At 61.5% G+C, this 54897-nt stretch carries 63 protein-coding genes; 26 read left to right on the top strand and 37 right to left on the bottom strand.

The features are described 5' to 3' along the window. Positions 1-106: 106 nt before the first annotated feature. The 3 genes from C7T36_RS11300 to C7T36_RS11290 all read left to right on the top strand — a co-directional run bounded on the left by C7T36_RS11300 (position 107) and on the right by C7T36_RS11290 (position 2777). On the top strand, positions 107-1084 hold the full coding sequence (locus C7T36_RS11300; RefSeq protein WP_045065413.1) for a serine/threonine dehydratase: 978 nt from the start codon (positions 107-109) through the stop codon (positions 1082-1084). A 29-nt stretch (positions 1085-1113) separates the two neighbouring features. Further along, positions 1114-1497 carry a hypothetical protein gene (locus C7T36_RS11295; RefSeq protein ID WP_033233856.1) on the top strand — a complete coding sequence of 128 codons (384 nt, stop codon included), beginning with the start codon at positions 1114-1116 and terminating at the stop codon, positions 1495-1497. Positions 1498-1586: 89 nt separating this feature from the next. Beyond that, positions 1587-2777 carry an FAD-binding oxidoreductase gene (locus C7T36_RS11290; RefSeq protein ID WP_045065410.1) on the top strand — a complete coding sequence of 397 codons (1191 nt, stop codon included), beginning with the start codon at positions 1587-1589 and terminating at the stop codon, positions 2775-2777. Here the strand turns inward: C7T36_RS11290 and C7T36_RS11285 are convergent. Together C7T36_RS11285 and C7T36_RS11280 are read right to left on the bottom strand one after the other, a co-directional pair. Next, positions 2774-3511: an SDR family oxidoreductase gene (locus C7T36_RS11285; RefSeq protein WP_045065408.1), complete on the bottom strand. Its 738-nt coding sequence runs from the start codon at positions 3509-3511 to the stop codon at positions 2774-2776. The genes C7T36_RS11290 and C7T36_RS11285 overlap by 4 nt on opposite strands. Continuing rightward, positions 3508-4212, bottom strand: a complete 705-nt coding sequence (locus tag C7T36_RS11280) for a TetR/AcrR family transcriptional regulator (RefSeq protein WP_045065406.1) — start codon at positions 4210-4212, stop codon at positions 3508-3510. Before C7T36_RS11280 ends, C7T36_RS11285 begins: the two co-directional genes overlap by 4 nt. A 257-nt stretch (positions 4213-4469) precedes the next feature. Between C7T36_RS11280 and C7T36_RS11275 the strand changes: the two genes are divergently transcribed. Next, complete coding sequence (locus C7T36_RS11275; protein ID WP_084702506.1) at positions 4470-5315, top strand: pentapeptide repeat-containing protein; 846 nt, start codon at positions 4470-4472, stop codon at positions 5313-5315. Positions 5316-5340: 25 nt separating this feature from the next. Here C7T36_RS11275 and C7T36_RS11270 read toward each other — a convergent pair whose 3' ends face one another. Then, a complete protein-coding gene (locus tag C7T36_RS11270; RefSeq protein WP_045065401.1) occupies positions 5341-6333 on the bottom strand; it encodes a YafY family protein in 993 nt (330 codons plus the stop codon). 103 nt (positions 6334-6436) lie between these two features. On the opposite strand from C7T36_RS11270, the gene C7T36_RS11265 reads away from it, so the two are divergent. Next, positions 6437-6904 carry a VOC family protein gene (locus C7T36_RS11265; RefSeq protein WP_033233592.1) on the top strand — a complete coding sequence of 156 codons (468 nt, stop codon included), beginning with the start codon at positions 6437-6439 and terminating at the stop codon, positions 6902-6904. Between the two features lie 14 nt (positions 6905-6918). Here the strand turns inward: C7T36_RS11265 and C7T36_RS11260 are convergent, their stop codons facing one another. From C7T36_RS11260 to C7T36_RS11210, 11 genes are all read right to left on the bottom strand, one after another. After that, a complete protein-coding gene (locus tag C7T36_RS11260; RefSeq protein WP_033233855.1) occupies positions 6919-7458 on the bottom strand; it encodes a hypothetical protein in 540 nt (179 codons plus the stop codon). A 262-nt stretch (positions 7459-7720) separates the two neighbouring features. Continuing rightward, positions 7721-8965, bottom strand: a complete 1245-nt coding sequence (gene aztD, locus C7T36_RS11255; protein ID WP_033233591.1) for a zinc metallochaperone AztD — start codon at positions 8963-8965, stop codon at positions 7721-7723. 74 nt (positions 8966-9039) lie between these two features. Then, positions 9040-10284 (bottom strand): benzoate/H(+) symporter BenE family transporter, encoded by a 1245-nt coding sequence (locus C7T36_RS11250; protein ID WP_045065398.1) that lies wholly within the window; start codon positions 10282-10284, stop codon positions 9040-9042. A 3-nt stretch (positions 10285-10287) separates the two neighbouring features. Further along, positions 10288-12990: a LuxR C-terminal-related transcriptional regulator gene (locus C7T36_RS11245; RefSeq protein ID WP_045065396.1), complete on the bottom strand. Its 2703-nt coding sequence runs from the start codon at positions 12988-12990 to the stop codon at positions 10288-10290. Beyond that, entirely contained in the window at positions 12987-14372 is a 1386-nt protein-coding gene (locus tag C7T36_RS11240; protein WP_045065394.1) for an aromatic acid/H+ symport family MFS transporter, read from the bottom strand. The genes C7T36_RS11245 and C7T36_RS11240 overlap by 4 nt, the downstream gene beginning before the upstream one ends. Positions 14373-14414: 42 nt before the next feature. After that, on the bottom strand, positions 14415-15197 hold the full coding sequence (locus tag C7T36_RS11235) for a 1,6-dihydroxycyclohexa-2,4-diene-1-carboxylate dehydrogenase (RefSeq protein ID WP_045065392.1): 783 nt from the start codon (positions 15195-15197) through the stop codon (positions 14415-14417). After that, positions 15194-16729, bottom strand: a complete 1536-nt coding sequence (gene benC / locus C7T36_RS11230; RefSeq protein WP_045066751.1) for a benzoate 1,2-dioxygenase electron transfer component BenC — start codon at positions 16727-16729, stop codon at positions 15194-15196. The genes C7T36_RS11235 and benC overlap by 4 nt, the downstream gene beginning before the upstream one ends. A 28-nt stretch (positions 16730-16757) precedes the next feature. After that, entirely contained in the window at positions 16758-17267 is a 510-nt protein-coding gene (gene benB, locus C7T36_RS11225) for a benzoate 1,2-dioxygenase small subunit (protein ID WP_045065391.1), read from the bottom strand. A gap of 14 nt (positions 17268-17281) precedes the next feature. After that, positions 17282-18679 (bottom strand): benzoate 1,2-dioxygenase large subunit, encoded by a 1398-nt coding sequence (benA, locus tag C7T36_RS11220; protein WP_045065389.1) that lies wholly within the window; start codon positions 18677-18679, stop codon positions 17282-17284. Between the two features lie 234 nt (positions 18680-18913). Next, positions 18914-20542 carry a 4-hydroxyphenylacetate 3-hydroxylase family protein gene (locus C7T36_RS11215; protein ID WP_033233584.1) on the bottom strand — a complete coding sequence of 543 codons (1629 nt, stop codon included), beginning with the start codon at positions 20540-20542 and terminating at the stop codon, positions 18914-18916. Between the two features lie 11 nt (positions 20543-20553). After that, positions 20554-21123, bottom strand: coding sequence for a flavin reductase family protein (locus C7T36_RS11210; protein WP_033233583.1), 570 nt, complete (start codon positions 21121-21123; stop codon positions 20554-20556). A gap of 272 nt (positions 21124-21395) precedes the next feature. Between C7T36_RS11210 and C7T36_RS11205 the strand changes: the two genes are divergently transcribed. Then, entirely contained in the window at positions 21396-22334 is a 939-nt protein-coding gene (locus C7T36_RS11205) for an AraC family transcriptional regulator (RefSeq protein ID WP_045065385.1), read from the top strand. Here the strand turns inward: C7T36_RS11205 and C7T36_RS11200 are convergent. Further along, positions 22331-23101 (bottom strand): IclR family transcriptional regulator, encoded by a 771-nt coding sequence (locus C7T36_RS11200; RefSeq protein ID WP_045065383.1) that lies wholly within the window; start codon positions 23099-23101, stop codon positions 22331-22333. The two genes, C7T36_RS11205 and C7T36_RS11200, sit on opposite strands and share 4 nt — an antisense overlap. A gap of 199 nt (positions 23102-23300) precedes the next feature. On the opposite strand from C7T36_RS11200, the gene catA reads away from it, so the two are divergent. Genes catA through catC form a run of 3 tightly spaced genes read left to right on the top strand, consistent with a single transcriptional unit; the run spans position 23301 to position 25587 of the window. Continuing rightward, on the top strand, positions 23301-24140 hold the full coding sequence (gene catA, locus C7T36_RS11195; RefSeq protein WP_033233580.1) for a catechol 1,2-dioxygenase: 840 nt from the start codon (positions 23301-23303) through the stop codon (positions 24138-24140). 29 nt (positions 24141-24169) lie between these two features. Next, positions 24170-25291 carry a muconate/chloromuconate family cycloisomerase gene (locus tag C7T36_RS11190; protein WP_045065377.1) on the top strand — a complete coding sequence of 374 codons (1122 nt, stop codon included), beginning with the start codon at positions 24170-24172 and terminating at the stop codon, positions 25289-25291. A gap of 14 nt (positions 25292-25305) precedes the next feature. Beyond that, the gene (gene catC, locus C7T36_RS11185) at positions 25306-25587 is read left to right on the top strand and encodes a muconolactone Delta-isomerase (RefSeq protein WP_045065374.1); all 282 of its coding nucleotides are present in this window, start codon (positions 25306-25308) and stop codon (positions 25585-25587) included. 59 nt (positions 25588-25646) lie between these two features. On the opposite strand, the gene C7T36_RS11180 is transcribed toward catC, so the two are convergent. The 3 genes from C7T36_RS11180 to C7T36_RS11170 all read right to left on the bottom strand — a co-directional run bounded on the left by C7T36_RS11180 (position 25647) and on the right by C7T36_RS11170 (position 29997). Further along, entirely contained in the window at positions 25647-26762 is a 1116-nt protein-coding gene (locus C7T36_RS11180; protein WP_045065372.1) for an NDMA-dependent alcohol dehydrogenase, read from the bottom strand. Between the two features lie 104 nt (positions 26763-26866). After that, on the bottom strand, positions 26867-28582 hold the full coding sequence (locus C7T36_RS11175) for a CdaR family transcriptional regulator (RefSeq protein ID WP_239654638.1): 1716 nt from the start codon (positions 28580-28582) through the stop codon (positions 26867-26869). 77 nt (positions 28583-28659) lie between these two features. Beyond that, positions 28660-29997, bottom strand: coding sequence for an ABC1 kinase family protein (locus tag C7T36_RS11170; RefSeq protein WP_375128908.1), 1338 nt, complete (start codon positions 29995-29997; stop codon positions 28660-28662). 206 nt (positions 29998-30203) lie between these two features. Between C7T36_RS11170 and C7T36_RS11165 the strand changes: the two genes are divergently transcribed. Beyond that, complete coding sequence (locus C7T36_RS11165; RefSeq protein ID WP_045065368.1) at positions 30204-30923, top strand: 2OG-Fe(II) oxygenase; 720 nt, start codon at positions 30204-30206, stop codon at positions 30921-30923. After that, positions 30913-31206: an Ada metal-binding domain-containing protein gene (locus C7T36_RS11160; protein WP_084702504.1), complete on the top strand. Its 294-nt coding sequence runs from the start codon at positions 30913-30915 to the stop codon at positions 31204-31206. Before C7T36_RS11165 ends, C7T36_RS11160 begins: the two co-directional genes overlap by 11 nt. Here the strand turns inward: C7T36_RS11160 and C7T36_RS11155 are convergent. The 3 genes from C7T36_RS11155 to C7T36_RS11145 are packed head-to-tail and all read right to left on the bottom strand — an operon-like array spanning position 31169 to position 32467. Next, the gene (locus C7T36_RS11155) at positions 31169-31597 is read right to left on the bottom strand and encodes a VOC family protein (RefSeq protein WP_045065366.1); all 429 of its coding nucleotides are present in this window, start codon (positions 31595-31597) and stop codon (positions 31169-31171) included. The genes C7T36_RS11160 and C7T36_RS11155 overlap by 38 nt on opposite strands. Positions 31598-31637: 40 nt before the next feature. Further along, complete coding sequence (locus C7T36_RS11150) at positions 31638-32120, bottom strand: SRPBCC family protein (protein ID WP_045065363.1); 483 nt, start codon at positions 32118-32120, stop codon at positions 31638-31640. After that, positions 32117-32467, bottom strand: a complete 351-nt coding sequence (locus tag C7T36_RS11145) for a helix-turn-helix transcriptional regulator (RefSeq protein WP_084702501.1) — start codon at positions 32465-32467, stop codon at positions 32117-32119. Before C7T36_RS11145 ends, C7T36_RS11150 begins: the two co-directional genes overlap by 4 nt. Before the next feature lie 94 nt (positions 32468-32561). Between C7T36_RS11145 and C7T36_RS11140 the strand changes: the two genes are divergently transcribed. Further along, positions 32562-33212 (top strand): alpha-ketoglutarate-dependent dioxygenase AlkB, encoded by a 651-nt coding sequence (locus tag C7T36_RS11140; protein WP_204368953.1) that lies wholly within the window; start codon positions 32562-32564, stop codon positions 33210-33212. A 5-nt stretch (positions 33213-33217) separates the two neighbouring features. Here C7T36_RS11140 and C7T36_RS11135 read toward each other — a convergent pair whose 3' ends face one another. From C7T36_RS11135 to C7T36_RS11115, 5 genes are all read right to left on the bottom strand, one after another. Continuing rightward, positions 33218-33676 carry a hypothetical protein gene (locus tag C7T36_RS11135; RefSeq protein ID WP_045065361.1) on the bottom strand — a complete coding sequence of 153 codons (459 nt, stop codon included), beginning with the start codon at positions 33674-33676 and terminating at the stop codon, positions 33218-33220. A gap of 70 nt (positions 33677-33746) precedes the next feature. Beyond that, the gene (locus C7T36_RS11130; protein WP_095887305.1) at positions 33747-34727 is read right to left on the bottom strand and encodes a zinc-binding dehydrogenase; all 981 of its coding nucleotides are present in this window, start codon (positions 34725-34727) and stop codon (positions 33747-33749) included. Positions 34728-34754: 27 nt separating this feature from the next. After that, a complete protein-coding gene (locus tag C7T36_RS11125; protein WP_045065359.1) occupies positions 34755-35168 on the bottom strand; it encodes a cupin domain-containing protein in 414 nt (137 codons plus the stop codon). A 9-nt stretch (positions 35169-35177) separates the two neighbouring features. Continuing rightward, positions 35178-36647, bottom strand: coding sequence for an MFS transporter (locus tag C7T36_RS11120; RefSeq protein ID WP_045065358.1), 1470 nt, complete (start codon positions 36645-36647; stop codon positions 35178-35180). Between the two features lie 3 nt (positions 36648-36650). Next, positions 36651-37688, bottom strand: a complete 1038-nt coding sequence (locus tag C7T36_RS11115; protein WP_045066747.1) for a zinc-dependent alcohol dehydrogenase family protein — start codon at positions 37686-37688, stop codon at positions 36651-36653. A gap of 136 nt (positions 37689-37824) precedes the next feature. Here C7T36_RS11115 and C7T36_RS11110 point away from each other — a divergent pair, with 136 nt between their 5' ends. Beyond that, a complete protein-coding gene (locus C7T36_RS11110; RefSeq protein ID WP_045065357.1) occupies positions 37825-38709 on the top strand; it encodes a helix-turn-helix transcriptional regulator in 885 nt (294 codons plus the stop codon). 6 nt (positions 38710-38715) lie between these two features. Here C7T36_RS11110 and C7T36_RS11105 read toward each other — a convergent pair whose 3' ends face one another. The 4 genes from C7T36_RS11105 to C7T36_RS11090 all read right to left on the bottom strand — a co-directional run bounded on the left by C7T36_RS11105 (position 38716) and on the right by C7T36_RS11090 (position 41261). Then, positions 38716-39177 carry an Rrf2 family transcriptional regulator gene (locus tag C7T36_RS11105; RefSeq protein ID WP_045065355.1) on the bottom strand — a complete coding sequence of 154 codons (462 nt, stop codon included), beginning with the start codon at positions 39175-39177 and terminating at the stop codon, positions 38716-38718. 63 nt (positions 39178-39240) lie between these two features. Further along, on the bottom strand, positions 39241-39990 hold the full coding sequence (locus C7T36_RS11100; RefSeq protein ID WP_045065353.1) for an SDR family oxidoreductase: 750 nt from the start codon (positions 39988-39990) through the stop codon (positions 39241-39243). A gap of 69 nt (positions 39991-40059) precedes the next feature. Then, a complete protein-coding gene (locus C7T36_RS11095; RefSeq protein WP_045065350.1) occupies positions 40060-40908 on the bottom strand; it encodes an LLM class F420-dependent oxidoreductase in 849 nt (282 codons plus the stop codon). Positions 40909-40937: 29 nt separating this feature from the next. After that, positions 40938-41261 carry a GYD domain-containing protein gene (locus C7T36_RS11090; RefSeq protein WP_033233560.1) on the bottom strand — a complete coding sequence of 108 codons (324 nt, stop codon included), beginning with the start codon at positions 41259-41261 and terminating at the stop codon, positions 40938-40940. Positions 41262-41334: 73 nt separating this feature from the next. Here C7T36_RS11090 and C7T36_RS11085 point away from each other — a divergent pair, with 73 nt between their 5' ends. The 4 genes from C7T36_RS11085 (at position 41335) to C7T36_RS11070 (ending at position 43390) form a co-directional block, all read left to right on the top strand. After that, a complete protein-coding gene (locus C7T36_RS11085; RefSeq protein WP_033233559.1) occupies positions 41335-41526 on the top strand; it encodes a hypothetical protein in 192 nt (63 codons plus the stop codon). 9 nt (positions 41527-41535) lie between these two features. Continuing rightward, on the top strand, positions 41536-42351 hold the full coding sequence (locus C7T36_RS11080; protein ID WP_045065348.1) for a DUF72 domain-containing protein: 816 nt from the start codon (positions 41536-41538) through the stop codon (positions 42349-42351). 61 nt (positions 42352-42412) lie between these two features. Beyond that, positions 42413-42907, top strand: a complete 495-nt coding sequence (locus C7T36_RS11075; RefSeq protein ID WP_033233850.1) for a hypothetical protein — start codon at positions 42413-42415, stop codon at positions 42905-42907. A 27-nt stretch (positions 42908-42934) separates the two neighbouring features. After that, positions 42935-43390, top strand: coding sequence for a PPOX class F420-dependent oxidoreductase (locus C7T36_RS11070; protein ID WP_033233557.1), 456 nt, complete (start codon positions 42935-42937; stop codon positions 43388-43390). Here the strand turns inward: C7T36_RS11070 and C7T36_RS11065 are convergent. Beyond that, a complete protein-coding gene (locus C7T36_RS11065; protein ID WP_045065347.1) occupies positions 43387-43827 on the bottom strand; it encodes a helix-turn-helix domain-containing protein in 441 nt (146 codons plus the stop codon). The two genes, C7T36_RS11070 and C7T36_RS11065, sit on opposite strands and share 4 nt — an antisense overlap. A gap of 110 nt (positions 43828-43937) precedes the next feature. Here C7T36_RS11065 and C7T36_RS11060 point away from each other — a divergent pair, with 110 nt between their 5' ends. Next, positions 43938-44342: a PaaI family thioesterase gene (locus tag C7T36_RS11060; RefSeq protein ID WP_045065345.1), complete on the top strand. Its 405-nt coding sequence runs from the start codon at positions 43938-43940 to the stop codon at positions 44340-44342. A gap of 1 nt (position 44343) precedes the next feature. On the opposite strand, the gene C7T36_RS11055 is transcribed toward C7T36_RS11060, so the two are convergent. Continuing rightward, entirely contained in the window at positions 44344-44859 is a 516-nt protein-coding gene (locus C7T36_RS11055) for a MarR family winged helix-turn-helix transcriptional regulator (protein WP_033233554.1), read from the bottom strand. A 74-nt stretch (positions 44860-44933) separates the two neighbouring features. Between C7T36_RS11055 and C7T36_RS11050 the strand changes: the two genes are divergently transcribed. Genes C7T36_RS11050 through C7T36_RS11040 form a run of 3 tightly spaced genes read left to right on the top strand, consistent with a single transcriptional unit; the run spans position 44934 to position 48172 of the window. Beyond that, the gene (locus C7T36_RS11050) at positions 44934-46346 is read left to right on the top strand and encodes an FUSC family protein (RefSeq protein ID WP_375128605.1); all 1413 of its coding nucleotides are present in this window, start codon (positions 44934-44936) and stop codon (positions 46344-46346) included. Positions 46347-46379: 33 nt separating this feature from the next. Further along, entirely contained in the window at positions 46380-47531 is a 1152-nt protein-coding gene (locus C7T36_RS11045; RefSeq protein ID WP_033233552.1) for a S9 family peptidase, read from the top strand. Then, positions 47531-48172, top strand: coding sequence for a vancomycin high temperature exclusion protein (locus C7T36_RS11040; RefSeq protein ID WP_045065340.1), 642 nt, complete (start codon positions 47531-47533; stop codon positions 48170-48172). The genes C7T36_RS11045 and C7T36_RS11040 overlap by 1 nt, the downstream gene beginning before the upstream one ends. 35 nt (positions 48173-48207) lie before the next feature. Here C7T36_RS11040 and C7T36_RS11035 read toward each other — a convergent pair whose 3' ends face one another. Beyond that, complete coding sequence (locus C7T36_RS11035) at positions 48208-48603, bottom strand: VOC family protein (RefSeq protein ID WP_033233551.1); 396 nt, start codon at positions 48601-48603, stop codon at positions 48208-48210. Next, a complete protein-coding gene (locus C7T36_RS30100) occupies positions 48588-48872 on the bottom strand; it encodes a helix-turn-helix transcriptional regulator (protein ID WP_033233848.1) in 285 nt (94 codons plus the stop codon). Before C7T36_RS30100 ends, C7T36_RS11035 begins: the two co-directional genes overlap by 16 nt. Before the next feature lie 248 nt (positions 48873-49120). Here C7T36_RS30100 and C7T36_RS11025 point away from each other — a divergent pair, with 248 nt between their 5' ends. Then, positions 49121-49492 (top strand): DUF2255 family protein, encoded by a 372-nt coding sequence (locus tag C7T36_RS11025; protein WP_045065336.1) that lies wholly within the window; start codon positions 49121-49123, stop codon positions 49490-49492. A gap of 28 nt (positions 49493-49520) precedes the next feature. After that, positions 49521-50537 carry a zinc-dependent alcohol dehydrogenase family protein gene (locus tag C7T36_RS11020; protein ID WP_033233546.1) on the top strand — a complete coding sequence of 339 codons (1017 nt, stop codon included), beginning with the start codon at positions 49521-49523 and terminating at the stop codon, positions 50535-50537. A 29-nt stretch (positions 50538-50566) separates the two neighbouring features. Here the strand turns inward: C7T36_RS11020 and C7T36_RS11015 are convergent, their stop codons facing one another. Further along, complete coding sequence (locus tag C7T36_RS11015) at positions 50567-51766, bottom strand: AI-2E family transporter (protein ID WP_045065332.1); 1200 nt, start codon at positions 51764-51766, stop codon at positions 50567-50569. Positions 51767-51895: 129 nt separating this feature from the next. Next, positions 51896-52489 carry a TetR family transcriptional regulator gene (locus C7T36_RS11010; protein WP_045066746.1) on the bottom strand — a complete coding sequence of 198 codons (594 nt, stop codon included), beginning with the start codon at positions 52487-52489 and terminating at the stop codon, positions 51896-51898. A 186-nt stretch (positions 52490-52675) separates the two neighbouring features. Here C7T36_RS11010 and C7T36_RS11005 point away from each other — a divergent pair, with 186 nt between their 5' ends. From C7T36_RS11005 to C7T36_RS10995, 3 genes are all read left to right on the top strand, one after another. After that, on the top strand, positions 52676-53503 hold the full coding sequence (locus C7T36_RS11005) for a mycofactocin-coupled SDR family oxidoreductase (RefSeq protein ID WP_045065330.1): 828 nt from the start codon (positions 52676-52678) through the stop codon (positions 53501-53503). A gap of 110 nt (positions 53504-53613) precedes the next feature. After that, positions 53614-54027, top strand: coding sequence for an orotate phosphoribosyltransferase (locus tag C7T36_RS11000; RefSeq protein WP_052683390.1), 414 nt, complete (start codon positions 53614-53616; stop codon positions 54025-54027). A 155-nt stretch (positions 54028-54182) separates the two neighbouring features. After that, the gene (locus C7T36_RS10995) at positions 54183-54548 is read left to right on the top strand and encodes a VOC family protein (RefSeq protein ID WP_033233540.1); all 366 of its coding nucleotides are present in this window, start codon (positions 54183-54185) and stop codon (positions 54546-54548) included. Between the two features lie 136 nt (positions 54549-54684). On the opposite strand, the gene C7T36_RS30095 is transcribed toward C7T36_RS10995, so the two are convergent. Next, entirely contained in the window at positions 54685-54855 is a 171-nt protein-coding gene (locus tag C7T36_RS30095) for a hypothetical protein (protein ID WP_162487726.1), read from the bottom strand. Between the last annotated feature and the right edge of the window lie 42 nt (positions 54856-54897).

Raw genomic sequence — 54897 nt, 5'->3', positions numbered from 1 at the left:
CGAGTGCCAGACACGTGAGGTCGGCTACTCCAGTGACGTGTGTGACCCAGCGAGGTCGATGTGGCAGGTGGTCGGTAAAGCGGGTGCCGATCCGTAAGGTTGCCTTATGACTCCTCGCACCGAGAACATCACGGGACCAGTAGCCCTGACGAGCGCTGACGTCGAGGCCGCCCGCGAGCGGATCGACGGGTTGGCTCGACGGACTCCGATCTTTCGCACCACGGTCCCGACACCGCACGGAGACGTTGCGGTCATGTTCAAGCTCGAGTACCTCCAACACGGCGGGTCGTTCAAGGTGCGCGGCAGTTTCAACGCGATCGAGCGGGCAGCTGCTGACGGCACGATGCCCAGTGCGGGGGTGGTGATCGCGTCGGGTGGAAACGCGGCTATCGGAGCTGCATGGGCGTCGCGTCGCCGGGGGTTGGGGTGCACCGTGGTCGTGCCGGAAACTGCGCCCGATGCAAAAGTTGCGGCGCTCGGCGCGTTGGGGGCAACGGTCGAAAAGGTGGGCGATCGGTATGTTCTCGCGGCAGCAGCAGCGACCGAGATTGCCTTGTCGAGCGGGGCTTTGGAGCTACACGCCTACGATCTTCCCGACATTGTGGCTGGTGCCGGAACCATCGCGCTCGAGGTCGCGGAGGAAGCGAGCGGGCCGATAACGTACTGCATCGCTGTGGGCGGCGGTGGACTGGTCTCGGGGATCGCTGCCGCAGCGCGGCCAGAGGATCGAGTTGTTGCGGTAGAGCCGATCGGTGCCGCCACGTTGCATGCTGCGCTGGAAGCCGGACATCCTGTTGATATCGAGTTGGACAGCATTGCATCCGATTCCCTCGGAGCGTCGCGCGTAGGCGCAATAGCCTGGGCGACTGTCACCGACAACGCGGTAGACAGTGTTGTCGTAGATGACGATTCGATCGTTCGGGCTAGATCTTTTCTGTGGCGCGAGTTTCGGATACTCGTGGAGTTGGGTACCGCCGCAGCGCTGGTTCCGGTGTTGGACGGCACGGTTTCACCGCCGCGAGACGGTGAGCTGTGTGTCGTTCTGTGTGGCGCCAACGTAAGTCTGGGGGACATGGGCGTGTGAGAAATCTGCTGGTGGGTACTGCTTTCAGTATGAGTACCAGCAGTGTTATCTGGACAATTGTAGTTGTGGTCGTTGTGATTGTGGTCGTTGCGCTTCTGGTGTGGACGGCTCGCAACAAACGTAACGAGCGGCGCCACCTCGAGGCCGAGGCGATTCGCAAGGACGTGGCGGAGTCGTCGTTCGAAGTAGGCCAGCGTGAGGCCAAGGCCAAGGAAAGTGAGGCGAAGGCTCGCATGGTGCAAGCCGAGGCCGATGCCAAAGCTGCGGAAGCATCTGCCCTGCAACAGCATGCGGCGCAGCATCGGCGGGACGTAGCAAGCTCGAAGGATGAGTTGAACGAGAAGCGGGATCAGGCGGACACCATCGATCCGGCCACGCCGAACCCGGAGAAGCCACAACCGAAGAACGAGTGAGTCTGCGAAGTTTTACTTCGCCGTCACACTCTTGGTTTCATTTTATGAAACACTGTCTCTTGTTGAGAAACTCGAGACGGGAGTAAGTGATGGCGGAGCATGCGCGGATAGTGATCGTGGGAGGTGGCCTCGAGGGCCTTGCGATTGCGTGGTCGCTTGCGCTGCGGGGCGAGTCGGATGTAGTTGTGCTCGAGCGTAATACGATGTGCTCGGGGATGACGGGCAAATCGAGTGGAATTGTTCGCTGCCACTACGGGGTCCCGTCGCTGGCGGCGATGGCCTGGCATGGGGTCCAGGTCTTTTCGGATGCAGAACAGATACTCGGCACCGATATCGGCTTCCGTCAGACCGGTTACATCGTCGGGGTTGGCGGCAACAACACAGAACCCTTGTTGGCAAATGTCGAGATGCATCGTGCTCTGGGTGTGCCCGTCGACCTCATCGACGCCGACGCCGTTCGAGCATTCTGGCCGGGCATCAACCTGGACGACTTCGCGGCCTTTGCCTACGAACCTTTGGGTGGGCACGGCGATGCGTACATGACGGGGATGGCATACGGCACGAAAGCGCGCGAACTCGGCGTGACAGTTCGTCAATCGACCGAAGTGACAACACTTCTGACGCGAGAGGATGGATCCGTCTACGGCGTCACACTTGCCGACGGCGCCGAGATCCATGCGGATACTGTTGTTCTTGCTACCGGCGTATGGTCACCCGCGTTGGCCGCGACGGTCGGAGTCGACATCCCGATCAAGGTGCAGTGGGAGCAATTGCTGCTCGTCGATCAGGGGGAACCTACCCCGCACGTGCCCACCTTCTCGGATCTGGTGAACCTGCAGTACATCCGGCGCGAACCCAACGCAGACCTGTTGGTAGGCAACAGTGATCACTCTGCGCCTGAGTTTGCCGACCCGGACAACTACCTGAACCGGGCAGGGGATGCATTTGTGGAGACCGCGATCGGCAAGCTCGAGCGTCTGCTGCCGTCGATGCCGGATCCACGTTTGGCGTCGTCGTATGCGGGTTGTTACGACATCACTCCGGACTACAACCCGATCATCGGCCCGTCACCTGTCGACGGACTTTTCCTCGCAGTCGGTTTCAGCGGACACGGATACAAGATTTCCCCGGCTGTCGGACGGCTGGTTGCCGATCTGATTCTCGACGGCATCAGTAGTGATTCGGCCGTGGACGGCAACGATTTCCGATTCAGCAGATTTGCCGAGGGAAAGCCTCTCGTCAGCCTTAATCCATACGTGGGAGCGGGGGAGATGCGCTAGACGACGCCGCCGTTGACGTAGATCACCTGACCGTTGACCCACCGCGCCGGGCCGGCGAGAAACGCGACTGCCTCCGCGATGTCGAGCGGAGTTCCGAGCCGTTCGAGGGGCGCCATTTTCGACAGGTTCTCCACTGTCGCTTCGTCTTTCCCGTCCAGAAACAGGTCGGTGGCGGTGGGGCCTGGAGCCACGGCGTTGACTGTGATGTCGCGTCCCCGTAGCTCTTTCGCAAGAACTAGCGTGATCGCGTCCACTGCGCCTTTGGTGGCCGCGTACGCAGCGTAGGTCGGGAAGGCCAGCTTCTTCACGGAGGTGGAGAAGTTGATGATGGCACCGCCGCTGCGCACCCGCCTCGCGGCTTGTTGATCGACAACAAACGTGCCCCGAACATTGGTGCGGTGCATCCGGTCGAAGTCGTCGAAGTTCAATTCGGCGACGGTCGAGAGAATCATGATTCCGGCTGCGTGGACAACAACGTCGATGCCTCCGAACTCCTGCTCGACCGTGTCGAACAGTGCGGCTACTTCACCTTCGTCTGCGACATCGGCGTGCACCGCGATGGCGTGCCCGCCCGCTGCGACGATGGTGTCGACTGTTTCCTGGGCGCGTTGAAGATTTCCCGAATAGTGAACGGCGACAGCCATTCCGTCGGCCGCGAGCTTCTCTGCAGTTGCTCGGCCGATGCCGCCGGACGCTCCGGTGACGATGGCGACGCGGGTGGTGGTGTCAGTCATGATGTAACTCCTGAAGTGGGTTCGGGGGCGTCGGACAGCTTGCGGAGCCACTCGCGCAGCAGTCCAACCTCGTTGGTGGAGAGGGAAGTTGAATCTGCCGTAGCGAGTTGGGTCTCCAGGGTGGATGCGACGGTGTTGAGCGAGGCGTCCTGCGGGGTGCCGGATTCGCTGATGATGGATGCGAGGATTCCGTCGCGAACACGCCCCGACAGTGTCGGGTCGGGATACTGCTGCGGTCTCACGACGAGCATCAGTGCGACGCCCGCATTGGCGGACATCACCATCTGCGTTGCCACGTCGACGGATACGGTCAGAAGACCTGCGGCAGCGCAGCGTTCGAGAACGGATCGAAGTAGCGCCTGGGCTTGCATGGCGGTGTCGGCGCTCTGCGCGGATGGTGAGTGCAACAACCGGTAGTGAGCGGGATGTGCGAGCGCGAACGCCGTATGCGCGTCCCAGCCGGCACGTAGATCGGCTACCGGATCTGCGGAGGGGATCGCAGCGCGTTTGCCTGCGAGGTACTCGGAGAACCCGGCTTCGACGACGGCTGCGAGCAAGCCGTCTTTGTCGCCGAACTGGCGGTAGAGCGCGGGCGCGCCGACGCCGGCTCTCTCGCAGACGGCGCGGGTGGAGATGTCGCCGTCCGGAGAGGAGTTGAGTAACTCGGTTGCCGCCGCCAGTATCTTCGCTCTCGAGCTCATGAAATCAACGATAACAGAATATCGTTAGCACTGGTACGCCGTCGTTCGGTTGCTCGACCTGTCGCGGACTCGTCGTGCCTGAACTGGTACTTTGTTTGCAGTGATAAACAAAACTTGTCTGTGATCCAGACCCGTCGCGATGATTGTGTGCCGCGCCTGCGCGCGGTGGTGATTCCGTGTGTCCCGAGAGGGAACCCGACCTCGGGTTCCCGCCTCCTATCCTGCACTGGAATCCCCACTTTGGAGCTCACTTCATCATGTCATCGACACACTCATCTGTTCGGCGCGAGGATCTGCGCGCCGACTGCAACAACTGTTTTGCCTTGTGCTGCACGGCCTTCGGGTTCTCGCGATCGGTAGATTTTGCCGAGGACAAGCCCGCGGGTTCTCCGTGCCGGCACCTCGGCTCGAATTTCTCCTGCACTGTCCATGAAGGACTTCGATCCCGGGGGTTCCGCGGCTGCACGGTCTTCGACTGCTTCGGCGCGGGACAGGTTGTGTCGCAGCAGTTGTTCTCCGGCGTCAGCTGGCGCGAGCGTCCTGATGCGCAGCAACACATGTTCTCCGCCTTCAAGATCGTCAAACAGTTGCACGAGATGCTGTGGTACCTGTTCGAGGCGCAGGAACGCACCTATGACCCGGACGCTGCGCACGAAGCTCGCGAACTCGCATCCACCATTGCCGCACTGATCCGCGGCGGACAGGCCGAACTGTTCTCGACTGACATCGGCGCATTACATTCTGTGGTCAGGGCAGTGCTGATGGAGATCAGTGCGGAAGTTCGGGCTTCCTACTTTGCCGAAGTTGATCAGATGGACCCGAGCATCGCCGCCGAAGTGGACCTTGCTGGATCGGACCTGCGCGCACACAGGTTGTGTGGGGCCGATCTGCGAGGGGCCTGCTTGATCGCCGTGGATCTGAGGGGAAGTGACCTCACAGCGGTAGATCTGCTCGGGGCGGATCTGCGTGATGCCAGGTTGGATGGCGCGGATCTCTCGGCCGCGTTGTTCGTCACCCAGCCCCAGGTGAACGCAGCCAGAGGTAGCGGTGACACATGTTTGCCCGCCGGTGTTGCAGCCCCGCCGCATTGGCTTGTTCGCTAGCGGGACATGTCACCGGGGAGAGCATCTAATTCGCAGCGGTCGCAGCGTTGCGGGCGGCGAGTTGCGCAAAGGCGCGGGTCAGTTCTGCTGGTCCGACGACATCGATGTCGGTGTCGAATCGGTTGAGAGATGCTGCGAGAGCCACCCAGGACCATGATCCGGCTTCGAGACTGCACCGGTCGGGGCCAAGATCTTCGACGATGCCGTCCCCGGCAAAGGGAAGAACGTAACTGGCCGGCCGATGGAGAATGACCTTGCCGTGGCAAGGCCACTTGTTGGTTTGTTCCGAGCCTTTGAAGCGCCCGGACACGTATTCGGTTACGTCGCCGCCGGGGATCTCCCTCGGCGTGAAACGGGGGCCGTTCGGGGTGCGCGGGGCGATTCGATCGGCGCGGAAGATTCGCCATTCGTCTCTCTCGAGATCCCACGCGACGAGGTACCAGCGACGATTGGAGGTCACGAGATGATGCGGCTCCACCCGGCGTGGGGGCGCTGGTTCGCCGTTATCGGTTGAACTGTCGGCCGGGCGGTCGCTCGCATAATCGAACCGGAGCACTTCGAGAGCGCGGATCGCTGTGGACATCGCAACGAGTACCTCCGGTGACACGGAGTCGGACGCCGTGTCACCGGGGCCGGCCGAAATCGTAGTGAAGGTGAGAGCGTCGAGCCGATGGCGCAGACGCGACGGCATCACTTGCCGCACGGTGGTCAGAGCACGAACTGCACCCTCTTCGATTCCGGCGCCGGTCATGGTCGCCGTCTGCAGGGCAACAGCCAACGCGATGACTTGATCGTCGTCGAACAGCAGGGGAGGCAGCTCACTGCCCGCATCGAGTCGGTATCCGCCGTCCGGGCCCATGGTTGCCGCAATGTTGTAGCCCATTTCCCGCAGCCGGTCGATGTCGCGGCGGACCGTGCGATGACTGACGTCGAGCCGCTCGGAGAGTAGGGCGCCTGGCCAGTCACGCCTGGTCTGCAACAGGGACAGCAGATTCAAGAGCCGGGACGTGGTCGCCATCTCACGAGATTAGTTCGAGTCTAGGACAAAAACCGTCCTAGACGCCTGTGAGAGTGGCAGTCGTCAAGAAGAAAGCCGGACAGCGTTCTTACTAGGAGCAGGCATGAGCATCAAGACAACGACCCACCTCAACTTTCGCGGCGACGCCCGAGCAGCCCTGGAGTTCTACCAGTCCGTCTTCGGTGGCCAGGTCACAATTGCAACCTACGGCGACTTCGGGATGCCTAAAGACGTGCCAGGCGCGCAGGGCGTCGTATTCGGCCGGATCGAGACAGAGGACGGCTTTCGCGTGATGGCGTACGACATCCCAGGACAGTCGGGCGGTTCGGCAGGCAATGCCGGTTCGACGCACCGCGAGAACGGCACCACGATCACCAACCAACCGTTCTTCGTCTCCGTTCGCGGGGAGACCCTCGAAGAGGTGCAGAATTACTGGGCGAAGCTCTCGGCCGGCGCATCCATCGTCGAGGGCCTCGCCGCGGCAGCGTGGAGCCCCGGTTTCGGCATGCTCACCGATGCGTTCGGGGTGACCTGGATCCTCGACGTCTCCGCCGCGGAAAGCCCGGCGTAGTCACTCCTCGTGCTTCAGAGTGGGATCGGAGGGAGTGGTTCGATGTCGTAAGTGCGCGGTCCGAACAAGCTCAAAGCTCGATCGCGGATGGACGGAAGTGCTTCTGAGAGACTGTCGCCGAGTCGGTGGAGAGAGTTGAGTGAGCGTGATTCCCAGACTGGGAACTCCCCGTCGGTGCCGCGCGATGTTGTATCCCACAGCAGAGCGTCGCCGTTCTCGCTCAATCCGAATACGTGCAGCGAGGCGGGGAGCGACCAATCGCCGTCGGGTTCGACCATCCAATCGAACTCCTCGCTGTGACCCTCTCGGTAGGCGGAATGGAGGTTCGCGGTGAGATACCCTGCGCGCCCTTGCCAGCCATCGGCAAATCCGGGATGCACGGGCGGGTAGATGAGCCAGAGTCCGAAGGACCGCGCCCAACCTGCATGCCGGATAAATGCACGATATGAAGCGGGGAAGCCGTCCCCATCCGGGAATCGAAAGGAATCCAAAACGGCGAAATCAATGTGTTCGAGCGTTGGTTGGCCGTCCACCGTCAATCCATGTGTGAGCACGTCCTCGACACTAACAATCCCGTCGCGATTCGAGGCTTCCCCTGTGGTCTCGTCGTCGGTAACTTTCTGAAGAAGAGGAATCAAATGGATCTGGACTGTTCATCTTCGGTTGCTGAAATCTGAATAACCTGCCGAACGCTGTATTCGCCGGTGGCTTCGGTGTAAATGTGGCTGGTGGTCGACATGCCGTTCGGAATCCGTGCTCGTAAGACGGCTTCGGCCCCCACCTCGGTGTGAGACAGGGGCAGAAGTGAAATCCGAATCAGCCAGTGACGCCGGTCAATTCGTTCGGGGTGTGATCGAGTGTGGTTTCGGTCAGGATGCTGCCGTCTTCGAGGTCGACGGCGATCAGCTTCTTCGACGCGGGGTCGGTGACATAGGCGGTGTGGTCCAGTGTGAACAGGGTGGGCCTGGGCTCCTGCCATTCAGTGGGTTCGGTCCACTCGCCGATGACGGCAATCTTCTTGGTCACTGCGCCGGTGTTCGGGTCGATGACGTGGATAGCGCCGTCGGTCCCGAGAACAAGGGCCTCGCCGTGCGGTCCGCGACCGAGTGATCGGAAGGTGTAGCTGGTGCCGAGATCAACGAGCTTCAGTTCCGACGTGGTGGTATTGGTGAGCGAGATTCGTTGTGGTCGTTCGAGTTCGGCGTCAGGATCGGTCTTGTAGTCACCGAGCACGATGTCCGACTCTTCGGAACCGGCCTGGTTGCCGATGCGGCCGTACGCATCGGGGCTCTGGACCTTGGTGATCGCGCCGTTCTTGTACACGAGCAGGCCGTCCTGGCAGCCCAGCACGATCGTCTCGTCTGCTGCAACGGCTTCACCGTGGACGCCGGGGCACTGCTCGTTGCGCATGACCTCCGCGCGGTTGGTATCGAGCACTGCAATTCCGTTGCGGGACTCGGAGTTTCCGATGGTGGTCAACAGCCCTCCGTCGGCGAGTGCGACAGCCACCCCGTGATGGGGTTCCGGGGTTGTGTAGGTCTCGACGCGTGGCTGACGCTTGGCCAATTGGACGGGATCGAAGATTTCGACCAGGCCCGAGCCGTCATTGAAGAGGACAGTTTTTCCGGCATGTCGTACAACGTGTCCGGGCTCGTTGGCTGCGAACTCGACGTCCGACATCGCGGGATCGGCTGTGTAGTAATGGGAATGGTCACCATGTGCCGACGACCACGTGCCGGTGTCGAGCACCTTGAACGCTTCGCCGGCGGAGATCATGACATGCCGACCGTCGCCGGCCGGGTTGAGTCGCGTGAAGCCCTCGATCGCGGTTTCGCCGACGACATCGAGGGAGGTTGCGTCCAGTACCAGGACGCCGCCGTCGTAGGAGATTGCGAGACGTGGTGTTGCCGAAGCTTGTTCATTCGGTGCTGACGACGCGGCGGTGGTTGTTGCCTCCGCCGCGTCCGTGGTGTCGGAGGAACATCCTGTGACAAGGGCAAGTGAGAGGCCCACTGATGTGGCCAGAGTGAGGCGCCGCGATACGCGGGTAGTGAGGTGCATGGGTATAGATCTACTGCTTAATGTAAATGATTGTCAAAGTCGTACATGCGAATATTCGCATGTCAGGGCAGTCTTCAGGAGTAGTCGGAGCGCTCGAGGATGCGTGAGGCGATCACTCCCACCACGAGTCCCCAGAATGCACCGCCAATATTGAACAGTTCGACGTCGGAGATCGTCACGAGGAATGCGATCAACGCACCGAAGGTGAATCGCGACCCGAATGCGGTGACGAAAGCTCCTTGCAATGCCTTCAGCATTGCCAATCCGCCAAGTGTCACGATGAACGCAGCGGGCGTGCCCAGCATCATCGACACGAAGGTCGGGGCAAAAAGGCCGAAGACAACCGCGAGTACCCCACAGAAGATGCCGGCGGTGTACTGCCGTGTTCGTTCCCCGGATGCTGACAGGAGAGCATTGGTTGGCCCGGTCAGGCAGGTTGACACGCATCCCACCGCCGCGTTCACGAGTGAGAACACGCCACACGCAATCGTTGCGCTGCCGATCGGCGGTTGATGTCCGGCCGCTCGCAGGACTGCGATCCCTTGGCCGTTCTGCACAACGACCACGGTGATCGCCAGCGGCACAACAAGTTCGATCATTGCCTGCCACGACCATGCCGGTGTGGACAGCACTGGGTGCGCAAACCATTCGTGATCGCCGCCGGTAGGTGCGAACCGTCCGGTCGCGAGAACGACCACCACCCCGACAAGCAAGGCACCGAGAACGGGAGGGATATACCTTCCCAGTTTCGCGAAGGCGCTGAGTGCAACAAAGGTGACGATCATCGGCAGTGCAATGGCGGCGTCGTGGGCGGGCGCCTCTACCAGGTCGGTACCGAAGTGAAGGAAAACGCCTGCCACCATTGCCATGACGATGGGCATGGGGAGTGCATTCATGATCGGTGTGATCCACCCCGTCAATCCCAGCAGCAAGATCAGAACGCCCGTTGCAAAGAATGCTCCGATCGCCTGCTCCCACGGAAGATGATGCAGGGACGCGCCGACGACGACGGTTCCGGGAATCGTCCAGAAAAACGCCAGTGGTTGCCGGTACAGCCAGGACGCGGTGATCGTCAAGATTCCGTTGACGAAGAAGGCGCCGAAAATCCAAGAGGCCAATTGTGATTGGCTCAGCCCGCCGGCCAAGCCGGCAGCAAGGATGACCGCTACTGGGCCGGTGGCAGAGAAGACAATCCCGATAACTGCGTTTGCGCCGTATGTTCCGCCGAAGTCTCGCAAAACGCGCCGAGGACTGTAGAGAGGTTGGGGTAGCGGCTCGGTGATGACACGAGTGGGTGCAATTGTCGAGGTATTCGACATGTTTCAGGTCTCCTGGTGTGGATCGCCAAGTTCGCGTTCACGAAAGAGCGCCGCAAGTTCGCTACGAGAGCGCAGTCCGAGCTTTGCGTACGCACGAGTGAGGTGATACTGGATTGTCTTGACAGAGAGAAACAATTCGCCCGCAGCTTCCTTGTTGGACTTGCCGGCAGCGACAAGATCCGCAACGGCTCGCTCTTGTGGGGTCAGATCGGTGATTCCCTTGTCCATACGTGAAAGGTTCAACCCGCCGGCACGCAACTCACGCTCACAACGCTCGACGTATGTCGCTGCGCCCAGCGCGTAGTAGAGCTCGCGTGCGTCCCTCAGTACGACGTCTGCCTCTGCGCGTTTGCCGGCTCTCCGGAGAGTTTGGCCGTAGGCAAAATTGATTCGGGCACGGTCGTAGGGGAGTGGCAGGTCCTCGAGGCTGAGAAGCGCGTCGTCGAAACAGTTTCTGGCGGCGCCGAGTTCGCTTCGGGCTCCATGGATTCTGCCACGAACATATCCAAGACGTGCTGTGGCAGAACGGTGCCCGCGAATGCGTGCGGTCTTCTCGTGTGGTTGGAGGAAGGTATCGGCGTCGTCGACCCGACCGACCATCACGAGAGCATTCGCATAGAGATCGACCCACGGCCAGAACCCGGGTTCGTCGAGCCACTGTTGTGACGTGCTCGAGGTCAGGGGCGTCAGCGCTGCCAGTACATCGGCGTAGTCGGCCGCAGCTTCGGAGAATTGTGCCCGGGCGAGAAGCGAAGGAACGTACATGATTTCGTAGGAATGTGCACCAACATGCGCGCGGCGCACGTGATTGCGGGCCAGGTCCCAGTTTCCGCGAAGCGCGTGAATTTGTGCCCCGGACCAATGCACCAACGGTCGGACGATGTCGATTTCGAAACGATCGACTTGCGCGGCGGCACTGTCGATCGTCGACAGTGCGTCGTCCCACGCCCCCAAGGCGAACTGTGTGCGGGCAAGCCAGGCCTGCGCCCACAGCGAGATACGCGCCGAGCCGCTGGAAAATTCAGTGGACACTGCGCTTTCGAGATCGCGACGAGCCGCCTCGGGATGATCCACTGCCAGCTCGAGCCAACCGCGGCCCATCTGGAATCGCTGAGCTTGAGCGCCGGGCCGGATGCGGTCCGACAGTGATTCGTAGGCCGCGAGCGCCTGTTCGGTGTGTCCGGTGGCACCCAGTCCGAGGCCCTTTATCGCTTCGGACTCCACTGCGGCAGGATCTGACGGACCGACCAATTCGACTGCACGGTCGACCCACTGGACCAAAGCAGCGCCGTCGAGTCTGGCCAGAGAATGCAGGACCATTCGCTGGGCGATCATTGCCGCGACTGCGGGATCGAGATCCGCAGGGCAACTGCTCCAAGCGCGAGTCAGTAGGTCAGCAGCTTCGGTTGGGCGTCCCCGGTGAATCGCGAGGTATCCGAGGACGGCGTCGCGCAGCGGTCCGCGCGTAATACTCTCGATTTCGGGAACGAAGTCCATGGCGTGTGGAATATCGCCAGCACCGGTCAGCGCGTCAATTCCCCTCAGTAGTCGAGTCTCGTGGTCGCTTCTGCTGGTGGTGAGACGGCTGGCGGTGACCATTGCGTCGGCCACCTCGGACCACGCGCCGTCGGTTGCCCGGAGCTCGGCGTAGGTCACCAGTTCTGAGGCCAGTGCTTCGTCGTGCGTCGTAGCGGCGGCAGCCAGATGGAACAACCGCTCGCCGTCTCCCCAGGCGATCTCGGCTGCGCGACAATGCAGTTGGTGCAGTCGGGTAGGTCCCAAGGTGGCGCTCACGGCAGCCGCAACCATCTTTCCTCGAACGGATACTTCGGTGCTGCCGCGCTGCTCGTGCACGGTGAGAAGACCGCAGCCAAAGGCGTTGTCCAGCGCGCTGACGATGTCGTCGACTTCGGCTAGTTGAGCGAGGTGCGACAACGTCGTGCTGCGCCCGAGGATCGCGGCGGCTTCGACCAAAGTGCGTGCACCCTCGGAGCACTGCGCAAGTGTGCCTGCGATCGACGCTGCGCGATAGCGGGGAACAGGCAAGGTGCGGTGCCACTGAGTCCAGTACGTCGACGGCAATTCGTCGAGTAGCGAGACGACGTCGAGTGTGTTGCCCGCTGTGAACTCCTGAAGTTGGAGCGCGACGCCGGAACTGAGATCAATTCCGTTGCGAACCCGGGCGATGTCGATGACGGCAGCAGCGTCGAGTGCGCTGATGTGCAGTCGCTGCGACCAGTGAAGTTCGAGAATGCGCCGGACCTCGGCGTTGATGTGCGGTGAATCCTCGACGACGAGCACAACCAAGAGTTGCGCGCCCCGACCCCGATGGAGCGCTGAAGTAATCGCCTGAAGTGAGCCGACATCGCTGTGGTGGGCGTCGTCGACGACAACCATGGTCAACTGGTCAGTGCTGTCGAGAATCTCTTGGGCAATGACGACGGGATCGTGGACCGACACCGGATGGTCGAGTAGTTGTGTGACGACCCCGAACGGCGTCTGAGACTCCCACTCCAGTCCGCGAGCGGATCGAAGAGTGTGCTGCGCCGATATTTCGGAGAACCGGCTGACCAGAGTCGACTTGCCGCTGCCCGCATCGCCCTCTACGAGAACGAGGGACGGAGTGCCTGCCTTCGCCGCAGCCAATGCCTGGCCGAGAACGCTCAGTTCGCGTTCTCGGCCCACCAGCACGTCCCGAAGTGTCACCTGACTACCGTAACGCCGGGCTCACCGCGAGATTCGTTTTCCGATCGGACCTCTGCGGCTGGAGTTGCGGCGGTATCGAGATCTGGGGCCTGCTTAGGTACGAAGAAGGTCACGATGGAGCCAAGCACGGCGATACCGGCAAACACGTAGAACGCGGACTCGGAACTGATACCGGCACTGATCAAGCTTCCACCGATCAGCGGGCCGAAGATGCCGCCGAGACGGCCGAAGCCCGCGCGCCACGCGACGCCGGCCGCTCGGGCCGCCGTCGAATAGTAGTTGGAGACAAATCCGTAGATGAGCACCTGAGTTCCGATGGTGCCGACCCCGGCGATCGCAACAGATGCGAGAAGGACGGGTAGCGGGAAGCCGAACGTGAACAGCAGGAGTGCTAATGCGGCCAAACCGAAAGTGGTTGCGACAACCCGCTGGGGCCCGGTGATGTCGGCGATCCGCGACGCCAGTAGTCCGCCGATGATCGCGCCGCCGTTGAGGACCAGTAGGAACGAGAGTGAACCCTTGGCGTTGTATCCGGCGTTCTCCATGATTTTGGGCAGCCAGGTGTTCAGTCCGTAGGTCAGAAGAAGGCCGGCAAAACTCATGAGGCCCAGTAGCGCTGTGCCCCAAACATATTGCTTGCTGGCCAAGGCTCGGAAGCCGACTCGCTCTGCGGGCGAATCGGCGGGGCTAGTGGCGATAACGGGCAGGGGAATTCCGGTTTTCGAGGAAATTGCCCGAGCTTCGTCACTCCGGCCGCGGGCGACGAGCCACGCGGGAGATTCGGGAAGTTTGAACCACGCAAGCGGAAACAGGATGACCAACGGAAGTGCGCCGATGAGAAAGAGTCCCCGCCATCCAATGGAATCACGAAGAATGATTGCCAGGATCGACGCCATGACGCCGCCGGCCGGGACGCCGCTGTACACGATGGCGTTGAACAGATTTCGACGCCCTGGCGGGGCGAACTCGGCGATCATTGCTCCGGCAGTGGCAACCAGTCCGCCGACGCCGATGCCGGTGAAGAATCGCAGGAGCCCGAAGGTGGTGATGCTGGTCGCAAACGCCGCCAGCGCCATGCCGACCGAGAACCAGACGATGTTGATCAGCATCATCTTTCGGCGTCCGAAGTAGTCACCGATTGCGCCGCACGTCAACGCACCCACCATGACTCCGACAAGGGCGTACGAGCCCAATGCTCCAGCTTGAGAGGCAGAAAGCACTCCGATGTGGCCGGGATCGTCCATCAGGACGGGCAGAATCGTGCCGTATACGACGAGGTCGTATCCGTCGAACAAGATGGCGATGGCTGCGATGGTGACTACCCACAGCACTGAAGAGCGATGGCGGGCGCTGGCCCAGGAACCGCGTTCGATCGAGGACATGACAAATCTCCGTTCGAGAGATCAGGAATTGGGGTGACTCGCTCAGCCGAGGTCGCCGCCGGCAACGGGAAGGACCGTTCCGGTGACGTACGACGCCTCATCGGAGGCAAGGAAGGTTATGGCGGCAGTTTGTTCGTCGAGGGTGCCGTAACGCTTGAGTAGTGACGAGTCGACGGTCTGGTCGACGATCTGTTGGTACCAGAGTTTCTCTTCGTCGGTCTGTGCACCGGGGCCGCGGGCCACGACGCGAGGTGGCGCTTCCGTTCCACCGGGAGCTGTTGCCACGACTCGTATTCCGTACTGCGCGACTTCCATCGCCAGTGCCGCGGTGATGGCGCTGACTCCGCCCTTGGCCGCAGCGTATGGAACACGGTTGACACCCCGGGTAGCGACCGAGGAGACGTTGACGATGGTTCCGCTCGCCCGTTCGATCAAGTGGGGTAGCACTGCTCGGCACGTCCACAGGGTGGGGAACAACGAACGTGTGACTTCGGCGTGGATCTGCTCCGGGGTGTAATGCTCGTATGGTTTTGCCCAGATTGTGCCGCCGATATTGTTGACCAGTACGTCGACGTGTCCGAAGTGTCTCAGCGCGGAATCTATTGCGTGCTGGGCACCTTCGAAGGTCTCGAGATCCGCGGTCACCGAATGGGAACGATCCAGCGGTGCCGCAATCTCGTGGACCAGCTCTGCTCGGTCCACGAGAACAACGGAACCGCCTTCGGCGGAGATTCTTTCGGCTACGCTGCGCCCGATCCCCTGGGCCGCTCCGGTGACGACAACGACCCGATCGTCGAACCGGCCGGAGAAGTAACGTGCGCTCACGACGCCACACTGACCCGAGCGTCGGTGATGGCACGTCGCATCGTCGACTTCGCGTGTTTGCTGTGCTGAACGATCAGCTCACGGGCCGCGGCGCGATCATTCTGCTCGAATGCGCGCACAATGCGTGAGTGATCCTCTGCGACATGTTCGTCCACCCAGTCCGCGGTCCGGAGTACTCGGTTCATCAGCTGCGTGACCTCGAGACGTTGGTAGGCCTGCAGCAGTATGTCGTTGCCGGTGCAGCGGAAGAGGAAGTCGTGGAAGAGGGCGTTGGTTTCGGTGAATGCCGCTGCGTCCGTGAAGTGGTCGCGGTCGATGGAGGTTGCCGAGTTCTCCGCCAGAATGCGGTACTCCGTCAACTGTGCCGGAGTAAGGCGCCCGATCGTGAGTTCCAATGCGCCGAGTTCGAGCGCCATCCGGGCGTCGAACTGTGCGTCCGATTCCGCGACAGGCAGGTGTTCTTCACCGATCTCGTACGTGTCGGCTGCCGTTTCTTCGATCGAGCTTGCCGGTGAATCAGCCGGGGTCGCCGCGCTGTTGAACTTCTCGAAGTAGAAGTTCGTGGGTGTGATCGACACGTTCTTGAAGTGCTGGCGAACGGCTTCGACCATCGGCGGCGGGCCGCACAGGTAGACGTCGACGTCTCCGCCGTCGAGATGACCCGGTTCGATCAAGCTCGTGACGTACCCCTTGTTGGGTGCTGTGCTGTTGGGGTCGGATACGCAGTAGTCGAAGGTGAACTGCGGCAACGATGCTGCGTACGCACTCAGCTTCTCCAGTTCGACCAGATCGAGGTCTGAGTTCACACCGTAAATCAAGTGAACGGGTCGAGTCACACCGTCGGTCTGCATTTTCTCCAGGATCGAGAGCAGTGGCGCCAAACCGGTTCCCCCGGCGAGCAGGAGTGCGCGTCGCTGCCCGCTACGCAGGAAGAAACTGCCCATCGGGCCGGTCAATTCCAGTGTGTCACCGACCTGCGCTTGCAGGCTGAGATAGTCGGACATCAGCCCGCCCGGCGTGATCTTGACCAGAAACGACGCCGACTCGACGTCGGGGCCGGTGCTGAACGAGTACGAGCGTGTTGCTTCGGTTCCCGGAACGAGGATGTTCACGTACTGACCGGGAAGGAAGACCAGATCTGCGCGATTGTCGACCGCGACGGTGAAGCCGACAGTCGAATCCGAGTGGCGAACGATCTCGGTGATGGTGGACGTGTACGAACCGGCAGCAGTCTTGGCCACGGCGGAGGTGGTGGGGATCTGCAGTACGAGGTCGGATTCCGGCACCATCTGGCACGGCAGGCAGTATCCCTGCTCGGCCTCGTCGTCCGTGAGTGCCTCCTCGATGTAGTCGCCGGCGTCGAAAGTGCCTGACTCGCACAGCGACTTGCAAGTGCCGCAGGCTCCGTCGCGGCAGTCGAGGGGGATGTTGATCCGGGCGCGGTAGGAGGCGTCGGCGACGGTTTCGTCGGTGCTGCATTCGACGAAGCGGGTGATGCCATCCTCGAAACTCAGTGCTATTTGAAAGGTCATGGGGAACAGCTCGATTCGATCGTAAACGTCAGAAGTGATAGATGTCGACAACATGATGGATGTAGTCGTTCTTGAGGACTACCTTCTTCTTCAGGATCAACGGCTGCTCGCCCGCGAAATCGATTGTGTAATGCGAGGTGCCGAAGTAGGTGTCGACGGTGTTGTAGCGGAAGTACAGCGTGAACCAGTTGAAGCGCACGTCTACTACCGAACCGCGTGCCTCGAGGATTTCGACGTTGGTGATGTTGTGGCCGGTGCGCGGTTCGGGAAGGCTTGTCGCGCTGGAACGATCGGTGCGGATGCGAAATACGCGATCTTCGATGCCGCCCCGGTTGGGGTAGTAGATCAATGAGATTTCCGCCTGCGGATCGGTAGTCAGTTCACCGTCGTCGGCCCAGGCGGGCATCCAGTACTCGGAATCGGGGTGGTAGCACTCGATCCACTTCTCGAATTCACGATCGTCGAGATAGCGGGCTTCGCGGTAGAGGAACTGCTGCACGGATTCGAGGGTGACGGCATTGGCGGTTGCTAGTGTCATGGTGATCGAGATCCTCAGTTGGTCCGGGCAGAAGCGGCTTGTTCGGCATCGACCGCGGCGATCATGGCGTCGCGCCAGTAGCCGTGCTGAATCGGGTACAGGCCTTCGTCCTCGGTCTTGGATCCGCTGGAGAGAACGCGGTCCATGCCTAGGTCCTTGGCAACGTCATTGGGTCCGGAAATTTGGTGTGTCACACCACGGCTCAGATCATTCCACGGCGCACCGGCGGCCTGATAGGTCTTCTGGCAGGACCGGAACTCTTCGAGGTCGTCCGGGGTGGCCATGCCGCTTGCATTGAAGAAGTCCTCGTACTGACGGATGCGGTTGCTTCGGGCTGCGGCACTTTCGCCCCTGGGTGCGATGCAGTAGATCGTGACTTCGGTCTGGTCAACAGAGATCGGGCGGAAGTGCCGGATCTGACTGCTGAACTGATCCATGAGGTAGACGTTCGGATAGAGGCAGAGGTTCCTTGACGCACCAACCATGAATTCGGCCTTCTTGGAACCGAACTGAGCCTCCAGCTCCGCTTTACGCTCGAACAGTGGGCGGTCTTCGGGATTGCCCCACCACATCCACAGAAGGAGGTGTCCGTAGTCGTAGGAGAAGTATCCGCCGCCCTGCTTACCCCAGGTACCGGCGTCCATCGCCTTGGTTTCGTTGGCCGATTCTCCGGCGGTGCGGCGGGCTGTGGTGGCGGCGTAGTTCCAGTGCGTCGAGGACACGTGGTAGCCGTCAGCGCCGTTCTCGGTCTGCAACTTCCAGTTGCCGTCGTACGTGTAGGTGGAGGCGCCGCGCAGCACTTCGAGTCCGTCGGGTGACTGGTCGACGATCATGTCGATCACCTTCGTGGTGTCACCGAGATGTTCTTCGAGGGGCAGGACGTCCGGATTGAGGCTGCCGAAGAGGAACCCTCGATAATTTTCGAATCGTGCGACCTTGGTCAGGTCGTGTGAGCCATCCTTGTTGAACTGTTCCGGGTAGCCGCCGGTCCGAGCATCCTTGGCCTTGAGGAGCTTTCCACTGTTGTTGAACGTCCATCCGTGGAACGGGCAGGTGAAGGTGGTTCGGTTATCTGTCTTGCGGCGGCAGAGCATCGCACCGCGGTGGCTGCAGGCATTGATCAGTGCGCCGAGTTCGCCATCCTTGTTTCGGGTGATGACGATGGGCTGACGGCCCATGTAGGTGGTGAAGTAGTCGCCGACGTTGGGGATCTGACTCTCGTGCGCGAGGTAGATCCAATTGCCCTCGAAAATGTGGGTCATCTCGAGGTCGAACAGCTGCTCGTCCGTGAAGACGCTGCGCCGTACCTGGTAGCGGCCGGTCTCCGGGTCCTCGACGAGAGCGTCGTCGAGGGCAGCGCGCATTTTCGCGTATTTGTCTGTGCTCTGAGCAGCGTCCAACATATCTGTCATGGGGTCCTCCAGCTCGACTAGGCGACCAGCTGCGATTACCGAGGGCTGTCGGTATCTGCTTGGGGCCTGCTTTCCGGACGGGGCTGCGTCCGGTACTGGATTCACCTTGACATTCTGTGTTGCAGGTCACACTAGGCATATGCCTAGTCCTGACCCAGGGCATGGTGTTCGTGAACGTGGTCCTGCCGTCAGGGCGGACTCGGCACCGCGAGTCCGCCCTGACGGTGGCGGGAGTTACCGGTTCTTGAAGAACGAGACGTCGTCGTTGCCGATCAAGTCCGGAACCGTCCAGCCGTCGAGGTCGTATTCACTCAGGCACTGTTCCGCCAGGCCTTTCATGGAACTGGCGTGCCCACGATTCTGCGCGGCGAAGAGGAGTTCCGCCTTGACGTTCTCGTGGTTACCCGAGTAATTCCGCTCGTACAGCTCGTGCCGGCCGCCGAACTCGGTACCGATCGAATCCCACAGAGCCTTCATGACTTTGACACGGTCGACGGCGGTGATCCCGTCGGAACCGCGAACGTACTTGTCGAGGTACGGGCGCACGTCCGGGCTCTTGAAGTCGAGTGAACTCGACGGCAGGTAGATCAGGCCCGACGCGACGTCCTGTTCGATGATCTCCTTGATCCGCGGGTACCCCTGGATCATGAACATTCGATAGGTGAGGCCGTATTCGAGCTTCGGGATCACCGAATCGCCGACCCACTGTTCGGGATCGCGTGCCATCGATTCGGTCAACGACCAGAAGAGGTTTCGCCAGCCGATCACTTCGCCGACACGGGTCTGGACTCCGCGGAAGCCACCGGCGCCGGTGGCTTCGAGTGCCTTCATCAACAGGCCGGCGATGAAGTCGAGCTTGACAGCCAGCCGAGTGCAGCCCTGAAAGGTGAAGCGCGGCAGGAACCCCGACTGAGGGAAGAATGCGTTGATCCGGTCGACGTCGCCGTACATGAAGACGTTCTCCCACGGCACCAGCACCTTGTCGAAGACGAAGATGGTGTCGTTCTCATCCATGCGGCTCGACAGCGGGTAGTCGAACGGACTGCCCATCACCGCAGCATGTTCGGTGTACGAGGTGCGGCAGATCAGTTTCACGCCCGGCGCGTCCATCGGTACCGTGCAGATCAGGGCGAACTGCTTCTTCTTGATCGGCAGACCGTAGTGAGCAATGAAGTTGTAGTTGGTGATCGCCGACCCGGTGGCAACAACCTTGGCGCCGCTGACGATCAAACCGGCGTCGGTTTCCTTCTCCACCTTCATGAAGACGTCGCCGACCTCGTCCGGTGGAAGTTGGCGATCCACCGGGGGATTGATGATCGCGTGGTTCCAGTACAGAACCTTCTCCTGCGATTCGCGGTACCAGCGCTCGGCGTTGTCCTGGAACGGTGCGTACAACTCCTTGTTGGCGTGGAGGGTTCCCAGGAAACTTGCCTTGTAGTCGGGGGAGCGGCCCATCCAGCCGTAGGTCATACGAGCCCACGTCGCGATGGCGTCGCGCTCTTTGAGCAGATCAGCCGACGACGTCGGGGTGCGGAAGAACGGCATGGTGACACCGCCGTTGCCCGTGTCGGTCGGAACAGTCAGGGCGTCCACGTGCTCGCCGGTGTGCAGAGCGTCGTACAGCCTTGCGGTCATACGGATCGGATTCCGGAAAGCGGGATGCGTCGTGACGTCCTTGACACGATCTCCGTGGAGCCAGATCTCGCGACCGTCCTGCAGGCTCGAGATGTACTCGTCGCCGGTCATCGGCCGGGTGGCGAAGTTCTTCGTGCGGTTGGCTTCGCAATCGGCGGCCGGATTGGCCTGTGGCGCTCCGGAATCTGCGGGGTCGACGCCGGTGGGAGGAATTTCGGTGGTCGTCATGGCAAAGCCTTTCAGATCGTTTGAGGTGCGGGCTGAAGATGAATCGGAGTGAAGGAAGTGGTGGCGTCGAACCACCCGCTGTGCGGGTCGTCCTGACTGCCGTTCCAGACGGTGGTCGACGAGGTAGCGCCTAGATCGTGAAAAGTGCTTCGGTAGAAGAGGAGTGGATCCTTGCCGCTGGACTGTGCGTCCACGATCTCGCCGATGAAGATGATGTGATCACCGCCGTCGTACTCCTTCCACGGGATGCACGAGATGGTTGCTGCGGCGCCGTCGAGCAGGGGAGCGGTCGGTCCGTCGATCCATCGCGGCTCGGTGCGCTGTGGCCGGCCCGCAAAATGCATGGCCGTGTCTACTTGGTCGGAGGCAAGGATGTTCACGGCAAACGGCGCGTTGCCGAGGTAGCCGCACGCCTTGGACTTTCGCGTCATCGTTATCTGGCACAAGCGTGGTTCCAGGGAGATTGCCGTGAATGCGGTGACCGTGGCCCCGTGTGGCTGACCGTCGGCGTTGGTACAGGTGATGACGGTGACGCCGCTGGCGAATTGGCCGAAGATGCCTCGAAGCTGATTTTGTTCCATGACCGGACCTCCTTGTCGGATGGCTGGTGAGTGAGAGTGCCGCGAAGTGCGGGAGGCGGAAGTGGCATACGACTCGCGCCGGGAGTGAAGACGAACGTACGGCGAGCGCGGCCTTCGGTCGATCCGTACAGCGCGGTGTCTATCCGGATTGCGCACCCGATCACGGCCGGTACCCGTTTTTCCTTGGAGGTGACCGGGGACACAGTGTTCAATGATGTTCAGCGCCCATGCTCGGCAATGTGGCTGGTCACGGGTTGGGAAGGTGAAGGACGATGGTCGATTCCATGATCGGTACAGCTCCGCGGGACTGGGACGAGGCATGTCATGCGGTGTCGGATGCCTACTTCCCGCACACGCTGACGCCGTTGTCACGGCACGCGGCCAGTGGAGTCGGGGTGTGCACCGCTGAGTTGGGTCCGCTGCGGATCGCTCATATTCGATGGGGCGCAGACGTCGCAGTCGAATCCGATCATCCCGGTGCCTACGGGGTGAACATCCCGCTCTCAGGCGAGCTCGAGTCGGTGTTCGCGGGATCGCACGTGCTCTCGACGGAGGGTGTGGCGACGGTGTGTCCACCCGACATCACCACAAGAATCACGCGGTGGAGCGCGGACTGCGAGATTGTCGGAGTCCGGATGGACCGCGAATACCTCGACCGCGAGATGGAGAAGGTACTCGGCCGGCCCGGAATGCACTTGCCTGATCAGGTGGATCTTCGGGGAGACGACGGAGCTAGATGGCTGAAATTTGTTCGCTCACTGTCGGATCAGATCCTCGGCCCGGTTGGAGTGCTGCACAACGAACTGGTGGCAGGCCAGCTCTCCGGCGCTGTGATCTCGGCGTTTGTCCTTGCCGCGATGCCCGAAAGTGAGGATGCGGTGCGACACGCCAGGCCGCGCATCGTCAAGCGCGTACTCGACGAGATGCACGACGACCCGGCCAGGGTGTGGACCGCAGCGGAGATGGCCGACGTGGCGGGCGTCAGCGTACGGAGATTGCAGGAAGGATTTCGGCAGTACGTGGGCCGGAGCCCGTCGGAATGCCTGCTCGACATCCGTCTCGAACGGGTCCACGCAGATCTGCGCGATGCCGACGACTCGACGACGGTCACCGATGTTGCTGTGAGATGGGGTTTTACGCACACCGGACGGTTTGCGTCGTCATTCCGGCGTAAGTACGGTCTGTTGCCTTCTGAAGTATTGAGAAGTTAGCTCCGGTATCCCATGTCTGCGCTGAGTTGATTTGCCTTCTCCACGAGGAAAGGTGCGACGTCGGTGCGGAAGGCTTCCGGGGTAGTTCGTCCCGCCGAGGTTGAACACGCTGTCACGCCGACGACGCTTCCGCCGGCATCGCGGACGGGGGCGGCGAGGGAGATCAAACCGTCTTCGAGTTCCTCGGAGGTGAGGGCGTAGCCCTGTTCGCGCACAACACGAAGCGCGGTGTGGAATGCGCCTTCGTCGGTGATCGTGGTGGGTGTGAGGGCGTCGAACGTGGAGTTTGCGATGACGTTGTCAACGATGTCGGTTGGCGCCCACGCGAGCAGGGCGCGGCCCATGGAGGTGGCATATGCAGGCACTCGGGTGCCGACGCTGACGTTGATGCTCATGATCCGGCGGACGGGTACACGGGCGGCGTAGACCACGTCGACGCCGTCGAGCACGCCCAGTGACGCCGACTCGTGAGTCTGTTCTGCGATCTCCAGCAGGCGGGGGAGTGCCGCCTCCGTCAGGGCGTGTGACGCCGAATAGTGCTGCCCGATGCTCAGAACGCGAGGGGTGAGCGACCACCGACTGTTGTTGCCGGTGACGTACCCGAGCTTTTGAAGGGTGAGGAGGATGCGCCGCACGGCAGGGCGGGAGAGCCCTGTTTCAGCGGCAAGATCGGCGAGCGACGGATTGGGATTCTTCTCGTCGAATGCCGTCAGTACCGCAAATCCACGCTCGATGCTCTGGATGTAATCGCGATCGTTCTCGGTCACGGGATAGCCCTTCAGCTGCGGTTATATCGACGTAGTACGCCCGAAGGTTGACAAAGGTCTGTGATTGGGCGCACAGTACAAGCGTACGCACAGCGTAACAGATGTACGCAGAGCGTACAACCAGACTTGGGAAGCCGACTCAGCCCAGCAGTACGGCGCCCACCCGGTAACAGCCATACACGGCCCCGAGGAGGACCACATGACCACTTCCGAGAGCCCCACCGCAGTAGGTTCGGGCACCGCCGCCACCGACAAGTTCCTCCAGGAACGAGTCAGTGCGGACACCCCGCCCGAGCGTGTCTCGGCCATCGCCAAGGACGTCCTCGAAGCACTTGCCGGCGTCATCGACAAGCATGGTGTCACCTACCCCGAGTATCGGGTTCTCAAGCAGTGGCTGATCGACATCGGCCAGTTCGGTGAATGGCCGCTCTGGCTGGACGTCTTCCTCGAGCACAACGTCGAAGAGGTTGCGTACCGCGGCCAGAGCGGTACGAAGGGCAGCATCGAGGGGCCGTACTACGTGGCCGACGCCAAGACATTGGCGGCTAAGTGCGAACTTCCCATGCGTGACAACGAGGTTGGATCGAAGCTGGTCTTCGAGGGGCAGGTCCGTGACCTCGACGGCAACGGGTTGGACGGGGCCACCGTCGAGCTGTGGCATGCGGACGACGAGGGCTACTACTCCCATTTCGCGCCGCACATCCCCGACGGGAACCTCCGCGGAACGATCGTGACCGACGGAGAGGGACGGTTCGAGATCACCACGATTCAGCCTGCGCCGTACCAGATTCCGACCGACGGACCCACCGGCTGGTTTATCGAGAAGGCCGGCTGGCACCCGTGGCGTCCGGCGCACCTGCACCTCATGGTGAAGGCTCCCGGCAAGCGCACGATCACCACTCAGCTCTACTTCTCCGGTGGTGAGTGGATCGAGAACGATGTCGCAACGGCCACGAAGCCGGAACTGATTCTCGATCCGAAGCCGGGTGCCGATGGAATCAACCGGGTCACATACGACTTCGTGCTCGACCCGGCCTGATCCACAACTGTTCGAAAGAAAGTGATTTGATGACAGACCTGTCGATCGTCTCCATCGAGACGACCATCCTCGACGTCCCGCTGGTTCGCCCCCACAAGTTCGCCACCACGTCGATGACGGCGCAGCCGTTGTTGCTGGTCGCGATCCGCACCTCCGACGGAGTGATCGGTTACGGCGAAGGTGTCGTTCCGGGCGGTCCGTGGTGGGGCGGCGAATCGGTGGAGACGATGCAGGTCATCATCGAGAAGTACATCGCGCCCGTAGTCGTCGGCAGGCGCGTCGATCAGATCACTGCGATCATGGCCGACATCGAGAAGGTTGTTGCCAATGCGCGATTCGCGAAGGCTGCCGTCGACGTGGCGTTGCACGATGCCTGGGCTCGCAGCCTGGGTGTGCCGGTGCACACGCTGCTCGGCGGGGCCTTCCGCGAAAGCGTCGACGTCACATGGGCACTGGGTGCGGCGCCGGCGGCAGAGATCATCGAGGAAGCCCACGAAAAGCTCGAAGCCCGACTCAATTTCAGCTTCAAACTCAAGATGGGCGCACTTGATCCTGCCGTCGATGTTGCGCGCATCGTCGAGATTGCACAGGCGCTCGACGGTCATGCCGGTGTCCGTGTCGACGTCAACGCGCGGTGGGATCGCTTCACCGCGCTGCGGTACCTGCCGCAACTCGCCGAGGGCGGCGTCGAGTTGATCGAACAGCCCACTCCGGCAGACCAAATCGAGGTTCTCGCAGAACTCAGTAGGCTGTTACCGATTCCGATCATGGCCGACGAGAGCGTGCAGACGCCGCACGACGCTCTGGAAATCGCACGTCGCAGCGCTGCCGACGTCATCGCGCTCAAGACCACCAAGTGCGGTGGGTTGCAGCGTAGCCGCGAGGTCGTCGCGATTGCCAAGGCTGCGGGTATCGCGTGCCACGGTGCGACGTCCATCGAAGGGCCGATCGGTACAGCGGCTTCGTTGCACTTCGCCTGCGCCGAGCCCGGAATCAACTTCGGAACAGAGCTTTTCGGACCGTTGCTCTTCAGTGAGGAATTGCTCCAGGAACCCCTGAAGTATTCCGAAGGTCAGTTGCACCTTCCCTCCGGGCCTGGCCTGGGAGTCGAACTGAACATGGACGCCGTCAAAACCTGGACCAGGAACTAGAGGACAAGAAGAACATGGCACTGTTTCACGTACGGATGGACGTCGACATTCCACGCGATCTGGACCCGGTGGTGCGCGCGGAGACCGTAGCCACGGAGAAGGCGTACTCGCAAGACCTTCAGCGCCAGGGCAAGTGGGTGCATTTGTGGCGAATCGTGGGTCAGTTCAGCAACATCAGTATCTTCGACGTCGAGTCGGCTGACGAACTGCACGAGATTCTCTGGAATCTCCCCTTGTTCCCGTACATGAGCATCGAAGTCATGCCGTTGACGCAACACGGATCCTCGATCAAGTAGCCGGTCATGCTGCGAGTTCTGTCTGGACTCGACCTGAGGTCGAGTCCAGACAGCGTGTGCTAGAAGTTGATAACGCCGCGGAGGTTCCGGCCGGAATGCATGTCGGCAAAGCCGTCGTTGATCTGATCGAGGGAGTAGCGGTTGGTGATCAACCCGTCGAGGTTGAGCTTTCCGCTCGTGTAGAGATCGATCATCCACGGGATGTCGGCAGTCGGGTTGGAGGCGCCGAAGAGCGATCCCTGAATTCTCTTCTGGTACAGCGTGAGTTCCATCAGGCTCACCGGAATTCCGATGTCCGTCATCTTGCCCAGTCCGGTGACCACGCAGGTACCGGCCTTGCGAATCGACGAGAAAGCCTGTGCCACATGGTCTCCAGTGGTCACGCCGACCGTGACGATCGCGGAGTCGGCGCCCTGGCCGTTGGTGAAGGACCGAGCGATATCGGTTGCTTCTTCCATCGTGGACACTGCGTGTGTGGCACCGAATTTCAGGGAGCTCGTGCGCTTGAATTCGACGGGGTCCACCGCAATGATGTGCGCGGCGCCGGCGTGCACGGCGCCTTGAACTGCATTGATTCCGATGCCGCCGACGCCCATGACGATCACGGTCTGGCCCGGGTACACCTGGGCGGAGTTGACGGCTGCACCCCAACCGGTGCCGACGCCGCAGCCCAGCAGGCACAGCGTCTCGAGCGGAAGGTGCTTGTCCACCTTGACTGCGGAGAGTGTGCTGACCGTGGTGTATTCGCTGAAGGTGGAGAGGCCGCAGGTCTGTGAAACCGGTTCGCCGTCCAACGACATGCGGTAGCTTTCGGCGTCGCCGGGACGACCACCCGTCATGATGGCTGCGCCGTTGTCGCACAGGTTCTGAATTCCGCTTGCACACCAACGGCATCGGCCACAGGCGGCAAGGAAGGAGAAGATGACGTGGTCGCCTTCTGTCCATCCCTCGGTGTTCGGGCCGACCTCCACCACAACGCCTGCACCTTCGTGCCCACCGCAGATGGGGTAGCGGCCCACTGCGTGATCGCCGCTGGCGATGTGGTCGTCGGAATGGCACAGGCCGGAGGCAACCATTTTGACGGTCAGTTCATTGGTGCGAGGTGAATCGAGTTCGAGGTCGACGACCTCGTACTTGCCGGGCGCTTGACGGATGACGGCTCCGCGAGTTCTCAAGGGTGCTCCTGAGTTAGACGTTCGATTCATTGACGAGTGTTATGTACCGCGCAAGTGGTGCGCGGTACGTGATGTGTCTCGTTGATCGGACGGAGCGGTGGGCGTCAGAGGGTGGGTGTCAGCCGTTCGGGTTCGGACGGTTCCCGGCTGACAAGTGCTAGTTGAAGCTCTGTCAGTAGTCGTGTGTCCGGTTCGTCGAGCGAGATTCCCATGATCTGCTCAGCGCGACGGACGCGGTACCGCAACGTGTTGGGGTGCACTTTCAGCAGGGCCGCAGCTTTTTTCACATCACCGAACGCAGCGAGGTAGCTCGTGAGTGTGAATTGCATGTCCGACGAGTTCTTGTCGTCGTAAGACAACAATCGATCCACCCGGGGATCGCGCAGTCGGTCGTTGTCCCCGATCAGGTCGAGGATTTCGCCGAGTAGTACTGCGGTGCGGGAGGCAGCCAGAGTTGTGACGCGGGAGGGCGTGTCGCCGGGAGCGTCGAGCACCCGGTCGACTTCTCTTCGGGCCTCTGGCACCCCGGACAGCCGGGGAATCATCACTGCGACCGCAGCCCGCGCGACGATATCCGTCGAACTCTCCAGGTAGTGAACTGTGTCGGAGGCCCAATCGCTGATCAGCGATTCGCCTTCTGCAAGAGGGAAGAGCACGTATATCCGGTCGACTATCGCCGTGGTGACGGCGTCACGTCGGAAAGCGCTGGCGTGCAGGCGCAGTGAGTTCGTCATCCGCCGCAACTCGGCCGGCGTCTGCTCGGTGGTCGCAAATCCCACCACTGCGGCCGGTCCGTCGAGGGATAGTGAGAGTGAATCCGCCAAGGAAGTGATATCGACTCCGCCGCCAAGGGCGCCGAACAGTCGCTGGATCTGGGCGCTCTCTCGGCGGGACGCGTCGAGGATCCGGATCACGATGCGTGAGGCCACTTCTGCTGCGCCGCGAAGCACCTCGTCGGAACCGTCGTGAAGTGGTGTTCCCGCAGTCTGGACCCAGATGGTTCCGAGATGCTGCTGGTGCACGCCGGAGGTAGCGACGCTTGTGCCGCGGCGCCGAATGCTGACGGCCAACCGGTGCGCGGCGCCGAACTCCGGTGCGGCCGGGATGTCGATGATCTCGTCCGAGCGTCGTAGATGTTCGAATGTGCCTCGCTTCTGTAGCCATTCGCTGTAGCCGCTCGGCCATTCGCGGCCGAGCACCGAGCGTTGGTGTAATTCGTCCTCATTCTCGTGTCCGGTGGAATGGGCAAGGATGTGCTGGGCATTGTCGTTGATCGTGACCAAGCCGCCGGTCAGTTCTGCGACTGTCTCGGAGAGCGCGAACAAATCGGAATCGCCAGTGGGGTCAAGCCCAGAACCCTGAGCAGTTGTACGACGGCGGTAGGTGTTCTTGATGAGCAACTGCTGTATCAGCGAGTAGATATGACCGGAGCTGGCCTGCGGGTGAACGGACGCGAGCGCGATTCCCGACTTTTCCGCAGCCGCCCGCAATGCGCTTTCGTTGACGGCATTCTTGACGAGCATCAGCTTCGGCTTGTGCTCCGACGCGACCAGCCAGTCGATCACCGAATCAATCAGGACTCCGACCGGCAAATATACGTCGGACAGTGCGCCCGCGGGTTCCGTGCCGTCGATATCGGAGTCTTCGAGGAGTGCCATTGATCGAATTTCGACGTCCAGCCCACCCGGACTGACGAGTAATTCGATGATGGAACTGTCGAATGACGAGATGAGCGTGCCGATAGTGGTGGCAGGGGTCGATCCGCTGATTCGGTTGTCTGCGGACTTCTTCTCGGCAATGGTGGCGGGTGCTGTTTGCACGGCGTGCTCCTTGCGCAGGGGGTTGTAACAGATTAATCCCCACGCCTGGATTGTCGTAGTAGTTAAGTTCGACAGATTTATTCCGGAAGGGTGATTCCCAAATTGTGCGCCTTGGCCGTGACGTCGTCGGGAAAGACATTCTTGAAAAGGTAAAGATCCTGACCGATAACCCAGCCCGGTGCGAGCGCGGTGGCATATCGCTCGAAATATCCGAGTTGCTTGCCGAACAGAACCAATTCCTCGGGGCTGGCCACACCCCACTGTCTGCCCAACTGGATCAACGCCATGATGAGTTCACTCAATTTGAGTTCTCCCAGGTCGCGGCCCAGAATCGGCGCCAAAGCGGTGGCAACCTGCAAGCCGAGTTGGTCGTCGTCCACCTCGTAGTCGGTGGCGTATCCCAAGGCACGGATACCGCGGGCGACACGGGCGAAATCTCCGTCGATCAATGTTGCACGAAACATGTCGGTGAGAATTGTTCGCCACGTTTCGGGGAGAACTCCGACAATTCCGAAATCGAGCATCGCGATCCGACCGTCATCGAGGACCCAGAGATTTCCGGCGTGAACATCGCCGTGGAATGGTCCGTGAACAATGACGGATTCGAGCCATACTTTCACGCCGCGTCGAATAAGCATGCGGGCTTCGTCGACGCCGTCCGGACTCGCGACAAAGCGATCGAGAGGAACACCGCGCATTCGCTCCATGCATATCACCCGCGGCCCGCAGTAATCCCAGTACACCTCGGGTGTCGTCACGCCCTTGTTGTCGCCGAAAGTGCCGATGTTGTTCCGGAACGTTGTTTGCCGATCGGCTTCGACGGCACTGTTCAGTTCCGTCATCGTGGCACTGTGCAGGTCGCGGATAATGGCCGTGGCGTTGGCTATCCGTAGGAATTCGACGAACTTCTCCAGAATTCTCGCGCCTCGATATGCGGCCCGGAGATCGATGAGCATGCGGGCGTAAATACCCGGCCGCTGAATCTTGATGACGGCTTCACGTCCGTCGTGCAGGACGCACGCATGCACTTGCGCCACCGATGCAGCCGCCAGCGGATGATCGTCGAACGTCGCGAACAGTTCGGAGATCGAGTATCCGAGGTCGGCTTCCACGACGCTGCGAGCCTGCTGCGCTGGGAAAGGTGGCACGTCGTCAAGGCACCGAAGACACGCATTCGCCAGTGGTGCCGGGAAAATACCTGACGACGACGCAACCAGTTGTCCGAGCTTCACGAACGTCGGGCCGAGGGTGATGAAGCCGTCCACCAAGCCGTCGGAAGCCGCGTCCGCGATGGTGCGTCCGCGTCTGCGGAACGGCCACACGATCAGGGCAAGCATGATCGACGTGGACAACACCGCCGCGATGACTGCCGATCGCCACAGCTGAGGGAGGCCGAATCGTTCCAGGTCAGGCATACGTACGTCGAGAGCGCCTACGGGCACCCCTGAAGAGTAGGGACCGACTGGACGTCGTGTGTGGTCCGGCACGGCTCTCCCTTGTTCGACGTTCGACTTTAGTCAGTATGCCGAGTCACACTAACTTGTCGAATGCGGGCAATGCCTCAGCCTACGTACAGCAGGGGCCGTTCTCACGTTTCTGCGCGCAGCATCGTCTACTTCGTATGGACCAGTTCACCGATTTGCCCGCTCGTGTTGATTCCCTCGATTGGCCTGCGCTGATCGAGGGAATCAACACGAGCGGGTGTGCGCAGACGGGACCGTTGCTCGACGAGTCGGAATGCAAGGAAATTGCGTCCTGGTACGCGGAGGTGGGCCGATTTCGGAGCACGATCGACATGGCCAGGTACCGATTCGGGCAAGGGGAGTACCGATACTTCCGTGATCCGGTACCGGATCCGATCACGGCCATGCGAGCCGCCTTCTACCGGCAGCTTCTGCCTGTTTCGCGTGAGTGGGCTTTCAAGCTGGGGGACCACGCGCCCTGGCCGGATACCTTCGACGAATGGATCGAGTTGTGCCATGACGGCGGCCAACAGCGTCCGACGCCGATTCTGCTGTCCTACGGCCCTGGTGACTGGAATGCGCTGCACCGGGACCTGTACGGCGAGTTGGTATTTCCGATGCAAGTGGTGATCGGGCTGGACAAGCCGCACATCGATTACACGGGCGGTGAATTCATGATGGTGGAGCAGCGAGCCAGGGCCCAGTCCAAGGGAACCGTCACCGTGCTCGAGCAAGGACATGCCCTGATTTTCACCACCAGGGACAGGCCGGTTCCCAGCGCGCGCGGTTGGTCCAGAGCGCCTGTGCGACATGGTGTCAGCGTCGTGCGGTCAGGGGCGCGTCGAACATTGGGATTGGTGCTTCATGATGCCGAATAAGTCGTACATCCTCCGCGACGCCCACAACAAACCGTACGAGAGTCAGACGCCCGGGGTGCTTGGTGGACACCGGAAAACGAAGATCTACGGTCGACTCGACTGCCGAGGGGCCGCGCGCGCAATCGCGCGCGGTGGGTATGTCGCCAGTCGGGTGTTCTTCGCCGACGAGCCGACCGCGATTGCGGCCGGCTATCGACCCTGTGCTGTCTGCATGCCCGCGGACTACGCAGTGTGGAAGGCTGCTTCTACTGGCCGAAGCGGTCCTGGTACTCCTTCGGAATGAGTGGCTTTTCACCGCGAACCTTCAGTTGCTGAACCGCCCAGGTGTTGCCGTCAGGATCGGAGAACCCGAAGAGGGTGCCGCCGTCACGCTCGTCGAAAACTGTGACCTCGCTGGCGTCGACGCCCCGGTCGATGAGCTCCTGCCTGGCCGCTGCCGCGTCGGACACAACCAATTGCAGGCCCTTCAACGAGCCGGGAGGCATCTCGGTTTGTGACGGCAGGTTGCCGATGACGATGGAACAACCCGATCCACGTGGCGTGAGCTGGGCGACCGTCATGTGCTCGTTCACGGTGTGGTGATCGAGATTGAATCCCACCTGATCGCGATAGAACGCAATGGAGCGCTCGAGATCGCTGACCGGAACGATGACTACTTCGAGGGTCCAATCCATGAGAGTGCCTTCCGCAGTGAGTAATCGGGCAAACAGGTGATCAGGACTGTGCGACGATCTTGTCCAGGCGCTCGTAACCTTCGACGACGCCGCGCTCCATATTGCTCTCGATCATGCCGTCGCGCGCCTCGAGGCTCGGATATACGGAGTGGCCGGAGAGGCGGGTGCGCCCGTTGCCCAGATCCTCGAACGTCATGGATTCGATGCTGACCACATCGGGAAAGCCCTCGTATTCGAAGGTCTGGATGGCAAATTCGTTCTCACGAACAACGTGGAAAACGCCGTTGAACGTGTACTCGCCACCCTCTGGATCGCGGTGGATGTACTTGTATCGACCGCCGCTGACAAAGTCGTATTCCTCGATGTCCATCTCGTACCCGTTGGGGCCGAGCCATTGCTTGACCAGTTCGGGATCAGAGTGGGCCGCGAACACGGCACTCACGGGTGCGTCGAATTCGCGCGTGATGTCGATGAACGGAACGCCCTCGGGCGCCGTGATCGTGACGGGATTGGTGGTGCTCATGTCTGTGTCTCCTTCTGTGTGGTGTGCAGTAGGTGATCAAGTTTTCGGAACTGTTGTTCGTGGACCAGTCGATAGCGGTCGATCCAGGCCGTCAAAGCCTCGAGTGCCGCGGCATTCAGATGCACTGGGCGCCTCTGGGCGTCGCGGCTGCGAGTGACCAAACCCGCGGCTTCGAGTACCTGAATATGTTTGGAGACAGCCTGTTTCGTGATTTCGAACGGCTCGGCCAGCTCGTTGACCGTCTGGGGTCCGGTACTCAGGCGGGCGATGATCCGTCGTCGTACCGGGTCGGCAAGTGCCATGAATGCCTTGTCGAGACGATCATCGGCCCCGGGATCCACGATCACTTGTCAACCATCTCCTTTATCAACCAATCTGTTGATTACGATACGAGTCGAGGTGCAGAGTGTCAATGCCTCGGCGCCTACTAGCCTGGAACTCATGAACGCGCTGATCCCGCGCCCGCGGATGGAGGTATCCCCGGGAGCCGTCCACGTTCCGGATTGGCTGGGCCTGGACCAGCAGCGCACGCTCGTGAGCGAATGTCGACAGTGGGCAACCGCGCCGGTCCCGATGCGCTCGGCGGTGGTTCCGGGTGGACACAAGATGTCCGTCCAAACCGTGTGCCTCGGCTGGCATTGGCAGCCCTACAAATACACGCGTACGGCCGACGACGTGAACGGTGCGGCTGTAGCCCCACTACCCGAGTGGCTGATCGCGTTGGGACGTGAAGCCGTGACGGCTGCCTATGGAGATTCAGGTGAGATCTACACCCCCGACACGGCGCTGATCAACTTCTACGACGACGGCGCCCGGATGGGAATGCATCAGGACAAGGACGAGCGCTGCGACGCGCCCGTCGTGTCCCTGAGCATCGGCCAGAGTTGTGTCTTTCGGTTCGGGAACACTGAGAATCGCAATAAGCCGTACACCGACATCGAACTTCAGTCCGGCGATCTTTTCGTGTTCGGCGGTGCCTCACGCTTCGCTTATCACGGAGTCCCGAAAGTAATTGCAGGAAGCGCATATCCGGACAGCGGATTGATGTCCGGCCGGTTGAACATCACGCTTCGGGATACCGGAATGCGGTGAAGTTCTCAGGCTGACAGTGCCCGTTTCACGCGTGAATTATGGATGAGGGCAGGAAGTATCAAAGCGAGAACTGACACCATCACGCACAGCCCGAGGAAGAGAAATGACCAATTCATTCCCGACGCCCGGAGTGCAGTCAAGGTGCCGGCTGCAAACAACGGCATACCGACTCCGGCAAGCAGGTCCATCTCGCGCGGAGACACCGGAGGGGCGCCCCACATCGGTATGCGTTTGCCCGAGTTCTCTCTGAGAGTGCGCGATATCGACATGGCATAGAGGACTATGCCGACAACGCCGACGGCAACTCCCATCACAACAGGGCCGGCTCCGGTTCTAGTCGAGAGCAGGGCATACGCAAAGACGCACATCGTTCCCAGCATGGCCGCCGCAGATTTCCATCTCGGGGTCGACGTCTGAATCGGCGCGTGAACGCTCACCGGCCGCATCGGTTCGAGAGGCTCCATGGGATCAGCGTGCCATGAGTCAGACCGAAAACGAACCATTCATCCTGTTGGGGTGTGACGCACAGATCGATCAGGGCATCGGCATCACGATCTTTCCGACGGTATTGCCGCTACGCATGCGGTGTGCCGCGTCGGCCGCTTCCGCGAAGGGATAGATGCTGTCGATGACGGGACGTATCCGACCGTCGGCGACAGCAGGCATGACCTCGTCGGCGAGAGCAGCAATCACGTTCCCGAGTTCTTCTGCTCGACCGAAGCCGAATGATGCTCCATGCAGGTGAAGATGGCGGTAGGAGAGCGCGTCCAGGTCGATCGTGGACTGCGCGGCGTCGAGGCGTCCGATATTGACGAGGTGCCCGCCGTCTCGGGTGGCGGGTAAGCAGGCGGCTAGAGTCTGCCCGCCGGCGTGGTCGAGTACGACATCGACTCCTCGACCTTCTGTTGCTTCGAGTACGGCGTCCGTGAGATTTCGATTCGTCGTGACGACAACGGTGTCTGCGCCGGCTTTGATCAATACGTCTTCCTTGTCCGCAGATCGTGTGGTGCCGATGACGGCGGCTGCGCCCAGCGCCTTCGCGATCTGAACTCCCAGCAGGCCGATGCCTGACGTGGCCGCTGTGATGAGTACCGTCTGTCCCGGCGTGTAGCCGGCGAGCATCAGAGCCCCGTGTTCGGTGAGTAGTGCGGTCGGCAGGGCTGTGGTTTCGTTGTATTCCAGGTTGTCGGGCATGGCTATGACGTGCCGGTAATCCGCGAGGACGAACTGTGCGAAACTGCTCGGCGCAGTTCCCATGACACGATCGCCCACTGTGAGGTTGTGGGTACCGGGGCCGAGTGCTGCTATGTCACCGGCAAATTCGTATCCGGCGACGTACGCGTTGTCGGAGCCCGGTGTGTCGAACTCAGCGAGCATCTGCGGATCGGCGTTGTTCAGTGCGACGGCATGAGTGCGCACAAGAACCTGTCCGGGGCCAGGCTCGGGAACGGGAACTTCGCGGGCCACCCAGTCCGGGCCCTGCCCACCGAACAGTGCAGTCATGGTCTCAGTCACGATGTTGCGCTCCTTGATATTCGGACTTCATCGGCGATTGCTACGAGGGGCGTTGTATTCCTCGTCGGTGACCTTGTCGCCCCACGTGGTTTCCGTGCTGCCGTCGCTGGGGCCTTCCCACAATGCGAGGTGGGTCATGAAGTGGTCGGGTGCCGCACCGTGCCAATGTTCTTCGCCGGGTGGTGTGTAGACGGTGTCGCCGGGCTGGGCCTCGATGATCTCGCCGCCGCGAGCCTGAATCAGGGCGGTGCCGGACACGATGTGCAAGGTCTGCCCCAGCGCGTGGGAGTGCCAGTCTGTGCGTGAGCACGGCGCAAAGCGAACCATGTTGGCGCGCATGCGTGACGGTTCCTGGCCTGAGTAGATGACGTCCCACCAGACGTCGCCGGTGAACCAGTCTGCGGGAGCTTTGCTCGTGGGCGGTTGCTTCAGAATCTCCATGGGAATTCCTTATGTTGTGGATGAACGATGTTCGATTGACTGTCTCTGCAAACTCGCACTTCTTCGACCTGTTTTTCGTTTACCCGTTGGCGGCACGATGAAGACAAGAACTATGACGAGGCAACCGGCAAGGAGGCCGGCACCTGCGGTCAGTGCAGTCGAGACATGCTCGGTGAGTGCTTCTTTCGGGGATTCCGCAGCGGATCCGGCCCCGGCTGAGATCGCGACGAGAATGCCGAGTCCCAGTGCGCTACCCAGTTGGTGTGCTGTGTTGACCAGTCCGGACGCGGCTCCGGCGTCGTCGGCCTTCACCCCGGCGATTCCGGCAGCGGTGAGCGGCGCAAACGCGAGACCTTGGCCTGCGCCGATCAAGATCATCGGTAGTGCAACGCCGCTCAGATAAGTGCTGCCCGAATGCACGAAGCTGAGCCACGTCATACCTACCAATGTGAGTGCCACACCCGCGGCGAGCAACGGAGCATTCCCGAATCGAGGGGTCAATCGCGGAATCAGCAGTGCAACTGCAAAATTGACGACAGTCATCGGGAAGAAGGCCACACCGGCTTGGAAAGCGCTGAAACCCATTGCGCCCTGCAGAAGTTGAGTGGTGAAGTAGAAGAATCCGATCATGGCGCCGAGATACAGCATGCGGGCGGCGTAGGCACCGGATCGTTCGCGAGAGCGGAAGAGTCGAAGCGGCATGATGGGTTGCTCCGCGCGCGATTCATTGCGAATCAGCAGAGCCAGGAGAACCGCACCGAGGGTCAGCGTCAGGAAGGTGGTCGGTGATGCCCATCCGGCTTCGGCGGAGTTGACTATGCCGAAGACCAGTGCGGCCATTCCGAGTGTGGCGTAGACGGCGCCGGCTACATCGAAACGTCCTGTGCTCGGCTTTGTTTCGGGAATGAACCGCGGTGCGAGAACGATCATCGCGATGCCGATCGGGACGTTGATGAAAAATCCTGCGCGCCAGGACACCCAATCGGCAAGGGCACCGCCGATCACGAGGCCGAGGCTCGCGCCGATTCCGGCGGCTGCGCCGTACCAGGCAACCGCGCGTGTCCGTTCGCGCCCTGGCGGGAAGCTTGCCGTCAGGAGTGACAGTGATGCCGGTGCGACCACCGCGGCGCCGACGCCCTGGAGGGCGCGGGCCGCGATGAGCCACCAACCGTTGGGAGCAACCCCGACCAGGAACGACGCGGCTGCGAAGATCGCCAACCCGGCAACAAAGACGCGGCGACGGCCGAAGATGTCGCCGAGTCTCGCGCCGAGAAGGAGAAGGCCGCCGAACACGAGGGTGTACGCGTCCTGCACCCAGGACAACCCGGTCGCCGAATACCCCATCTCGGCTGCGATGCTTGGCAGCCCGGTGAAGATGATCGAGTTGTCGAGCAGGATCATGAAGTAGCTGATCAGAATGATCGCGAGGATTGCCGTGGAGTTGACGCGACCGGTCCGGGCAGTGTCGACGGTGGTCATGGATTACGGCCGAACAAGAACTTTGAGTGCCTCACGTGTGTCCATCGCGCGGTAGGCGTCCGGTACCTCGTCGAGGTTGACTGTTCGGTCGAAAACCTTGCCCGGCTGAATCTTTCCGTCGAGAACGTCTGGCATGAGCTCCTCGATGTACGCGCGCACGGGAGCGGGACCACCGGTGAGTGTGACGTTGGGTCCGAACAGGCTGCCGAAACCGACGGGTGCCACCTCGTACTGGGGTACACCGACGCGGCTGATGACACCGCCGGGGCGGACGACACCGATCGCCTGCTCGTAGGCGGGCATGTGGCCCACGGCTTCGAGTACAACATGGGTGCCGTCACCGCCGGTCAGTTCGCGGACCTTGGCGATGCCCTCGTCGCCGCGCTCGGCGACGATATCGGTTGCTCCGAACTCGATGCCCAGATCGGTGCGCGACTTGTGACGGCCCATGAGGATGATCCGCTCGGCGCCCAGTCGTTTGGCGGAGAGAACCGCCATGAGGCCGACTGCGCCGTCGCCGATGACGGTGACCGAGGTGCGTTCGTTCACTCGACCCTTGACGGCAGCGTGGTAGCCGGTGCCCAGGACATCGGACAGGGTGAGCAGTGAGGGGAGCAGTTCCGAGTCTTCGCCGACGGGTGCTTTGACGAGGGTGCCGTCTGCCAGTGGCACGCGGATGGCCTCCGCTTGGGCGCCACCGATGCCGTTTCCTGCCCAGAATCCGCCATGGCGGCACGACGTCTGCAGTCCTTCGCGGCAGAACTCGCAGGTTCCGTCCGACCAGGCGAACGGGGCGATGACAAAGTCGCCTTTCTTCAGCGTGGCTACGTCGCCGCCGACCTCTTCGACGACGCCGACAAATTCGTGGCCCATCGGAGTGCCGCCCGGTGTGGCAGGCATGTCGTGGTACGGATGTAGGTCGGATCCGCAGACGCATGCTCGAACGATGCGTACCAGGGCGTCGGTCGGCTGCTGCAGTGCCGGGTCAGGCACGTTCTCGACGCGAACGTCTCCGGCGCTGTACATGATGGTTGCGCGCATGATGAATCCCCTTGGTTGTTCGGTTCGCGGTGTCGATACCCAGTGAACCGTCCGCATCACCCTGGCGGGAGTTCCTGTCGTTCCAGGTACCGGCAGTACCTCCCTGCGGTTCGACGACTCGAGTAACGTAATCGGCATGGACAACCGAGCCGAGATCCGCGAGTTCCTCAGCTCCCGCCGTGCACGTATCACTCCCGAGCAGGCGGGACTACCGGCGTACGGCGGAAACCGTCGGGTCAAAGGATTGCGCCGCGAAGAAGTTGCCTTGCTGGCGGGTGTCAGCATCGACTACTACGTGCGAATGGAACGCGGCAATCTGGCCGGAGCATCGGACTCGGTACTCGAAAGTCTTTCCCGGGCACTTCAACTCGACGAGGCCGAGCAGGATCACCTGTTCGATCTGGCGAAGACCGCAAGTGCGTCGGCTCCGCCGAAGCGCCGATCAGCACCCAAAGGTGTCAGTCCGGCCATTCAGCAGATACTCGACGCCATCACCGACGCCCCGGCGTGGGTTCGCAACGCCCGGCACGATATGTTGGCCGCCAATCGCATGGCCCGGGCGCTGTATTCGCCGGTATTGGCGGATCCACGTCGTCCCGCGAACAATGCACGGTTTGTGTACCTCGACCCGGCTTCGCAGGAATTTTTCACCGACTGGGAACGTGCCGCCGATGATATTGCGGCAATGCTCCGATCTGAGGCGGGGAAGAACCCGCACGACAAGGCGCTGACCGAACTGATCGGTGAATTAGCCACGCGCAGTGAGATATTCCGCACGCGATGGGCGAAACACAATGTGCGCTTTCATCGAACAGGTTTCAAGAAGGTGCATCATCCCGTTGTCGGAGACCTCGAGCTGAACTTCGAGGCGATGGAACTTCCGTCCAACCCCGGGCTGACGCTGCTGGTCTACACCGCGGCGCCGGGTACTCCGACGGCAGATGCGCTCAAAGTCTTGGCGAGTTGGGCGGCTACCCAGGATCAGTTGGACCCCGCCAACGACAAGGAATCTTCCCGGTAGGAGCACTCAGTTCGACGGTGCCGCCAGAACTTTCTTGAGAGCGGGGAGATCGAGAGTTGCCGCAAGATCTGCAATGGTGACTCCCGACAGCGAAGCACGCCATACCTTTTCGGCGTCGGCCATAACCTTGGCGATACCGCACGGGGCGAGGCACTGCTCCGGTGGCGCGGCGAGGATCCCTTGTTGCCGAATCTCCGTGCACCGGAAGGCAGGTTCCTTACCGTCGACGGCCTGAACGACGTCGAGAACTGTGATGTCTTCGGGTGGCCGGGTCAGGACGTATCCACCGTCGCGGCCCTCAGTCGGATTGACAAGACCGGCCTGCGCCAGGGCGCGCAGATGTTTTGCCAGGTATGTCTTCGACACCCCGTGCAGTTCGGCGAGTCTGGCCGTGGGGACCGGGCCTTGCGCCTGGCTGAGGACCACACAGCAATGGAGCGACCACTCCACTCCTCCGGAAAGCTTCATGCCAGAACTCTATCGACGCCGTGGAAACCGGTTTGGGGCGGACATCGGTGGTGTTGTCTTTTTTCAGGCCTTCGAGGCCAACCACTCGTCCAGTGTTGTCGGCGCAACCCAGGCGTTCGCGCCGGGAGTCGGTGTGAGCGCGGCACTGTCGAGTTTCGCGCCGAAGTAGCCGGCCTCCGGATCGGGCGTCACCGAGCGGTCGTCCCCGGTGACGGAGAACAGGCGCCGTACCAATTCGTCGATACCCAGCGGTTCGGGTCCGGCGATCTCGACCGTCCCGTTCAACGGCGGGCCGGTCACAACCTCGGCGACGTGAGATACGACGTCCCGCGACGCGATCGGCTGAAGATGCGCCGGCGTTGCATGGACTGTGCCGTCCACGGTCCCGGCATCGGCAATTCCGGCGATGAACTCGAAGAACTGGGTCGAGCGGACGATCGAGTAGGGGATCGGGCCGGCCTTGACCAGGTCTTCCTGGGCGACCTTGGCTCGCATGTACCCGGAATCAGACAGTCGATCGGCACCCACGATGGACAGGATGACGTGGTGCCCGACGCCCGCCTTCTCCTCCGCCGCGAGGATATGGCCAGTTCCGTCGCGGAAGAAGGCCATGACGTCGTCGTCCGACCACGAAGGGGAATTTGTAAGATCCACGACCACATCTGCACCGGTCACGGCTTCGAGGAGGCCTTCGCCCGTGGTGGTGTCGATACCGTCCGCACGGCCGAGTGCCTTCACGTCGTGCCCGGCGTCGCCGAGCTTCGACGCGACCTGACTTCCGATGAGCCCGCTCCCGAAAATGACGATCTTCATGCCTGTCTCCTTTTTACTTGGATAAGTCGTGTCCAAGTATACTCGGACACGACTTATCCAAGTCAAGAGTTACCGGAACAGTTCTGCGGCCAATGCCTCGTACGTCGCAATTGGATCACCATCGGCCGGAAGCGCCTGGATCGCAACGTGGTCGGCCCCGGCCGCAATATGTTCACGCAACCTGTCCGCGATGGAACGGGCGGTCCCGTAGGCCACCAGCGCGTCGATGACACGATCGTTTCCGTCGTTCGCAATTTCGTCGGGTGCAAAGCCGAGGCGTTCGAGATTGGTCGTGTAGTTACGTAGGTGCAGATATGGATTGGCGACAGCCGGACGGCCGACCGCTCGCGCCTTGTCCGGATCGGTCTCGAGAACAACTTTGTGTTCCGGCGCAAGAATTTTCGACGGCCCGAGAATCTCGCGTGCTTCGGCGGTGTGTTCCGGAGTTGTCAGATAAGGATGCGCACCGGCAGCTCGATCAGCCGACAGCTTCAATACCTTGGGGCCGAGAGCGGCGAGGACACGACGAGATTCCGGAACCTGAGCCGCGTCGAGTTCATCGAGGTAGGACACCAAAGTGGCGTACGGCTTCGAGTAGTCGCCGGTGGCTTCGGGATGCCCGATGCCGATTCCGAGGAGGAACCGTCCCGGGTGCTTGGCTTCGAGTCGGTGGTACGACTCGGCAACTTCAGCAGCGGGAGACGACCAGACATTGACGATCCCGGTCGCCACGGTGATGCGTTCCGTTGCGTCGAGTAGCTTCTCGGCCACCAGAAGGTCCGCTCGCGGTGAACCCCCGATCCAGATGGTGCCGAACCCGAGTTTCTCGATTGCCGCCCCCAGATCCGGTTTCAATCCGGCGGCTCCTCGCCAGATTCCGTAGGTGCCCAGGTCAGGTGTCTGCGTCGGTTCAGTCATGGTGGTGGTAACCCGAGTGTGACCTGGATCTATTCCGTACCGGGCGCACGGTAGTCGGTGGGGCGATTGACTGCTTCGTCGATTTCCTCCGGCGTGAGCAGGGTGACGGATTCGGATCGAGCCGCTCCCTCGGCGGTGGTGCGAATGCTCAATGCCGCGGCGGCAACAGCGTCGGGAAGGCTGCCGATGACAAACATGTCATGACTACCGAGTGCAAAGTGACAGGATTCGACTGTGCCACCGACACTTTCGACCATGTGGGTTATTGCATCGCGGCGGGCGGTGCCACCTTCCTTCTGAAGGCCGGCGGCCCCGGTTGGTGTGTACGTCACTTGCCAGAGGTATTTCGGCATTTCGACTCCTTGCTCGGCAGGGGTATTCACCTCCGAGGGGTATACCCACAAAGTGGTAGGGGACAATCAACCCATGGTTGGTACTCCGGTGATCGTGACGATCGTGTCTGTCTGTGTGGGTTTTGTGATCTTCATGCTTGCGGCAAGCGGCGCCCGCGGAAAGTGGGATCGTCGGCTCGTCATCGGGTTGTTTGTCGCAGCAGTGGTGTGCCTGACCGTCGTGCCGGTGTCCGTTGCGCTCAGTGCCGGGGTATCGGGCGTCTAGTCTGAACTGGTGGCAGATATCCGAGTAGGTATCTCAGGGTGGACGTATCCCGCCTGGCGTGGAGACTTCTATCCGAGCGGCCTTGCGCATCGCAAGGAATTATCCTATGCCGCAGAGAAATTGACTTCGATCGAAATCAACGGCTCGTTCTATGCGCTTCAGAAACCGGAGAGTTTCGCGAAGTGGCGCAGTGAAACACCGGACGACTTTGTGTTTGCCCTCAAGGGCGGTCGGTACATCACGCACATGAAGCGGCTGCTCGACACACAGATAGGGCTGGCGAACTTCTTTGCGGCGGGTGTGCTTGCGCTGGGTCCGAAACTCGGGCCGATCTTCTGGCAGTTGCCGCCCACCTTGCAGTTCGAGCCCGAACGGTTGGCGAGCTTCTTCGAACTGCTTCCGCGTACGACGACGCAGGCTGCCGAACTGGCCGCCCACCGTGACGACAAGCTGACCGAAGACAGGGTATTGGCGCACGCAGAGATCGAACTCCCGATCCGCTATGCGGTGGAGGCGCGCCATGCCAGCTTTGCCGTGCCGGAAGCGGTGGAACTGATGCGCGAGCACGACATCGGGTTTGTTGTCGCCGATACCGCGGGAAGGTACCCCCAGATCACTACGCCGACCAGCGATTTTGTCTACGTGCGCATGCATGGCGACAAGGAACTGTACGCAAGCGGTTACACCGACAAAGCCCTGGACAGTTGGTCCGAACGCGCTCAGGGCTGGATGAGCGACGGACTGGACGTGTTTGTGTACTTCGACAACGACATGAAGGGTTTTGCGCCCCACAACGCGATGGCATTTCTGGCCCGCTTCGCCTGAATGTGTGCTGTCGGTGCCACCTGGCAAGCTCACACGCGAGCGCGAACAAGGAGAACCGAACGTGAACCCCCAGCAGAGTTGGCCCACCGAGTGGCCGAAGGTTGCCCGCGACATCGCCGCTGCCACGGCAGACGCGCTGGCCGCGGTGCGAGCGGCCAACCGCGATGCGTTGACCGAGGCGGTCGATGAACTGCGCACGCTGTCGTTCGAGCAGGTCACATCGGTGCACGCGGCTATCGTTCGTGAACTCCTCGAGGACACCCACCCGGACGGACTCTCGAGCGAAGATGTGCAAGACGCGCTCACTGCCTGCGCCAAGGCCACCATCGTGTGGCTTCCCGACCTCGACGTGCAGGCTCTCGCCGCCGTATACACCGGCGCGCTCGGCATTACCGATCTCGAAGACGATTCGTTCCGGATCGGCCACGGTGCATACCTGCGTTCAGCTGTGCTTGTGATCGGAAGCTTGTCCGCGGTTGTCAAGAAACCGCTGACGACGTACATCACCACCGCGATCGGCGAGATCGCGCGCGCTCAGACCATCGAGATGCCATGAGCGCGTAAACCCACCTAGGCTGGTTGTATGTCGAAAATTGCGAGTGCAGACCGGGTTTCGCACGCCGAGTTACTCGAATTCATCAGACCACGCCACCGTGCCACTCTCGTGACCGTCCGCAAGTCCGGCGAACTCCAGATTTCACCGATCACGTGTGGTGTCGACGACGAAGGCCGCATCGTCATCTCCACCTACCCGGAGCGGGCTAAAGCGGTGAATGTGCGTCGTACTCCCACGGTGTCGTTGTGTATCCACTCCGACGAGTGGAACGGACCGTACGTGCAGGTGAACGGGACGGCCGAGCTCATCGACCTGCCGGAATCCGTCGAGCCCCTGGTCGACTACTACCGCTCGATCGCCGGCGATCATCCCGACTGGGACGAGTACCGGCAAGCGATGCACAAGCAGGGCAAGAGCCTGATCCGCGTCACCGTCGATTCGTGGGGACCGATCGCAACAGGTGGGTTTCCGCCGGAGCGTTAGGGAGCTGTCGGCGAGAGGTGCAGGACGGTGGCGTCCCGCGCCTCGAGCGGTTCGTTGCAATGGGCACACACCACCTGCGCGTGCAGTTGCTCGCCGCACCGATGTTCGACGACGGTCGGGGGCGGGCCGTCGATCGCGTAGGTGTCTCCCCATTCCATGATCGCCATCAGAATCGGATACAACGCTTTACCTGACTCGGTGGCGACGTATTCGTAGCGTGGGGGATGGTCCTCGTACAGGCGTTTTGTCAGCACGTCGGCGTCGACGAGCGTCCGAAGCCGGGCGGCAAGAATATCCCGACTGGCACCGGTGCCCCTCGCGATGGCGTCGAAGCGTCGTTGCCCGAGGACGATCTCACGCAGGATCAGTAGCGACCATTTCTCGCCCACAAGGTCCAACGCCTTGGCGATGGAGCAGTTACGACCTTTGGGTGTCACGCTCACTCCGATCGACAGTGGGTTGCGAAATCCAACTTAGCACTTGACGGCATCAAATCTATGCCGCACTGTGAGTTGGGAAATCCAACCGACTAGACGAGGAGCATGACGTGGCCGATGTGGATCTCGAGGCAGCGAGCGCTTTTGTGAGCGCCGCAGGATTACAACTCGACGAGGTGTCCGGCACCAAAGTTGTCGGACATATCGATCTGTCCGACGCTCATCACACGCCGTGGGGTGTGGTGCACGGCGGCGTCTACACAACGGCTGTGGAATCGGCGGCAAGTATCGGTGCGAGTACCGCTGTCGCGGACCGTGGAGAATTTGCCGTTGGCGTTCACAACGGAACCGACTTCTTGCGAGCCCGCACCGGCGGACGCGTCGAAGTCGTGGCACTTCCGATTCAGCAGGGCCGCGTTCAGCAGTTGTGGTCGGTTGTCATCACCGATCCGGAAACGGGGAAAGAAGTGGCACGTGGACAGGTTCGCTTGCAGAACGTTCCGCTGCCGAAGTAGCTCAGTCGGGTAATCCGGCGTCGATGTTGACCGAGATTCGCTTGAGGAGTGCGGTGAGTTGCACTTTCTCGTTCTCGCTCAGTCCCGACAACAGCCGGCGGTCGCGTTCGACCCGGCGCGGAAACTCTGCCTCTACCAAAGCTCTTCCGGCTTCGGTCAATTGGAGAAGTACGACGCGTCCGTCACGTTCGAACCTTTGGCGCTCCACCAGTCCGAGCTTGGCCAGTCGATCGGCATGTTTGGTAGTGGCCGCGCCACTGAACATGGTGACTGCGGTGACCTCGCTGGCGCGAAGTGGGCGATCACTGCGGGCCAGTGCGCTCATCACGTCGAATTCGGCGCGAGAGACGCCGCTGGGAGCCAGGGCGCGATCAAGTTGGTGGAGGGACTGCGAACTGATGCGGGTGATCCGTCCCATCACCTCGACCGGCGAGGTGTCGATGTCAGGGTAGGCGCGATTCCATTCACGACGGACTTTGTCGATGAAGTCGTCTTCGGGACTGTTGGCCTGATCCATGGCACACATCTTAGCGACTGATTTCACAGTACTTCACAAGTAATTTACTAGTGAAATAACTGTATGCTGGATTAGTGACGCCTACTCCGACACCCACCACGACATCGAGCCGACTCCGCCATTCGAGCGGAGCAATTGCGCATTCGGTCTCAGCGCAGACGTGGCGGGCGGCTTTCCGGCTCGGTTCCGCCGACGCCGGAATTGCCCCGGCAATACGGGTCGGTCTGGCAACAGCGGTAGTCCTGATCTTGGGTGGTGTGCTCGGGCACGAAGAGCTGGCGGGATTTGCAGCGCTGGGCGCGCTGAGTGCGGCGTTCGGACGATACGAGCCATACCCCCGGTTGGCCGGCAAACTCGCGATAGTGGGCGCAGCGTTGGTTGCGTTCATTGCATTTGGTGCGGCTCTGGGGATGTTCGGTGTGCCGGTCTGGGCGCAGATCGGTGTTCTCTCGTTGGCGGCCGGCGCCGCCTACTGCTTCATCTCCGGCTTCCGCATCACTGGTCCAGGGCCGGTGATTCTTGTCTTTGCCGCGACGGGTGCAGCAGGCTTCGCCACGAGCTTTGCGGATCTGGTTCGGCTGGTGGTCGCCGGAACGATAGGTGTACTGATCGGATGGGCCGCGGCGATGCTTCCCGCGCTTGTGCTGCCGATGGGCCCCGCACGTCTGGCTGTCGCTCGCGCGCTTGCGAACGTCGGGAAGCTAGAGGCCGGTGGTTCAGTCCCGACTGCGCGGGCGTCGATTGCCCATGCGCGGACGGTTATCGCGTCGAGCAGTCGGATCAAGTCGACGCTGGGTCATGGTCGTGAACTGATGGCGGTGCTCGGCGAAGCGGATGCCGCAGTGCGATTGTGGAGCGAGCATGGCGACCCGTCGCTGCTTCGCAATATTGCAGTGCACGAGGATGAGCTTCGTAAGATGAAGCGCTCCAGCATGATCGAGCACTCGCTCGAGCCTGTATCAGAATTGCCCGCGCCGGAGAACTACGTCGTCGCCGGTCTACGGCATCTGCACTCGCGCGCCGTGGTGATGAATGCCGTTCGTATTGTCATGGCGTCGGCATTGGCCGGATGGGTTGCCGCGGGCGCCGGACTCGAGCATCCGCTCTGGGCGTCGATGGGTGCGATGGCAGCAATGCAGGGGCTGAACTACAAGCAGACCGTTCAACGCGGAATCCAACGGCTTGTCGGCAACGTCGGCGGAGCGATCATCGCTGCCGCTCTGATCGCCCTGACGCTCGGCTATTGGCAGGCTGTTGTTGCAGTGGTGATTCTGCAGACCGCGGCAGAGCTGTTTGTCGTCAAGAATTACGCGTTGACGTCGGTTGCCGTGACGCCGATGGCCCTGGTGCTCATCGGTCTCAGTGCACCCATCGAGACCAGCGCGGCGCTCGCGCGAGTGGCGGACACCCTCATCGGAGTGGTGATCGGCGTAGTCGTCGCAGCGGTGACAATCAGCCGCGCCGATCGGAACCACGTCCTACGATGACTCCAGTGCATCGGAGTGAGGGGTTGTCGGGACGTGAATTTTCAGTCGAAGTCGATTATTGCGGCGCTGTGTGCTGCGGCAATTAGTTCGGTGGTCTTGGCGCCAATGGCGTCTGCGGAGGCACCTGGGGTTTCGGTTGCGACCGGAACCGTTGTCTCGAGCGAACCGCTACCGCGCGATCTCTGGATTCCGGGGACCGTCGACGCTACTCGATTCACGTACTGGACCATCGGTTCCGACGGCAGCCCTGCCCTCAGTAGCGGTGCGTACTACGTACCAGCTGGCCCCGCCCCCGAAGGCGGCTGGCCCGTCATCGCGTGGGCGCACGGAACCACCGGCCTCGACGACTCCTGCGCACCTTCCTTGGTCGGGCCAGGACTCCCGGAACGCGACTACCCGTATCTGGGCCGCTGGCTCGCCGAAGGCTATGCTGTGGTCGCAACCGATTACGTCGGGCTGGGAACTCCGGGCCTCATGCCATACCTCGACGGAAAAGTGGAGGCGCACAGCGTCGTTGATTCCGTGAAGGCCGCTCGCGCCCTCGATTCTTCGATCTCGAATCGTTGGGCAGTGGTCGGACAATCGCAAGGTGGCGGCGCGGCAATCACGACCGCGCGATACGCAACCGAATACGGCGGCGATTCCCTCGACTACCGCGGCGGTGTGGGGACGGGTGTGCCGGCCAACATCGAACTGGTCTTCCTGCCGGCCGGTCCCGGATTTCCGCCCATTGCACTCGGCGGAGGCTTGACCTCGTACGCCCTCTACATTCTGGCGGGTCTGCGCGAAGCTCACCCGGAAATCGACGTCAACTCGTACCTGACTCCGCTGGGTCGCGAGCAGGTCGATCTGGCCGAAAAACTGTGCGCCGCAGACTTGGAAGATGCATCGAAGAAGCTCGTTTTGGGCGATGTGCTGTCTCGCCCGCTGAACGAAATCCCGAACTTCTACGGTCTCCTGAACGACTACATGGGTGTGCCGACCAGCGGTTACGACCGCCCCATTTTCATCGGCCAAGGCTTGCTGGACGTGGATGTGCCTGCCCCGTCGGCACTTTCGCTCGTCGCGGCTCTGGTTGCGAATGGTGAACCCGTGACTTTCAAGGCGTACAACACCGACCACAGCGGCGCGTTGATCGAATCGCAAGCCGACACGATTCCGTTTGTCGCGAATCTCTTCCGCTAGTGAAGCGATGGATTGCGGGTCTCGTTGCACTCGGCGTCGTTGCCTATGTGGGGTCCGTCGTCTGGATCTCCGTTGCCGCGAAGGGGCACACCTTCGACGTCGCGGATGCGCCCGAGGCTCCGGTGGTAATCGTTCTGGGTGCTCAGATCAAGGACGGCAAGCCGATGGCGTTCCTGAAAGGGCGCCTCGACGCGGCCGTTCAACTGGTCGAGGACGGTAAAGCGAGCGCCGTGCTGGTGTCCGGGGACGCGAATGGGGCTTCGGGCGACGAGATCGCGGCCATGACAAATTACCTGGTCGAGCAGGGGATCGATGAGCGTCGTATCGTCGGGGACCCGTACGGCCTGGACACATATGACACCTGCTCGAGGGCAATACATACGTATGGTGTGTCGAAGGCGTTGATTGTCACCCAGGGCTACCATGTTCCCCGCGCCGTCGCGTTGTGCCGTGACGCCGGAATCGATGCGGACGGCGTGAACAGTGATTGCGGTTGCGCAACAACGACATTAGTCAAAAATGCTGCCCGAGAGTGGATTCTCGCCAAGCCGAAAGCGGCAATCGACATGCTGTCCGGTCGTGATGCCAAGGTTACGAGTCCGCCGGAGGATTCGGTCAAATCTGCTGTGCGCCTTTATTAACCGCGGGCGGTCGACAAAGGCGCACAGCAGGAGTCTTACTGAGCAGGCTTCTCCGCGATGATCTGGATCAGGTTGCCGCACGTATCGTCGAAGACAGCGATGACGGCGGTGCCGATATCCGTCGGAGCCTGCGTGAACACCACACCCTTTTCCGTCAGACGGGCATGCTCGGCCTCCACGTCCTCGACGGCAAACTGAGCGAGTGGAATGCCTTCTTCGGCAAGAGCATCGCGATACGGCTTCACGGCCGGATGCTTCGCGGGCTCGAGCAGGAGTTGCGGGCCGTCCGGCGCCTCCGGCGAGACGACGGTGAGCCACGCATCCTCGCCCAGTGGGATGTCGTGGTGCTTCGTGAAACCCAGGACATCGGTGTAGAAGGCGAGTGCTGCTCGCTGGTCGTCGACGAAGATGCTTGTCAGTTTGATTTGCATGGTGTTCCTGTCTCGATGGGCCACCGCCGGGTGATTTCGGCAAGTGGCTCGGGATTGAAGTAGTGGAATTTGGAGCGTCCGCGCCGCTCGGTCACGACCAGTCCAGCCGACTCGAGTACACCGAGGTGCTGAGAGATCGCCTGACGCGTGAAGCCCAGACCGTGTCGCATCGTGAGCAGTGAACAGATCTCGAACAGAGTCTGGCCGTCATGTGCCGCGAGTTCGTCGAGGATGATGCGCCTCGTGTCGTCGTCGAGAGCACGGTAGATGGTGACCACGGCACCACTATAGGCAAGCCCGAGCTTGCATATCAAGAGCTGTTGAGTGAGCACGGTTTGTGCAGAGTGAACAACGGTTGTGGCATGCAGCAAGGGGTGCTCGCTGCGCACAAAGGGTGTCAGGTTGCCGAACTCCCTCGAAGGAGGCACTGGCATTACCGGTAACCCCTGGCCCTCGCGCCCGTGGCAGATCTGGGGTTGGCTGAAGGAACATGTCGTCGACGCAAGGGGTACGGGCAATGACGGGCTGGAGCGAAGAGCAGGTAGCGGCAATCGCGAACCCTCAGGAAGTGCAGGTCGCGACCAGGCGGGCCGACGGTTCGCTGAGAAGTCCCACGATCATCTGGATCGTCGGCGACGGTGACCGGCTCTTCATCCGATCTACCAACGGCCGTCCGGCAGCCTGGTTCAAGGGCGCGATCGCGACCGGAACCGGGCAGATTATTTCCGGCGGCAGCGCGTACGAGGTGAAGTTCGTCGAGGCCGGTGACGCAGACCTCCCGCTTGTGGACAGTGCTTACCGGAAGAAGTACCGCCAGTACCCGAGCATTGTCGATCACCTTGTCGAAAGTGGCCCCCGTTCGGCCACCCTCGAGGTTTTCCCCGCCTGATACGCAAACGGCAGCGAAGGAGTTATTCATGCGCGGCACAATTATCTACGGTCCCAATGACATCCGCTTCGAGGACCGACCCGATCCCGTGATCGCGGAGCCCACCGACGCGATAGTCCGCACAGTGGCAGCGTGCGTGTGCGGTTCGGATCTGTGGCGATATCGTGGCATCGCGGAGGTCACCAAGCCGACGCCCATCGGCCACGAGTACGTCGGCATCGTCGAAGCGGTTGGCAGCGACGTCACCACCGTGAAGCCCGGACAGTTTGTGGTCGGCGGATTCTTGACCAGCGACAACACCTGCGCGCTCTGCAAAGTCGGCGCACACGCGAACTGTCTCCACGGCACCGGATACGACGGCTGCCAGGCAGAGTTGATCCGTGTTCAGAATGCCGACGGAACACTCATCGCCACCCCCGAACTGCCCGACGAGGCGATGATCCCGAACATCCTGGCGCTCTCCGATGTCATGTGTACCGGCTGGCATGCGGCGGTCAGCGCAGGCGTCAAGCCGGGAAGCACCGTCGTGGTTGTGGGTGACGGCGCGGTGGGCCTCTCCGGTGTACTTGCAGCAGCGGAACTGGGCGCGGAGAGGATCATCGCGATGAGCCGCCATGAGGATCGGCAGCGTCTCGCACTGGAATTCGGCGCCACCGAGATCGTTGCCGAGCGCGGCGACGACGGCGTCGAGCGGGTCAAGGAACTCACGTCCGGAATCGGAGCAGATTCGGTGCTCGAGTGCGTCGGTACTCACGATTCCGTCGAGCAGGCCCTGCGGTCCGCGCGCCCTGGCGGCATGGTTGGCTGGGTCGGCGTTCCCCATGTCGCGGATCTTCCTCAGCGGCACATGTTTTGGAAGAACGTCGGCTTGCGCGGTGGACCTGCACCGGTGCGGGCATACCTCGACCATCTTCTGGACCGCGTCTGGAACGGGCACATCCACCCGGGCAAGGTCTTCGATCTGACTCTGCCGCTCGATCAGGTCGCTGAGGCATATGCGGCCATGGACGAGCGCCGCTCCATCAAGACCATGCTTATTCCGTGAACGCAGGAGTTCGAAACAATCCCGGCAGATTATCGACGGTCCAGCTGGGGGAGGAGTGTTTCGCGGGCCAGCAGCAAGATCGCGGCAGCGATCGGGATGGCGAGCAGTGCGCCGACGATTCCGAGCAGAGCCCCGCCGAGCAGGACAGCAACGACCGTAATCAGGGGTGGTACTTGGACGGTCCGGCCGATGATGCGCGGCACGAGCACGTAGTCCTCGACGAGTCGAAGCATGATGAAGAAGGCTACGGTGGCGAGCGAAATAGGTAGTGACACAGTCAAAGCCACCAGTGCTACGACGATTCCGGCGAGCGTCGATCCGACTATCGGGATCAGGTCGAGTACTGCGACCAGTACGGCGAGCAATAGTGGGTACGGAACGCCGAAGGTGATCAGCCAGATGAAGGTGAGAACGGCGGTGATGAGCGAGATCAGGATGTTTCCGAGGACGTATCCGCCGACCTTGGCGAAGATCTCGTCGCCGATCAGGATGGTCCGCGGGCGGCGGGAGTGGGGTGCCAGGCGGTAGAGCGAGGCGCGGATTCGGGGGAAGTTGGCGAGGAAGTAGGCGGTGAGGACAACCACGATGACGGTTCCGCTGATCGCACTGAACACGAACTTACCGGCACCGAGGATCCCGCCGACGACATCCGGGACACCTTCGCCACCGATCGTCTGTTGGAGCTTGTCCTGAAGATGGAATCGAGAATTGAGTTCGTCGATGGCGGGGTAGCGCTCTTGGAGGTGGTGCAGGTAGCCAGGGGCGTTGTCCACGAGTGCGCTGCCTTGGGTGACGATCGGGGGTATCGCGGCAGCGAGGAAACCGGCGAGCATGCCGAAGGCCGCGAGAAAGACCACGGTCACAGCCGCCCAACGGGGAATTCGGTGTTGCACCAACCAAGACACGACGGGTTCGAGGCCGGCTGCGAGGAACGCGGCGATGACAATGAGGACGAGTACGCCGTGTGCTGCGATCAGTAACTCGATCCCGCCGTAAGTGACGGCCACTCCCGCGGCTGCGGCCATTCCGATCATGAACGGAGACTTGCGATCGAAGCTCGGTCCGGGCTTACCCAGCGGGTGGGCGGGTGAGCTGATTCGGGCAGCGTCTTGTTCTGCAGCGATGATCGGTTGCCCCTCGGCGGAGGTATGGGGTTGCCCGACTACGTCGCCGTGAGCAGGTTCTGCACCTCCGCCCGTGGGCGGTGAGTTGTTGTCGAGCTCGGGCATCGGAACCTCCGCATCTCGAGGTGCGCCCAGCGGGACGGACAATTCTTTCGCTGCGCTGTCCTGGTGGTTTACCTCGAGCGGAGGTAATTCAAGCCGAGCATTGGATCTCGATTCCAAGGTCGATGCGAGCTAGACCGCTGTGGGTAGGGGTGGGAGGAGCAGGAGCAGTGCACGTTCGAGCTGATCGGCGAGATGCGATTCGGGATGCGCGATCCAGTACTCGTGGGCCGATTGTGTGGCGGCGAGTACTGCGTGTCCCACCGCAATCGGGAAGAAATCGTCGGGGGTGCGAGCGCTGACGAATTCGGTGGCAGCGGCTCGCCACCGCGTGTGACGCTGCGATGCCTGCGCTTGCACGGCGGGTTCCGTAAGGACCAGTTGGGCGCGGTGTCTGGCCCATTCGATCTGGTCGTCGGGGAAAGCCATGGCGGTGACTACGGCGCGCACCAAGACGGCTTCGTACGGTTCGGTCGTGGTGCTGTCGGCCAGTGCTTGTCGCAGCCGACTGATCTCGGCGTCCGATTCGACCCACAGGACGTCGGCCTTAGTCGGGAAGTATCGGAAGAAGGTTCGAGTGCTGATTCCCGCTTCGTGCGCGATGTCCTCGACGTTGGTTCGGTCGAAGCCGCGTTCGACGAACAGTCTCTGGGCGACGGCGGCGAGGTGGTGCGCGGTTGTTGCCGCCGGCCTGCCACCGCGGTCGATTCGGTTGTCGGTACTCATCACGCGTCCATCGTTCCAGGTTCGCCCGGCCATGGCGTCGGCCTTCGGGCTTGGGCGGGTTACCCGTATCGCCCGGGCGGTGAGTTTTCTCAAAACGCCATGTTTTGGCATCGACTGACATAACCTCGGTTGTACGACGCGGCACCGCTGAAGGTCGGTGCCACATGTGCCGAAAGGTTTGCTGTCATGGGGCAATTCGATGGTCAGGTTGCATTCGTCACCGGTGCTGCACGGGGCCAGGGGCGCAGCCATGCGCTACGGCTCGCGCAAGAAGGGGCCGACATCATCGCGATAGACGTATGTCGCCAGGTCGACACAGTGCCGTATCCGACCGCCACGGCGGACGACCTCGCGGAAACCGAGCGTGCGGTCAAAGCCCTCGGTCGTCGCATTGTTGCCCGCGAAGTCGACGTCCGGGACCTCGACGGCTTGAAAGCAGTGGTCGACGCCGGTGTCGATGAGCTCGGCCGCCTCGACATCGTGCTCGCCAATGCCGGTATCTCGGTGCCTGCTCCGACGCTCGAGATGTCCGAGGAAACCTGGTCGACGATGATCGATATCAATCTCACCGGAGTGTGGAAGACCTGTGTCGCTTCGGTGCCGCATATTGTCGCGGGTGGTCGGGGCGGCTCTGTGGTGATCACGAGCTCACTCGCCGCTCTGAAAGCGAACGCGAATACCGCGCATTACTCAGCGGCTAAGGCAGGTCTGGTCGGGTTCATGAAGGTGCTCGCCAAAGAACTTGCGCCGCAGAATATCCGAGTCAACACCATCCATCCCACCACCGTGGCAACCGACATGATCCTCAACGACGCCACCTACAAGCTCTTCCGGCCGGACCTCGCCGCGCCGACACGCGCTGACTTCGAGGAAGCCGCATTGACACTCAACACCCTGCCGGTGCCCGCGCTCGAATCATCCGACATCACCGAGGCAGTGCTCTACCTCGTCGGAGACAGCGGACGCTATGTCACGGGAACCACGCATACCGTCGACGCGGGTGGTCAGCTCTAGCCCATAACACTTGAAGGGAATCTCAATAGGTTTTGTCAAGCACGGCCGCAGGCCGTTCCGTCTGGCTGAGCCGGAGGCGATGCAGGTACGAAGGAGCTGTATGCGAGCACATGCCGCCAAACTGGGAGATAGATCTGCCCTCCTCACGCCGCCTGACGGCCAAGTTCACTCTCCGCTCCGGAATAACCGGTTCCGAGTACTTCGACAAATACTTATTCGAAACCGACCCGGACCTTCTACGTCGCATCGCCGACCGCATGGTCCCGTTGGTTCCAGACCACACCGAAATACTCGGCGGACTGGAAATGGGCGTTATCCCGATCGTCACTATGCTCAGCCAGGCAACCGGTCTACCGGCGGTCTTTATCTGTAAGGAACCGATGTCGTACGGAACCAACAAGCTGGCAGAGGGAATCGACGTCGCAGGGAAGACTGTCACCCTGGTCGAAGATGTCATCACCACTGGCGGTGCGGTCAGGAACGCAGCTCTCGCCCTTCGGGAGCTGGCGCTGATGTTTCGGTAGTTCTGTGCGCGATCGGTATTCACCAAAGAGTTCTTGGATTCGACACTCGATCACTAAGGTGACGGATTCACGAAATTCTCACCGCAGCTCACGTCTAGCGCGAACCATGCGATAAAGAACGTGCAAACGAAGAGACCCGCCTCTACTGTGATCCGATGGCATCGATCAAGAAGATTCAAGTCACTTTCGACTGTGAGGAGCCTGAGCGCGTAGCGGAATTCTGGTGTGAAGTATTAGGTTACGAGCGCAACGGATCGGGATGTATCGATCCCTCGGGTATAGGTCCGCGCCTGTACTTTCAGCGCGTTCCTGAAAACAAGGTTGTCAAGAATCGACTACATATTGACGTGCGAGTCGGTACGGGACTCGTGGGAGAAGAACGCGTGGCCGCGCTCGAATCCGAATGCGCACGATTGATCGCACTCGGTGCGGTACGTGTGCGACTACTGCGCGCCGATGGCTACAACGAGTCATGCCTCGTAATGCAAGATGTCGAAGGTAATGAGTTCTGTCTCGATTGAGTCACTGCTCACATCGCACCCGCACCAGTCGACGGGTATCCCTGCCGCATAGCGACAAAGCTTGATACGGCTTACGAATGGACGCGGGCCAGAACACAGTCCATTCGGGTCTGTTACTGATCGATTCAGAAGTTATCTACGCGGCCAATGCGGCAGTTGGTCCTGGCAAGTAGACCACTTTGTCACGGACCATCGCCCACAACACATTCAACCGCCGCCGTGCGAGAGCAAGGACGGCTTGGGTATGACGGCGGAATCTCTCCGCGATGTCACGATCGAGTTCGGCCATCTCAGCATCGATGTTCATGACCTGAACAGCGAATTTCGCGACCGTACTCGCAGCCACGTC

The organism is Rhodococcus sp. AD45-ID (genome assembly GCF_003023755.1).
GTDB lineage: Bacteria > Actinomycetota > Actinomycetes > Mycobacteriales > Mycobacteriaceae > Rhodococcus_F > Rhodococcus_F globerula.
This window is presented reverse-complemented; position numbering and strand designations above follow the sequence as displayed.

Bases quoted from the DNA above. Each gene is read 5' to 3' on its own strand.
- C7T36_RS11300 (WP_045065413.1), top strand. From the start codon at position 107: ATGACTCCTCGCACCGAGAACATCACGGGACCAGTAGCCCTGACGAGC.
- C7T36_RS11295 (WP_033233856.1), top strand. From the start codon at position 1,114: ATGAGTACCAGCAGTGTTATCTGGACAATTGTAGTTGTGGTCGTTGTG.
- C7T36_RS11290 (WP_045065410.1), top strand. From the start codon at position 1,587: ATGGCGGAGCATGCGCGGATAGTGATCGTGGGAGGTGGCCTCGAGGGC.
- C7T36_RS11285 (WP_045065408.1), bottom strand. From the start codon at position 3,511: ATGACTGACACCACCACCCGCGTCGCCATCGTCACCGGAGCGTCCGGC.
- C7T36_RS11280 (WP_045065406.1), bottom strand. From the start codon at position 4,212: ATGAGCTCGAGAGCGAAGATACTGGCGGCGGCAACCGAGTTACTCAAC.
- C7T36_RS11275 (WP_084702506.1), top strand. From the start codon at position 4,470: ATGTCATCGACACACTCATCTGTTCGGCGCGAGGATCTGCGCGCCGAC.
- C7T36_RS11270 (WP_045065401.1), bottom strand. From the start codon at position 6,333: ATGGCGACCACGTCCCGGCTCTTGAATCTGCTGTCCCTGTTGCAGACC.
- C7T36_RS11265 (WP_033233592.1), top strand. From the start codon at position 6,437: ATGAGCATCAAGACAACGACCCACCTCAACTTTCGCGGCGACGCCCGA.
- aztD (WP_033233591.1), bottom strand. From the start codon at position 8,965: ATGCACCTCACTACCCGCGTATCGCGGCGCCTCACTCTGGCCACATCA.
- C7T36_RS11250 (WP_045065398.1), bottom strand. From the start codon at position 10,284: ATGTCGAATACCTCGACAATTGCACCCACTCGTGTCATCACCGAGCCG.
- C7T36_RS11240 (WP_045065394.1), bottom strand. From the start codon at position 14,372: ATGTCCTCGATCGAACGCGGTTCCTGGGCCAGCGCCCGCCATCGCTCT.
- benC (WP_045066751.1), bottom strand. From the start codon at position 16,729: ATGACCTTTCAAATAGCACTGAGTTTCGAGGATGGCATCACCCGCTTC.
- benB (WP_045065391.1), bottom strand. From the start codon at position 17,267: ATGACACTAGCAACCGCCAATGCCGTCACCCTCGAATCCGTGCAGCAG.
- benA (WP_045065389.1), bottom strand. From the start codon at position 18,679: ATGACAGATATGTTGGACGCTGCTCAGAGCACAGACAAATACGCGAAA.
- C7T36_RS11215 (WP_033233584.1), bottom strand. From the start codon at position 20,542: ATGACGACCACCGAAATTCCTCCCACCGGCGTCGACCCCGCAGATTCC.
- C7T36_RS11210 (WP_033233583.1), bottom strand. From the start codon at position 21,123: ATGGAACAAAATCAGCTTCGAGGCATCTTCGGCCAATTCGCCAGCGGC.
- C7T36_RS11205 (WP_045065385.1), top strand. From the start codon at position 21,396: ATGGTCGATTCCATGATCGGTACAGCTCCGCGGGACTGGGACGAGGCA.
- catA (WP_033233580.1), top strand. From the start codon at position 23,301: ATGACCACTTCCGAGAGCCCCACCGCAGTAGGTTCGGGCACCGCCGCC.
- C7T36_RS11190 (WP_045065377.1), top strand. From the start codon at position 24,170: ATGACAGACCTGTCGATCGTCTCCATCGAGACGACCATCCTCGACGTC.
- catC (WP_045065374.1), top strand. From the start codon at position 25,306: ATGGCACTGTTTCACGTACGGATGGACGTCGACATTCCACGCGATCTG.
- C7T36_RS11170 (WP_375128908.1), bottom strand. From the start codon at position 29,997: ATGCCTGACCTGGAACGATTCGGCCTCCCTCAGCTGTGGCGATCGGCA.
- C7T36_RS11165 (WP_045065368.1), top strand. From the start codon at position 30,204: ATGGACCAGTTCACCGATTTGCCCGCTCGTGTTGATTCCCTCGATTGG.
- C7T36_RS11160 (WP_084702504.1), top strand. From the start codon at position 30,913: ATGCCGAATAAGTCGTACATCCTCCGCGACGCCCACAACAAACCGTAC.
- C7T36_RS11155 (WP_045065366.1), bottom strand. From the start codon at position 31,597: ATGGATTGGACCCTCGAAGTAGTCATCGTTCCGGTCAGCGATCTCGAG.
- C7T36_RS11150 (WP_045065363.1), bottom strand. From the start codon at position 32,120: ATGAGCACCACCAATCCCGTCACGATCACGGCGCCCGAGGGCGTTCCG.
- C7T36_RS11140 (WP_204368953.1), top strand. From the start codon at position 32,562: ATGAACGCGCTGATCCCGCGCCCGCGGATGGAGGTATCCCCGGGAGCC.
- C7T36_RS11135 (WP_045065361.1), bottom strand. From the start codon at position 33,676: ATGGAGCCTCTCGAACCGATGCGGCCGGTGAGCGTTCACGCGCCGATT.
- C7T36_RS11125 (WP_045065359.1), bottom strand. From the start codon at position 35,168: ATGGAGATTCTGAAGCAACCGCCCACGAGCAAAGCTCCCGCAGACTGG.
- C7T36_RS11120 (WP_045065358.1), bottom strand. From the start codon at position 36,647: ATGACCACCGTCGACACTGCCCGGACCGGTCGCGTCAACTCCACGGCA.
- C7T36_RS11115 (WP_045066747.1), bottom strand. From the start codon at position 37,688: ATGCGCGCAACCATCATGTACAGCGCCGGAGACGTTCGCGTCGAGAAC.
- C7T36_RS11110 (WP_045065357.1), top strand. From the start codon at position 37,825: ATGGACAACCGAGCCGAGATCCGCGAGTTCCTCAGCTCCCGCCGTGCA.
- C7T36_RS11105 (WP_045065355.1), bottom strand. From the start codon at position 39,177: ATGAAGCTTTCCGGAGGAGTGGAGTGGTCGCTCCATTGCTGTGTGGTC.
- C7T36_RS11100 (WP_045065353.1), bottom strand. From the start codon at position 39,990: ATGAAGATCGTCATTTTCGGGAGCGGGCTCATCGGAAGTCAGGTCGCG.
- C7T36_RS11095 (WP_045065350.1), bottom strand. From the start codon at position 40,908: ATGACTGAACCGACGCAGACACCTGACCTGGGCACCTACGGAATCTGG.
- C7T36_RS11090 (WP_033233560.1), bottom strand. From the start codon at position 41,261: ATGCCGAAATACCTCTGGCAAGTGACGTACACACCAACCGGGGCCGCC.
- C7T36_RS11085 (WP_033233559.1), top strand. From the start codon at position 41,335: ATGGTTGGTACTCCGGTGATCGTGACGATCGTGTCTGTCTGTGTGGGT.
- C7T36_RS11070 (WP_033233557.1), top strand. From the start codon at position 42,935: ATGTCGAAAATTGCGAGTGCAGACCGGGTTTCGCACGCCGAGTTACTC.
- C7T36_RS11055 (WP_033233554.1), bottom strand. From the start codon at position 44,859: ATGGATCAGGCCAACAGTCCCGAAGACGACTTCATCGACAAAGTCCGT.
- C7T36_RS11035 (WP_033233551.1), bottom strand. From the start codon at position 48,603: ATGCAAATCAAACTGACAAGCATCTTCGTCGACGACCAGCGAGCAGCA.
- C7T36_RS11025 (WP_045065336.1), top strand. From the start codon at position 49,121: ATGACGGGCTGGAGCGAAGAGCAGGTAGCGGCAATCGCGAACCCTCAG.
- C7T36_RS11020 (WP_033233546.1), top strand. From the start codon at position 49,521: ATGCGCGGCACAATTATCTACGGTCCCAATGACATCCGCTTCGAGGAC.
- C7T36_RS11015 (WP_045065332.1), bottom strand. From the start codon at position 51,766: ATGCCCGAGCTCGACAACAACTCACCGCCCACGGGCGGAGGTGCAGAA.
- C7T36_RS11010 (WP_045066746.1), bottom strand. From the start codon at position 52,489: ATGAGTACCGACAACCGAATCGACCGCGGTGGCAGGCCGGCGGCAACA.
- C7T36_RS11005 (WP_045065330.1), top strand. From the start codon at position 52,676: ATGGGGCAATTCGATGGTCAGGTTGCATTCGTCACCGGTGCTGCACGG.
- C7T36_RS11000 (WP_052683390.1), top strand. From the start codon at position 53,614: ATGCCGCCAAACTGGGAGATAGATCTGCCCTCCTCACGCCGCCTGACG.
- C7T36_RS10995 (WP_033233540.1), top strand. From the start codon at position 54,183: ATGGCATCGATCAAGAAGATTCAAGTCACTTTCGACTGTGAGGAGCCT.
- C7T36_RS30095 (WP_162487726.1), bottom strand. From the start codon at position 54,855: ATGAACATCGATGCTGAGATGGCCGAACTCGATCGTGACATCGCGGAG.